At 41.5% G+C, this 57,671-nt stretch carries 58 protein-coding genes and 1 pseudogene (1 of these 59 running past the window's edge); 26 read left to right on the top strand and 33 right to left on the bottom strand.

The annotated features are described in order from the left end of the window. A protein-coding gene (locus V7L29_RS19325; RefSeq protein ID WP_334693087.1) for a sensor histidine kinase crosses the window boundary here: on the bottom strand, positions 1-422 show its start. Its footprint begins 844 nt before the window's first position; only the first 422 of its 1,266 coding nucleotides appear in the window; it begins with the start codon at positions 420-422; the stop codon falls past the left edge of the window. Between the two features lie 383 nt (positions 423-805). Here V7L29_RS19325 and V7L29_RS19320 point away from each other — a divergent pair, with 383 nt between their 5' ends. The 3 genes from V7L29_RS19320 (at position 806) to V7L29_RS19310 (ending at position 2,629) form a co-directional block, all read left to right on the top strand. After that, entirely contained in the window at positions 806-1,288 is a 483-nt protein-coding gene (locus V7L29_RS19320; RefSeq protein ID WP_334736518.1) for a Spy/CpxP family protein refolding chaperone, read from the top strand. 483 nt (positions 1,289-1,771) lie between these two features. Continuing rightward, on the top strand, positions 1,772-2,014 hold the full coding sequence (sipA, locus tag V7L29_RS19315) for a regulatory protein SipA (RefSeq protein WP_334693089.1): 243 nt from the start codon (positions 1,772-1,774) through the stop codon (positions 2,012-2,014). Between the two features lie 57 nt (positions 2,015-2,071). Beyond that, positions 2,072-2,629 (top strand): peroxiredoxin, encoded by a 558-nt coding sequence (locus tag V7L29_RS19310; protein WP_334736517.1) that lies wholly within the window; start codon positions 2,072-2,074, stop codon positions 2,627-2,629. A 240-nt stretch (positions 2,630-2,869) separates the two neighbouring features. Here V7L29_RS19310 and V7L29_RS19305 read toward each other — a convergent pair whose 3' ends face one another. Together V7L29_RS19305 and V7L29_RS19300 are read right to left on the bottom strand one after the other, a co-directional pair. Continuing rightward, positions 2,870-3,505, bottom strand: coding sequence for a nucleotidyltransferase family protein (locus tag V7L29_RS19305; RefSeq protein ID WP_334693091.1), 636 nt, complete (start codon positions 3,503-3,505; stop codon positions 2,870-2,872). Positions 3,506-3,517: 12 nt separating this feature from the next. After that, a complete protein-coding gene (locus V7L29_RS19300) occupies positions 3,518-4,675 on the bottom strand; it encodes an XdhC family protein (RefSeq protein ID WP_334736516.1) in 1,158 nt (385 codons plus the stop codon). Between the two features lie 601 nt (positions 4,676-5,276). Between V7L29_RS19300 and V7L29_RS19295 the strand changes: the two genes are divergently transcribed. The 4 genes from V7L29_RS19295 to V7L29_RS19280 all read left to right on the top strand — a co-directional run bounded on the left by V7L29_RS19295 (position 5,277) and on the right by V7L29_RS19280 (position 7,602). Then, positions 5,277-5,870 carry a flavin reductase family protein gene (locus V7L29_RS19295; RefSeq protein ID WP_334736515.1) on the top strand — a complete coding sequence of 198 codons (594 nt, stop codon included), beginning with the start codon at positions 5,277-5,279 and terminating at the stop codon, positions 5,868-5,870. 179 nt (positions 5,871-6,049) lie between these two features. Further along, a complete protein-coding gene (locus V7L29_RS19290) occupies positions 6,050-6,514 on the top strand; it encodes a YbhB/YbcL family Raf kinase inhibitor-like protein (protein WP_334692455.1) in 465 nt (154 codons plus the stop codon). A gap of 346 nt (positions 6,515-6,860) precedes the next feature. Further along, on the top strand, positions 6,861-7,127 hold the full coding sequence (locus tag V7L29_RS19285) for a Precorrin-3B methylase (RefSeq protein ID WP_334736514.1): 267 nt from the start codon (positions 6,861-6,863) through the stop codon (positions 7,125-7,127). A 109-nt stretch (positions 7,128-7,236) separates the two neighbouring features. Then, positions 7,237-7,602: a cupin domain-containing protein gene (locus tag V7L29_RS19280; RefSeq protein ID WP_334692458.1), complete on the top strand. Its 366-nt coding sequence runs from the start codon at positions 7,237-7,239 to the stop codon at positions 7,600-7,602. Positions 7,603-7,659: 57 nt separating this feature from the next. Here the strand turns inward: V7L29_RS19280 and V7L29_RS19275 are convergent. After that, a pseudogene (locus V7L29_RS19275) lies at positions 7,660-7,743 on the bottom strand (IS607 family transposase); the annotation flags it as partial. Next, a complete protein-coding gene (locus V7L29_RS19270) occupies positions 7,743-8,033 on the bottom strand; it encodes a YetF domain-containing protein (protein ID WP_334692459.1) in 291 nt (96 codons plus the stop codon). The gene V7L29_RS19270 and the pseudogene V7L29_RS19275, both read right to left, overlap by 1 nt. Positions 8,034-8,387: 354 nt before the next feature. On the opposite strand from V7L29_RS19270, the gene V7L29_RS35545 reads away from it, so the two are divergent. From V7L29_RS35545 to V7L29_RS19260, 3 genes are all read left to right on the top strand, one after another. Further along, positions 8,388-8,588 carry a glycosyl hydrolase family 65 protein gene (locus tag V7L29_RS35545; RefSeq protein ID WP_442944219.1) on the top strand — a complete coding sequence of 67 codons (201 nt, stop codon included), beginning with the start codon at positions 8,388-8,390 and terminating at the stop codon, positions 8,586-8,588. 186 nt (positions 8,589-8,774) lie between these two features. Next, on the top strand, positions 8,775-8,897 hold the full coding sequence (locus tag V7L29_RS19265) for a hypothetical protein (RefSeq protein WP_334736513.1): 123 nt from the start codon (positions 8,775-8,777) through the stop codon (positions 8,895-8,897). A gap of 117 nt (positions 8,898-9,014) precedes the next feature. Then, positions 9,015-9,692, top strand: coding sequence for a class I SAM-dependent methyltransferase (locus tag V7L29_RS19260; protein ID WP_334692460.1), 678 nt, complete (start codon positions 9,015-9,017; stop codon positions 9,690-9,692). A 14-nt stretch (positions 9,693-9,706) separates the two neighbouring features. On the opposite strand, the gene V7L29_RS19255 is transcribed toward V7L29_RS19260, so the two are convergent. The 6 genes from V7L29_RS19255 to V7L29_RS19230 form a co-directional block, all read right to left on the bottom strand. Next, positions 9,707-9,961 (bottom strand): MFS transporter, encoded by a 255-nt coding sequence (locus V7L29_RS19255; protein ID WP_334736512.1) that lies wholly within the window; start codon positions 9,959-9,961, stop codon positions 9,707-9,709. Between the two features lie 74 nt (positions 9,962-10,035). Next, positions 10,036-11,352: a Gfo/Idh/MocA family protein gene (locus V7L29_RS19250; protein ID WP_334736511.1), complete on the bottom strand. Its 1,317-nt coding sequence runs from the start codon at positions 11,350-11,352 to the stop codon at positions 10,036-10,038. Between the two features lie 350 nt (positions 11,353-11,702). Next, entirely contained in the window at positions 11,703-12,380 is a 678-nt protein-coding gene (locus tag V7L29_RS19245) for a DUF4142 domain-containing protein (RefSeq protein ID WP_334736510.1), read from the bottom strand. A 120-nt stretch (positions 12,381-12,500) separates the two neighbouring features. Continuing rightward, complete coding sequence (locus tag V7L29_RS19240; protein ID WP_334736509.1) at positions 12,501-13,061, bottom strand: type 1 glutamine amidotransferase domain-containing protein; 561 nt, start codon at positions 13,059-13,061, stop codon at positions 12,501-12,503. A 33-nt stretch (positions 13,062-13,094) separates the two neighbouring features. Continuing rightward, a complete protein-coding gene (locus V7L29_RS19235) occupies positions 13,095-13,982 on the bottom strand; it encodes an NAD(P)-dependent oxidoreductase (protein WP_334736508.1) in 888 nt (295 codons plus the stop codon). A 344-nt stretch (positions 13,983-14,326) separates the two neighbouring features. Then, positions 14,327-15,394, bottom strand: a complete 1,068-nt coding sequence (locus tag V7L29_RS19230) for an aldo/keto reductase (protein WP_334692466.1) — start codon at positions 15,392-15,394, stop codon at positions 14,327-14,329. A gap of 112 nt (positions 15,395-15,506) precedes the next feature. Here V7L29_RS19230 and V7L29_RS19225 point away from each other — a divergent pair, with 112 nt between their 5' ends. The 3 genes from V7L29_RS19225 to V7L29_RS19215 all read left to right on the top strand — a co-directional run bounded on the left by V7L29_RS19225 (position 15,507) and on the right by V7L29_RS19215 (position 17,287). After that, entirely contained in the window at positions 15,507-15,659 is a 153-nt protein-coding gene (locus V7L29_RS19225; RefSeq protein ID WP_334736507.1) for a hypothetical protein, read from the top strand. 321 nt (positions 15,660-15,980) lie between these two features. Further along, complete coding sequence (locus V7L29_RS19220; RefSeq protein ID WP_334736506.1) at positions 15,981-17,075, top strand: patatin-like phospholipase family protein; 1,095 nt, start codon at positions 15,981-15,983, stop codon at positions 17,073-17,075. Between the two features lie 20 nt (positions 17,076-17,095). Then, positions 17,096-17,287: a hypothetical protein gene (locus V7L29_RS19215; protein WP_334736561.1), complete on the top strand. Its 192-nt coding sequence runs from the start codon at positions 17,096-17,098 to the stop codon at positions 17,285-17,287. A 146-nt stretch (positions 17,288-17,433) separates the two neighbouring features. Here the strand turns inward: V7L29_RS19215 and V7L29_RS19210 are convergent, their stop codons facing one another. Next, complete coding sequence (locus tag V7L29_RS19210; RefSeq protein ID WP_334692468.1) at positions 17,434-17,811, bottom strand: DUF6632 domain-containing protein; 378 nt, start codon at positions 17,809-17,811, stop codon at positions 17,434-17,436. A 355-nt stretch (positions 17,812-18,166) separates the two neighbouring features. Here V7L29_RS19210 and V7L29_RS19205 point away from each other — a divergent pair, with 355 nt between their 5' ends. Beyond that, on the top strand, positions 18,167-18,538 hold the full coding sequence (locus V7L29_RS19205) for a hypothetical protein (protein ID WP_334692469.1): 372 nt from the start codon (positions 18,167-18,169) through the stop codon (positions 18,536-18,538). Positions 18,539-18,668: 130 nt separating this feature from the next. Continuing rightward, on the top strand, positions 18,669-18,812 hold the full coding sequence (locus V7L29_RS19200) for a hypothetical protein (RefSeq protein WP_334736505.1): 144 nt from the start codon (positions 18,669-18,671) through the stop codon (positions 18,810-18,812). A gap of 79 nt (positions 18,813-18,891) precedes the next feature. Here V7L29_RS19200 and V7L29_RS19195 read toward each other — a convergent pair whose 3' ends face one another. Beyond that, positions 18,892-19,458, bottom strand: a complete 567-nt coding sequence (locus tag V7L29_RS19195; protein WP_334692471.1) for a PEP-CTERM sorting domain-containing protein — start codon at positions 19,456-19,458, stop codon at positions 18,892-18,894. A gap of 815 nt (positions 19,459-20,273) precedes the next feature. Here V7L29_RS19195 and V7L29_RS19190 point away from each other — a divergent pair. Beyond that, positions 20,274-20,420: a hypothetical protein gene (locus V7L29_RS19190; protein ID WP_334692472.1), complete on the top strand. Its 147-nt coding sequence runs from the start codon at positions 20,274-20,276 to the stop codon at positions 20,418-20,420. 327 nt (positions 20,421-20,747) lie between these two features. Here the strand turns inward: V7L29_RS19190 and V7L29_RS19185 are convergent, their stop codons facing one another. Next, a complete protein-coding gene (locus tag V7L29_RS19185; RefSeq protein WP_334736504.1) occupies positions 20,748-21,677 on the bottom strand; it encodes a cation diffusion facilitator family transporter in 930 nt (309 codons plus the stop codon). Between the two features lie 182 nt (positions 21,678-21,859). On the opposite strand from V7L29_RS19185, the gene V7L29_RS19180 reads away from it, so the two are divergent. Next, a complete protein-coding gene (locus V7L29_RS19180; RefSeq protein ID WP_334736503.1) occupies positions 21,860-21,991 on the top strand; it encodes a hypothetical protein in 132 nt (43 codons plus the stop codon). On the opposite strand, the gene V7L29_RS19175 is transcribed toward V7L29_RS19180, so the two are convergent. From V7L29_RS19175 to modA, 7 genes are all read right to left on the bottom strand, one after another. Continuing rightward, entirely contained in the window at positions 21,974-24,187 is a 2,214-nt protein-coding gene (locus V7L29_RS19175) for a xanthine dehydrogenase family protein molybdopterin-binding subunit (RefSeq protein WP_334736502.1), read from the bottom strand. The two genes, V7L29_RS19180 and V7L29_RS19175, sit on opposite strands and share 18 nt — an antisense overlap. Continuing rightward, positions 24,184-25,167: an FAD binding domain-containing protein gene (locus V7L29_RS19170; RefSeq protein ID WP_334692476.1), complete on the bottom strand. Its 984-nt coding sequence runs from the start codon at positions 25,165-25,167 to the stop codon at positions 24,184-24,186. The genes V7L29_RS19175 and V7L29_RS19170 overlap by 4 nt, the downstream gene beginning before the upstream one ends. Then, on the bottom strand, positions 25,154-25,777 hold the full coding sequence (locus V7L29_RS19165; RefSeq protein ID WP_334692477.1) for a (2Fe-2S)-binding protein: 624 nt from the start codon (positions 25,775-25,777) through the stop codon (positions 25,154-25,156). The genes V7L29_RS19170 and V7L29_RS19165 overlap by 14 nt, the downstream gene beginning before the upstream one ends. Positions 25,778-26,740: 963 nt before the next feature. After that, positions 26,741-28,663, bottom strand: a complete 1,923-nt coding sequence (locus V7L29_RS19160; protein WP_334736501.1) for a tetratricopeptide repeat protein — start codon at positions 28,661-28,663, stop codon at positions 26,741-26,743. A 6-nt stretch (positions 28,664-28,669) separates the two neighbouring features. Further along, a complete protein-coding gene (locus V7L29_RS19155; RefSeq protein ID WP_334736500.1) occupies positions 28,670-29,923 on the bottom strand; it encodes a hypothetical protein in 1,254 nt (417 codons plus the stop codon). A gap of 705 nt (positions 29,924-30,628) precedes the next feature. After that, entirely contained in the window at positions 30,629-30,850 is a 222-nt protein-coding gene (locus V7L29_RS19150) for a hypothetical protein (protein ID WP_334692480.1), read from the bottom strand. 611 nt (positions 30,851-31,461) lie between these two features. Continuing rightward, complete coding sequence (gene modA, locus V7L29_RS19145; RefSeq protein WP_334692481.1) at positions 31,462-32,256, bottom strand: molybdate ABC transporter substrate-binding protein; 795 nt, start codon at positions 32,254-32,256, stop codon at positions 31,462-31,464. 93 nt (positions 32,257-32,349) lie between these two features. On the opposite strand from modA, the gene V7L29_RS19140 reads away from it, so the two are divergent. Together V7L29_RS19140 and V7L29_RS19135 are read left to right on the top strand one after the other, a co-directional pair. After that, entirely contained in the window at positions 32,350-32,793 is a 444-nt protein-coding gene (locus tag V7L29_RS19140; RefSeq protein WP_334692482.1) for a TOBE domain-containing protein, read from the top strand. A gap of 1,527 nt (positions 32,794-34,320) precedes the next feature. Next, positions 34,321-36,147: an iron uptake porin gene (locus tag V7L29_RS19135; RefSeq protein ID WP_442944218.1), complete on the top strand. Its 1,827-nt coding sequence runs from the start codon at positions 34,321-34,323 to the stop codon at positions 36,145-36,147. A 132-nt stretch (positions 36,148-36,279) separates the two neighbouring features. On the opposite strand, the gene V7L29_RS19130 is transcribed toward V7L29_RS19135, so the two are convergent. Beyond that, entirely contained in the window at positions 36,280-37,899 is a 1,620-nt protein-coding gene (locus V7L29_RS19130; protein WP_334736498.1) for a cyclic peptide export ABC transporter, read from the bottom strand. 201 nt (positions 37,900-38,100) lie between these two features. On the opposite strand from V7L29_RS19130, the gene V7L29_RS19125 reads away from it, so the two are divergent. Further along, positions 38,101-39,756, top strand: coding sequence for a B12-binding domain-containing radical SAM protein (locus tag V7L29_RS19125; RefSeq protein ID WP_334736497.1), 1,656 nt, complete (start codon positions 38,101-38,103; stop codon positions 39,754-39,756). 165 nt (positions 39,757-39,921) lie between these two features. Here V7L29_RS19125 and V7L29_RS19120 read toward each other — a convergent pair whose 3' ends face one another. The 3 genes from V7L29_RS19120 to V7L29_RS19110 all read right to left on the bottom strand — a co-directional run bounded on the left by V7L29_RS19120 (position 39,922) and on the right by V7L29_RS19110 (position 42,373). Then, complete coding sequence (locus V7L29_RS19120; protein WP_334692507.1) at positions 39,922-40,944, bottom strand: zinc-dependent alcohol dehydrogenase; 1,023 nt, start codon at positions 40,942-40,944, stop codon at positions 39,922-39,924. Positions 40,945-41,060: 116 nt separating this feature from the next. Then, positions 41,061-41,246: a hypothetical protein gene (locus V7L29_RS19115; protein ID WP_334692486.1), complete on the bottom strand. Its 186-nt coding sequence runs from the start codon at positions 41,244-41,246 to the stop codon at positions 41,061-41,063. Between the two features lie 56 nt (positions 41,247-41,302). Beyond that, the gene (locus V7L29_RS19110; protein WP_334692487.1) at positions 41,303-42,373 is read right to left on the bottom strand and encodes a glycosyltransferase family 4 protein; all 1,071 of its coding nucleotides are present in this window, start codon (positions 42,371-42,373) and stop codon (positions 41,303-41,305) included. A 458-nt stretch (positions 42,374-42,831) separates the two neighbouring features. Between V7L29_RS19110 and xth the strand changes: the two genes are divergently transcribed. Further along, positions 42,832-43,614, top strand: coding sequence for an exodeoxyribonuclease III (gene xth / locus V7L29_RS19105; protein ID WP_334736496.1), 783 nt, complete (start codon positions 42,832-42,834; stop codon positions 43,612-43,614). 137 nt (positions 43,615-43,751) lie between these two features. On the opposite strand, the gene V7L29_RS19100 is transcribed toward xth, so the two are convergent. The 7 genes from V7L29_RS19100 to V7L29_RS19070 form a co-directional block, all read right to left on the bottom strand. Beyond that, positions 43,752-44,081 carry a hypothetical protein gene (locus tag V7L29_RS19100; RefSeq protein WP_334692489.1) on the bottom strand — a complete coding sequence of 110 codons (330 nt, stop codon included), beginning with the start codon at positions 44,079-44,081 and terminating at the stop codon, positions 43,752-43,754. 564 nt (positions 44,082-44,645) lie between these two features. Continuing rightward, a complete protein-coding gene (locus V7L29_RS19095) occupies positions 44,646-45,287 on the bottom strand; it encodes a type I restriction endonuclease subunit R (RefSeq protein ID WP_334736495.1) in 642 nt (213 codons plus the stop codon). Between the two features lie 243 nt (positions 45,288-45,530). Next, positions 45,531-46,619, bottom strand: coding sequence for a T3SS effector HopA1 family protein (locus tag V7L29_RS19090; RefSeq protein WP_334692491.1), 1,089 nt, complete (start codon positions 46,617-46,619; stop codon positions 45,531-45,533). Positions 46,620-46,777: 158 nt separating this feature from the next. Continuing rightward, the gene (locus V7L29_RS19085; RefSeq protein WP_334736494.1) at positions 46,778-48,034 is read right to left on the bottom strand and encodes a phosphotransferase; all 1,257 of its coding nucleotides are present in this window, start codon (positions 48,032-48,034) and stop codon (positions 46,778-46,780) included. Positions 48,035-48,484: 450 nt separating this feature from the next. Continuing rightward, entirely contained in the window at positions 48,485-48,757 is a 273-nt protein-coding gene (locus V7L29_RS19080; RefSeq protein ID WP_334736493.1) for a hypothetical protein, read from the bottom strand. 99 nt (positions 48,758-48,856) lie between these two features. Beyond that, positions 48,857-49,075 (bottom strand): DUF4160 domain-containing protein, encoded by a 219-nt coding sequence (locus tag V7L29_RS19075; protein WP_334736492.1) that lies wholly within the window; start codon positions 49,073-49,075, stop codon positions 48,857-48,859. Further along, the gene (locus V7L29_RS19070) at positions 49,072-49,938 is read right to left on the bottom strand and encodes a WYL domain-containing protein (RefSeq protein WP_334736491.1); all 867 of its coding nucleotides are present in this window, start codon (positions 49,936-49,938) and stop codon (positions 49,072-49,074) included. The genes V7L29_RS19075 and V7L29_RS19070 overlap by 4 nt, the downstream gene beginning before the upstream one ends. Before the next feature lie 204 nt (positions 49,939-50,142). On the opposite strand from V7L29_RS19070, the gene V7L29_RS19065 reads away from it, so the two are divergent. From V7L29_RS19065 to cas5d, 5 genes are read left to right on the top strand one after another with little or no spacing between them, the layout of a single operon-like run. Further along, positions 50,143-50,376: a DUF433 domain-containing protein gene (locus V7L29_RS19065; protein WP_334736490.1), complete on the top strand. Its 234-nt coding sequence runs from the start codon at positions 50,143-50,145 to the stop codon at positions 50,374-50,376. Between the two features lie 58 nt (positions 50,377-50,434). Next, positions 50,435-52,435 carry a type I-D CRISPR-associated helicase Cas3' gene (cas3, locus tag V7L29_RS19060; protein WP_334736489.1) on the top strand — a complete coding sequence of 667 codons (2,001 nt, stop codon included), beginning with the start codon at positions 50,435-50,437 and terminating at the stop codon, positions 52,433-52,435. 3 nt (positions 52,436-52,438) lie between these two features. After that, positions 52,439-55,420: a type I-D CRISPR-associated protein Cas10d/Csc3 gene (gene cas10d / locus V7L29_RS19055; RefSeq protein WP_334736488.1), complete on the top strand. Its 2,982-nt coding sequence runs from the start codon at positions 52,439-52,441 to the stop codon at positions 55,418-55,420. Further along, positions 55,420-56,475 (top strand): type I-D CRISPR-associated protein Cas7/Csc2, encoded by a 1,056-nt coding sequence (cas7d, locus tag V7L29_RS19050; RefSeq protein ID WP_334736487.1) that lies wholly within the window; start codon positions 55,420-55,422, stop codon positions 56,473-56,475. Before cas10d ends, cas7d begins: the two co-directional genes overlap by 1 nt. 3 nt (positions 56,476-56,478) lie before the next feature. Further along, entirely contained in the window at positions 56,479-57,144 is a 666-nt protein-coding gene (gene cas5d / locus V7L29_RS19045; protein WP_334736486.1) for a type I-D CRISPR-associated protein Cas5/Csc1, read from the top strand. Here the strand turns inward: cas5d and V7L29_RS19040 are convergent, their stop codons facing one another. Continuing rightward, the gene (locus tag V7L29_RS19040; protein WP_334736485.1) at positions 57,145-57,555 is read right to left on the bottom strand and encodes a hypothetical protein; all 411 of its coding nucleotides are present in this window, start codon (positions 57,553-57,555) and stop codon (positions 57,145-57,147) included. It lies immediately after the preceding gene. Positions 57,556-57,671: the final 116 nt, after the last annotated feature.

Below are 57,671 nucleotides of genomic sequence, written 5' to 3'. Positions count from 1 at the left end.
GTAAATGATAAAGTTGTAACGAATAAACGCCCAGGTAATTTAAAAATTAGACAACTGCGAGTAACTAAAATTATGTAAAGAAAGGGAAAAAGGCGAGCAAATCTCTCACCAAAAAGTCCAGTTGTTAAGATAAATACAATTTCAATTATTGTGTATATTATTTTATTTATATGGTTTTTAGTAGGTAATCTTAAGCCCATTAATGCAAAAATAATCAGACTATAAATTGACAGTTCTGGCAATATGCTACAAACTGACAAGTCTGGAAATACAGCACAAATTGATAGTTCTGGAGGCTTAGAATGAGCCCGCCGTAATGGAGGTGGTATAACTGCCGTCAATGCAGTAATCGCTAGTAGTGTCCACTCAAGATAAAGTAGAGACGGAAAAGGATGTTTCTTAATTTGAATTGGACGACTCATCAGTCGCTTCGCTCCAGTTATAAGTTATGAGGTATGAGTTAAAAATTATGAGTTAGGATTACCGAAGATTTAAGCGGCTGATTCTGCCGCTCAAATTGAACGCTGAGTCAAGAAGTAAGAGGAAGTACAGAGTATAAAAACGTTAGGCAATAAGCTAAATAAAGATTTATAAATTAATCATAATCAAAATCTTCATTATTTATAACAGACGCGATTAATCGCATCTCTACTCCTAACTCCTAACTATTTATTGTCAGTCACATTTGTCAAAATTCCATCATGACTAAAGTCATGGGTAAAACCGTGACTTTCTCCTCATGTGACTACTAAAGATAAGTTCTTATGATAGTGACATCCAACCAGGAAAAACCACCAGACAAGTAATGAAACTCAAAGCATTATCGCTAGTTGCTGGAGCGATCGCCCTAACTTTAACTGCAACCTCCTTTGCTGTTCACGCCCAAACAGCCTCTCCTTCACCCGTGCTACTTGCACAAACTCCACACAGGGGCCATTGGAAAGACTTAGGTCTAACAGATGCCCAAAAAACTCAAATTCAGGCAATTAAGCGCGATAGCCGCACCAAAATTGAAGCAGTTTTTACCCCAGAACAAAAAGCAAAATTAGAGGCGGCGAAACAAGCACGTCGGGCTGAGTGGCAAGCGCGTAAGGCTCAGGGGCAAATAGGTCAACGGCAACCAGGTCAGCATCACGGTCGCAAAAAAGGTGATTTTGCTGACTTAAATCTGAGTGAAATACAGAGAACCGAAATCCGACAAATTCGGGAGTCAGAGAAACAACAGATTCAAGCAGTCTTCACCCCGGAACAGCGCCAAAAACTAGAGCAATTCCGTCAAAATCGTTAACAAAGCAATCCTGGATAATCTCCAATCTTTCAAAAAATACTTAATAAGTCTGGGGTGGGCAGTGCTGCCCATCTCATCCCAAGATAGATTATGATGCAACCGCTCACTGCTTATCCAAATCTTGCTCCTCGCCTGCAACAGGTTTTAGATTTACTCATCATATTGCTGAAGCACTGATGTCCAGGCATTGTTTTCCATAATCAAAAATTAATAGACTTCTTGCAGAAGATGCGGAAAGGGGAAAACTTTATCCCCTTTCCCTTTCCCTATTTATTCCCACCTTCTCTCAAAGGGAGAGGCTAGGGACTGTTTTCAAACCCCAAATTAGCGCCAAGGGAGAAGATTGGACTGCCGACGCTCCTACGGACGCTCGATTACTCGCTAACGCTAAAACCAACGTAGTGGCTCCCCAATGCCCCATTTAGTAGACTTTCAAGCTAGTTATGAGTTATGAGTTAATTCAAAACTCCTAGCTTGATTAAGATGTCCAAAGAATTCGCAATTGGTAGTAAAGTCCGTGTTGTGGCACTACCAGCCTACGTCAAAACTGCTGAACCTATGCCGATGCTGCGCCCACCCGATGTAATTCACATTGGTGAAGAAGGTATAGTCCTTGACCGCAGACCCGGTGGATATTGGGGTATTCGCTTTGCCAAGGGGGCCTTTCTCCTAGATAGTCAATACATTGAAAGCACAGATATTCCTCCCGAATCACATTTAAAGTGAGATTAATAGTAACCAAGAATTGTAAACTTGTGTAAAGTTGTGATTCTGGTTTGCACCATGATTTTCCGCCACACTTTTTTAAGCATATTATTTGCCAGCTGTATTTCTGTGATCAGCTGGCTGAATTTTACCCCTGCTGCTGATGCTCTTGGTGGTAAACTTCCTGCAATTAATCAACCCGCACCAGAGTTTACTTTGCCAACTAACACAGGTGATGGCAAAATTTCCCTCTTTGACTTGCGCGGTAAGTGGTTAGTTCTCTACTTTTATCCTAAAGACTTCACCTCTGGTTGTACTATAGAGGCTCATCGTTTTCAACAAGACTTACCCCAATACCTGGAAAAAAACGCTCAGATTATTGGCGTAAGTGCTGATGACATTGATTCTCACGCCAAATTTTGTGATTCAGAGGGACTAAAATTCCCGCTATTGGCTGACACTGATGGTTCAGTGAGTAAAGCTTACGGTTCGTGGCTCGGTTTCTTATCGATGCGCCACAGTTTTATCATCGATCCTCAGGGCGTCTTGCGCGAGACTTTTGTCAAAGTCAACCCAACCATTCATAGTTCAGAAGTGCTAGCACGACTAGAAAAATTACAGTCGGCAACTTCTTAGACGATTGGCCTAAGTTAGGGATTTGCCTCCTTGGCTGAGGCTAAAGCGTATAATTTGCTCTATTTAGCTATTAACGCCCAATAAACCCCCTGCCTGTCTAATCAGTATTTAGGAGTTTGATACTCAAGCACAGTACGAAGTTCCTGAGTAAGAAAGTGGCGGGTTTGAATCCCCCGCTTTCTTGTTCTGAATTCTTCTTCAACTAGCGGCAAGCCAGGGATATCATAGCAGTGCAATAAATTAGTTCCGCGTGCTAATTGATAGCAATTGTTCATAATCCTTTGGTGTATCAATATCGATATCCCCTAGTGGAAACGGAATGGAAAACACTTCATTGAGGTTATTATTAATAACTTTTTTTGCTCCTGAAGTTTCTTTCAAAGCAGCAAGTTCTGAAAAAAATCTTTGACTAAATAGAGCGGGAACACCTAATGTACCCGCATATTCACAAGCAATGATTGGTTTATTTGCCAAATAATATGCATCAACAAGTTGATTAATAATTTGGTGAGAAACAAATGGCTGGTCACAAAGTGTAATAACTACTGCTTCTATTTTTTGAGGAAGATTATTTAACAATTCAATACCGCTCTTGATTGAAGCACTCATTCCACAAGCCCAATCCGAGTTCTTAACTACTGTAACGGGAAGTTGCTTAATTTGAGGATGAATCTGTTCTGCATTTGCTCCAAGTACTACTACTACAGGTTGACAAACTGAAGCGATCGCCATTTCTGTAATGTATTGCAAAAAACTACGTCCTTGATAAAGCAATAGTTGTTTCGGTGTACCCATACGAGTAGATGCACCAGCAGCAAGAATCATAATAGCTATGGTTGATTTTTCATTGTCTATTTGCTCAGTGTTAAATACCATAACAGATAAAAACTATGTGGTAAGTAGCAAGTTTGAGTTGTTTTCATAGGATTGGTGAATTGGTTGATTGCGATTTCTTAAAAAATTACCACTGCGGTTTGTTAGCACTGCTTGAATTTCAGCAATAATGGCGATCGCTATTCCTTCAGGTGTATCTGCTCCGATGTCAATCCCAATAGGGCCATACAATCTTTTTAATTGTTCAGTAGTATAAACTATTCCTTGCGAACGTAAATCTTCAAGCAATCTTTCAGTCCGCGGCTTTGGGCCTAAAACCCCTATGTAGCGTGCAGAAGATGGCAGCAACATTTTCAAAATTTCCAGGTCGTCAAGGTAATTATGCGTCATCACGACAGTAACTGTGTAGGCATCTATAAATACCTGTTTATGTACAATTTCTCGCCGACTAAGAATGACATCACAAGGCATAGGAAATCGCGCTCTAGTTGCTTCATTAGCTCGACAATCTACTACAGTAACGTGCCAACCTAATGCTTGAGCAAACTGGGCTACGGGTACAGCGTCATAACCTGCACCAAATATTACTAAAGGCGTGGGTGGTTGGATGACTTCGATAAAAACTTCTACACTGCCTAAAGGTAACTGATAGTTGTTTACGCTTGACTTTTGATTAGCCAAGGCTGCTTGAGTATCTGTAATCAGAGATTGAATTAAATTTGGATCTTTGATGTCAGTGATAAATTTACCATTTGGATACAGCAGTAAGCGCGATCCTAGTTTGACCTTGACTGCGCCTTCAAAGGCAAAAACTGTGGCAATAATACCCAAATGTTTTTTATCAAAGCACTCTTGTATAAAAGCGATCGCATTCGGTGCACTTTCTCTCTCAAGACGTTCGATCAGAACTTGCACTATCCCATTGCACCCCAGACCAAAGCCCCAAAGAATATCTTCAGAGGCGGTGTTATCGTAAGTAACAACAATTGGTTTGCCGTCTGACATTCGTTGTTGAGTATGCTCAAATACGTCGTTCTCCAAGCAACCAGCGCTGATTGTGCCGATCATCCGACCTGTATTTGTGATCAACATTTTGGCACCTGATCGGCGATAGGTTGAACCTTGAGTTTTGACTACAGTGGCAAGGAAAGTGATTTCACCACTTTTTTGACTTGACTCAAAGCCTTCTAAAATTGCTTGTAATTCGTTCATTTGATTGCTTATTTTTCTGTTTCTAGCAGTTTGTTAGCTTGAATAGGCAGTCCCAAGGAAAACAATGTGATGACTGTGCCATTGTGCATCGCTGTTAGTGTCAGACACGAGTCGATTTGCTACCTGTTAACAATTACAGTATATATATTAGACTGACTGCTTTGTTTCCTGCCGCAGGCATCGCGGTGTTATTCTATCCAAAATAAGCGAAAATCCCGCTAAAATCATGCCCCGCAGGATAGTTGCCAACTTGAGTTATTTATCTATTATGAGAGTTAGCATAGAATACTGATCTTCGGTAACTTACAGTTTTGGCAGAGTACTTTAAACTTCTTGCAAAAGTCTTAATTTGAGACTCTTGATTTTCATAAGAGGTCTATTGCGTTCAGTTAAAAAATCTGTCTACAGGCTGAATTTGGCTTTCACACAAAGTCTAGGTTGTTATGACCAAAGAACTATACCAAAAATGGACAAAAAGTATTGAACTTAGGTAAGGAACTTTCCACTAAGCTCTTGAATAATTTATTTTTTGGTATTCACTAAATACTTTTAACCAACCGTAAGATTACAGAATTTTATGTTATCATTTGTGCCGCACGAAATGAAAGACCCTGCTCCTTACCAGCTTTTGACAAGCATCGTTGCTCCTCGCCCAATTGCATGGGTATCTACAATTAGTGCCTCTGGAATTCCCAATCTTGCCCCGTATTCGTTTTTCAATGCAGTAGCAGGTTTTCCACCAACCATAATGTTCTCAGTTGCATACCATAGACACGAACCAAAAGAAAAAGACACGTTACGCAATATTCATGAAGTTGATGAATTTGTATGTCATGTGGTGGATGAAACACTCTCTCATGCAATGGTTCAAACAGGAACGGAATTTCCTTATGGAGTTAACGAGTTTGAAAAAGCAAACTTAAAAGCTATTCCTGCTACAGATGTCCGACCATTACGGATTGAAAGCTCACCTGTGGCAATGGAGTGTAAAGTCACACAAATAGTTGCAGTAGAAGGAACCAATAATGTGATGGTATTGGGTCGAGTGTTACGATTTCATGTGCGTGAAGATTTATATCGCCAAGATTTGGGATTAGTTGATACTGTAGTGATGCAGCCGATTATGCGCTTAGGTGGGCCAGTTGAATATACAAAGATTGGGCAACTATTTGAGATGGTAACTCCAAAGGTATGATGGGATGTTAATTTACAAGCGTTGGGCGTAGGTTCCCTTGTGCCTTATGAAATTCATCCTTAACTTATATCCATTGGATGTTGTTTTGGACAACGAATGAAATCACCATCAATATGAACACTCAGACACTGCTGCTTGGGCAAGTTAACTCAGTTTGTGTATCGAAAGGATGATTGCCAATGGCTTTGAATATCAAAAATCTACGGATTGTCAGCCCTGCATTTAATACCCTCGAACAGATTCCCAAACGCTACACTAGTGAAGGCGAAAATATTTCACCCCCACTAGAGTGGAGCGGAGTGCCTGAGGGAACTCAACAACTGGTATTGATTTGCCATGACCCAGACGCGCCACTCGTTTGCGGGTTCACTCACTGGATAATCTACGGTATTGAACCAACCGTTAGTCAGCTTGCCCAAGCAGACGGCAGTAAATTGATTGAAGGTATAAACAGTAATAATGAGCCAGGATATACTGGCCCTGCTCCACCAGCAGGGCATGGGCCTCATCACTACTATTTCTGGCTGTACGCCTTAAACAAGAAACTCGACCTAAAACCAGGTTTGAACCGAGAGCAACTCCTTGATGCGATCGCCGAGCATGTCATTGAGCAAGCACGGCTGGTTGGAATTTATGAGAGATGAGATCAGTTAATCATACTCCGCAGTGAAAATCGACGTTTTTAATCACATTTTTCCCCAAGCTTACTTCGATAAAGTAATAGAAGTAGCTGGTGACGTAAAAGGACATAGGCAAGCGTATTCGACTATTTCAAGCAGTTTTATGCTGATACCGCCCTCTTCGGTGCGGATGCAGCCACAGTTTGTGGACTGGATTTCTTTAGTGAAGACAAAGTGCTTTTTGCCTTTGATGCGCCATTTGACCCAGAGGGATGTTATATGTACATCCGCTAGACAATTAAGGTGATTGACAGTCTCGACATCAGCCAAGAACAGCGAACAAAAATTTACAAACCTATAGCATTTAAGTATGGCAAAGCAGGACGCTCCACTTACGGGAGAAGCACTAATTAAGGAAGTTTGTCGGCGTATTCGAGTAGCTCGTAGCTATTGGGATGCTCACAACAACGCTGCCTGTCGAGGTGAGCGCAACCGAGCCTTAGCTCTTTACAATACTTTAAGTAAGGAACAAAAAGAGCAGATTCCGCAAGAGTTGCGGGTATGGCTACGCTATCGCAGTGAGAAATACTTTGGCGCACACCGAACAGCACCCAAGTCAGCACGAAAATCAAAATAGTCCAGTCTCTACAAGGTAACAGATGCAGATAGCTGGTATTCTTTTAAGAGCGATCGCATATCCCATCTTTAAATAAGTTGTGTTTATTGTTTTAAAGGCTTTTTAAACAGTGCTAGTACAAAAACTGAATGCGTGTACAGAATTCATTGCAGATGATGGCACTATTTTGCGAGAATTATTGCATCCTGATAAGCAACCTTTGAAATTGCGCTACAGTCTGGCTCATATAGTAGTGCCAATTGGGCAAACTTCTATACCTCACTCCTTAACAACTTCGGAAGTTTACTACATTCTCAGTGGTCAGGGAGAAATGCATATAGATGATGAACTACAGATAGTAGAACCAGGAGATGCTATCTACATTCCACCATTAGCCAGACAATTTATTCGCAATTCGGGAATTGAGCCACTGGTATTTATATGCATAGTTGATCCGGCATGGCGTCAACAAGACGAGACTGTATTTCAAAAGTAGAAACACTTACCATGAAAAACTTGCTCCCATAGCCTTGCCAGAATTGAAGAATAGAATTAAAGAAAAAATCAGTTCAGCCCCGAATCTAAGCAGACGGTCTTTATGGGTTAGTACGAGTCTTTGTACTTTGCTTTCAGTAATTAGCCCTTTTCTTGATTGGGAATAATCGAAATCCCGCCACTGCGCTCTAACACAGCATACTTGATCTGATCCATGCGTTCCAAGCCTTGCAATTGGCGGGCTGCGGTCAGAATATCGTCCTCATCCACCCGTGCCTTTGCCATGCGGTCTTTTAGGGGGCGACCTTCTTCCACAATCACCAACGGCACACCATCAAGGAACTTTTCGACTTGGGGCGATCGCTGCTTACAAAGAGTCCTGCTAAAGTGACCAGTGCGATAACCACCCAAGCGATACGTTGGATAACCCACGCTCGCTGCTGATAATCGAGATCCTGATTAATTTCCAAGTCTCCCACTCGCTTTAGGTTTGGCATCCTACTATAATTCCACTGTACTCGCTGGATTTCAAGTTCTTTGCTTATTATGAAATAGAGCCTTTTGTTTGCGATCGCATCGTTCTGATGGATTAACTTTCCACGATACTCAGTTATCAAGTAGAAAGAGCTTTTAATCACCAGTCGCTCTCCTGACTTGGCTTCATATGTGGGCGCACATTCTGATTGAGTTTAACTACTTGTTGTACCACCAAAGAAGACGCTTTGGGCAGAATGCCTAATTGCAACCGAACATTTCGCCACAGTATAGCAAGGGACTGGGGACTGGGTGAAAAGCCTTTTTGTATCTAACCTCAATTGGCTACGGGTTAACTTGAATCATCAAGGCAACGATCTGCAAATTGAGATTACCCAAAAGCATCTGGGTATTACATCCGCTCCTGAAAACAGTAAATCTGTAAAGATTATCTGCAAAGGACAAGTCGCAACTGTGCAACCTGGCACCTCGATCATCATTCATCTCCATTGAAAGTGTTAGCGACGGCAAAATAAAAAATTCCCTTAATATTTGTGCTAAAAAGCTTAAACTTATTGAGAACGGAAAATGAAAAATCAAGGTTTTCAAACACATTTTACGAAGAAAAGTAAGGATTTTTAGACAGTTTTATCTATTGTCAAAATTTTACGCTCACGCATAATAATTTTGCCATCACCGATGTCCGAAAAAGTCATCAGTAAAAGAGATTGGGGGGGATTGGGTAATCAGCAAAAAAATGATGTTCTGGGCTTTGAAGAAAAAACATCTGTATGGAATGTTTTCCGGCGTCCCAAGTATTGAGTACCCACAAGCATAGAGCAGCGTTCCAAAAGCCGCTAATATAAAGGTATAGCGGGGGCGAATACTCGCTACCCCAAGCGCTATGCCGCGACTAGTTAAAAGTATCAAGTTTGGAAAATGGATAAAAATTACCTAGCACAGCAGTACAATAGCAAGAAAACACTTTTTATTAAGGGCAGTCGAAAATACGATACTAAGAGCATAACTATATTTCATGAATACATCAATAAATTTGATATCCAAGGTAAAAAAGTTTTAGATATGGGGTGTGGTGATGGTTCAGACTTGCTAATTATCCAAAAACAAGGGGCAGATGTTTTTGGAATTGATTCATCAGCAGAAATGATACACGAAGCTCAAAAATTGTTTTCTACTGAGAAGTTTTCTACCTGCGATTTTACGCAAACACCTTTCCCCAATCACTATTTTGATATTGTTGTCAGCAAATGGGCATTTCAAACAGCAAGTGACATTCAGAGTATTTATAAAGAAGTTATCAGGATAACCAATGATAATGCTAGATTCATTTTTTTGGTAGCTCATCCAATTCGTCAGTTTATTGAAAAAACAGTTAGCCCTAAAGACTACTATCAACAAGAGATAGTAAAATCAGTTTTGTTTGATGGTACTTTAGTTGTAGAGGAACCATCACATACTTTTCAAGAATATTTTTCACCCATTTTTCTTAGTCGATTCCAAATTTTGGAATATGCAGAAATTAATGATACAGGAACAGAAAGAATAAATGGTGATATTTATCCTTCATTTTTCATTATTCACAGCGCCAAAAAATAGTTGATTATAGAAGTCTATACTAAGTCTGATATGGCTACTATCGTTTGGGTTCCAGAAGTAGAAGGAAGTTGGGCATCAATCAAAAAGACAACTCCCGCATTTGCCGCCACCAGTATAAAACCTGCGATCGCTGGCCCAACTGCTCGGGCAATGTTAAACTCAGCACTATTTAAAGCAATGGCAGCCATGAGTTGCGATCGCGGTAATAGTTCTGGTACAATTGCTTGCCAAGCTGCGCCATTTATTGCCGCTCCCAAATATTGAAGCAATCGGGCGATCGTCTAACAAAGATTTACGGAGCGGACTCCAAGCAGAGGTTATCATGACTGCGGTATGCAGGTATTTACTTCAGCATTCGAGGAGCGGGGCCACGAGTGGTATCCAATCCTGACACACGAGGTAGAGTGATCGTTTTGCCTGTTTGTGCCGCTTGGTAAATCAACGCTATCAGTTTTTGGTCTTGCAAACCTTCTTCACCAGGCGTATGCGGTTGCTTGTTCCCAATCACACAATCTGCCATGTGATCAATTTCTAAGGCGAACTGGTTCTTCTCGCCTATCCGCACTTCGCTGACATTTTCTGCCATGCTGTTTGTTGGTGATTTGCGTGAAATCATCATCCGCAAACCGTTGTAGGAGAACGCCGGATCGAGTTGTCCCCAAGCATCAGAACCGAAGACGCGAAACCGCCGCGCTTCGTGAAAGCCGTAGCTAGTGGAGCAAATCGCTACTATCCCACTGGGAAACCGCAATTGGAAAGTGACACTTTCTTCCACCTCTTTGAAGCGCGGATCGCCGGGAGTACTGAAGGTTTGGGCGCTAATTGCGATCGGTTCCTCTCCTGTCAAATAGCGAGTTGTATTCAAGCAATAAACTCCCACATCTGGTAAACAGCCACCTCCAGCTAAAGCGCGTTTTAACCGCCACTGGTTTAAGTCACCACCCTGGTTTTGTCCGTTATCTGCCTGAATCACCTTCACAGTTCCCAATTCTTTGCTGCGGATCATCTGAATCATCGCGCGATGGTGTGGCTCGTATTGGCAGCGATAAGCAATCATCAGCTTGCGATTTGCTTGTTTGCACGCATCGATCATCTGTTGAGCATCTTCGACTGTGGTTGCCATTGGCTTCTCACACAGAATGTGCTTCCCTGCTTTAGCACCACGTACCGTATATTCCCGGTGCATACTGTTGGGCAGTACAATATAAATCACATCAACGTCTGAATTGTTGCGGAGATTCTCGTAATTCTGATAGTTGTAAACGTTCTGCGATTTGATGCCATACTGCTGGGCAACTTGATTGGCTTTGGCAGCATCGCCACTAACTAATGCAGTTGGCTTTGCTAGTTTACATTCTGCAAACGCAGGCATGATTTCTTCCAATGCCAGTCTGCCCAGTCCAACGATCGCAAACCCCAAGCGTCGCTCTGGGGGTAATGCAGTTGGCGGCCCCCCTGTTTCAACTTCAGTTGATGCCGAGATGGGCGGAAACTGAATCTGAGGCGGCAAGGGGCCTCCGTGTGGGGTGGCTTGCTGAGTTGGCTGTTGGGCAGCAACTTCTTCGCCCATACTACCAATTGCGGCGGCTGAAATGGCTCCTAACCCAGCAGTAGTCATAATCTGACGACGAGAAAATTTTCCTTTGAACAATTCAGACATCGTGGTTCCTTAATAATAAAATTTTGGATTTAATACAGCATTTCATTAATTCGTAGCGAATGAAATTTGGCAATACCCTGCAATGCCAATGCGTCGGCTGACAATGCTAATGCGTCGGTTTACAATGTTAATGCGTCGGCTGACAATGCTAATACGCGGTTTATAATGCTAATGCGTCGGCTGACAATGCCAATGCGCCGACTTACAATGCCAATGCGTCGGCTAATAATAGACATCTCCAGAAATTAAATATGCGTTATCCAGAACCCTTGTAGAGACGTAGCACTGCTACGTCTCTACATTCATTTTCACTCTTATGTCTAAGAAATACTTAACTGAACTGTATTACCTTAAGGGGTACTAGTTGGAGTTGGGGTACTGGTTGGAGTTGGGGTGCTAGTTGAACTTCCAGGATTAACAATAGAACCAGCCTGTTGCAGGTGTGCTCGGAGGGTTGGTAGCTTTTGAGCCGCGAATGCTTTCACATCTGGATCTTGTCCCTGTTTAGCTTCAGTTTCAAATGCGGAGACATCATTTTGATGATCTTCAAGCATCTGATTCATATATTCGTGGTTAAAGGTATCACCAGTAAGTTTGGATAAGCGTTCTTTGACTTGCTGATTTGTGCTGTCGAGACTAGTTGGCGGCGTTACACCTTTTTTTTTCGCCAACTTTGCGAGTTGAGTGTTCACCGGGTTGTGATCTTTAATCATGCGCTGTGCAAACTGTTTTACCGCCTTGCTAGTTCCACGTTTTAATGCCAGTTGTGCTAGTTGGACTTCTGCTAAACCACCTTGAGCGGCTTCATTTATGAACTGTGTGTCTGAAGAACTGAGGGTATTTTGCCCTGGTGTAGTTGGTGAGGCAGTTGGTGATGCCGTTGGTGATGGACTCTCAGTCGTTTGCACAGACTGAGCAGGTGGAGCTTCAGATGTAGTCTGGTCATGCGGAGTAGTTGGTGTGCAACCACTTGCCAAAGATAAGGCGATCGCCACTATACCACTAGAGAATATTTTAAAGTGGGACATAATCAATGTTCTCCTTAAATAAAGCTATATCTTGCAACGTAGAATGAAAAACAAGCGCAATTGCCCAAAGGGTAGTAGCAAAGCCTATCGCACAGTTAAATACGATCACTAATGCTGAAATCACGAAGCAGATGCCGTCGGTGCAAATTGTGCAAATAGATTTAACATTTCCCGATTGAATGCAGGGATATCATCTGGTTGACGACTTGTCACCCAGTTTTTATCTACTACAACTTCTTTATCCACCCAGTTACCACCTGCGTTACGAATGTCATCTTGAATTGTGTAATAACTAGTTAAAGTGCGTCCTTGCACCAAGTTGGCAGATATTAATTCCCAAGGTGCATGGCAAATGACAGCGAATGGTTTTCCTGCTTGTTGCATTTGCTGTAAGAAGGATTGCACTTTTGGCCCCATTCTCAGCGTATCGGCATTAAGTGCGCCACCAGGCAACAACACTGCATCATATTCGCTTGCTTGTGCTTGATCAATAACTCCATCAGCACTTACAGTCGTGGCTTTATCATGATGCCGAAATGCTTGGATTTGCCCGTCTTTGGTTGAAAGAATTTTAACCCTTGCACCAGCTTCTTTGAGTGCTTTTACTGGTTCTGTGAGTTCAGCCTCTTCAAACCCATCAGTTGCCAAGACTGCAACTCGTAAATTTGTTAATTTAGTCACGATTATCTCCAGGTTTTATTTAATAATTTGCAGTTATGATTCAACACTCACTCCTGCTTCCAACTCCAAAGCTTTGATCAATGCCGATGCATTTTCTTCCCCCCATCCTTGATTAACCGCTGTTTTAATGGTTTCTCTGACAATTGCGGCAGCAGGCGTTGGAGAATTTAAATCTTGGGCAAATCGAGCGATCAAATTTGCATCTTTCAACATATGCTTTAATGCAAAACTTGGTGTAAAATCCCTATTCATCAGCATCTTGCCCATACCGTCAAAAATCGGAGAGCGAAAATCTACCACATGCAGCACATCCAGAACGTCTTGTGTCTTAAGTCCGGCTTTGGTTGCCAGAATCAGCGCTTCCCCTAACGCTTCGATTTGGGTTGCCACAATCGAGTTACCGATGAGTTTCATCGACGCACCCTTGCCAGTGTCGCCCAAATAATGGATCGTTTCGCTCAAAGGCTCTAAAACTGGTTTGACTTGCTCAAATACCTCCTGCTTACCACCAACGACAATCCACAATCCTCCGGCTGCGGATTCGTTTTTACTGCCGAAAACAGGCGCATCAAGAAACTCGACTTGCTTTTTGGCATAGGCTGCGGCTTCTTTACGGGAGGTGTCAGGATGAACTGTACTCATGTCGATCGCAATTTGTCCTGAGCGCACGTTCGATAAAATGCCATCCTGCCCAAAGACAACCTCTTCAACCGCATTGTCATTCGAGAGCGAGTACATAATCGCCTCGGCATTTTCCACGACCTGTGCTGGTGTTTGTGCTTGTGTTGCACCTTGTTCAACCAGAGGCTTACAGGACTCTGGGTTACGATTCCAAACGTTCAAATCGTAACCAGCTTTGAGCAAGTTGGTTGCCATACCACTGCCCATGATGCCGAGTCCTAAATACGCAATGCGTTTCATAATGATGTTCTAGATGATGTCTTACTTTAAGGAAATTGCGATACTTTCAGGGCACACGAAGTGTGTCGAAGTCAACTTGTTTCTACCCTCCCTTCACATCATGGAAGTTTTGAGGATAAATACATCTTCCAATCGATAGACTCAACAGTAATAAATACCGAGATAGCAGCGAATTTCCTAGCTTTTTGTAAAAATGCATCAATCTGAGTTACACAAAAATTGATTTTGAGAGGATGTGTGTAAAGCATCAACTTGACATAACTCACACCTGCGAAATTGCGTAGGCGTAGTTCCCCGTAGACATCGCTGTTTGCATAAAAAACAGTTGAACATAGTATTAAAATTTATCCCAACCAAGCTGGATTCATCGCTGTACTGTCATTTTGGGTTGTGGTCTTATATCGTTCATACTGCCCTTTAGCTGCTGCCTCACGGGTACGCGCTAATAGTGCTGTAACTCGTGCCTGATCCATTGGCTTAAACGTGCGGACTGCCTCAAACGCTTGGTCTAAAATTCCCATGCTATCAATGCCTGTAATTACAACTGACGTTGGCAAATTCATTGCGTAATGCAGGCAATCGATCGCACTGACTGTGTTGCTTCTAAGAATGTAAGACTCCCCGATTGTTTTCATTGCTAATACACCAATGTTGTTTTTCACTAACACAGGTAAAACCTGGCGTTCAAAACTTCTAAAATGGGCATCCATGACATTCAAGGGCATCTGCACAGTGTCGAAGCGGAAACCATTTTGTGTCGCAGTTTCTAGCATCTGAAGATGAATCTGGGGATTCTTGTGTCCTGTGAAGCCGATATAGCGAATTTTGCCCGCCTTTTGCGCCTCGACGACTGCCTCCATCGAGCCACCAGGAGCAAAGACGCGATCGGGGTCTTCAAAGCGGAGTATTTCATGATGCTGTATTAAATCAATATGATCAACTTGCAAATCTTTGAGCGATTCATCAATCTGCATCTTGGCAGCGCTTTTGGTGCGACCATCGATTTTCGTCATTAAGAAGACCTTTTGACGATAACCATCCTTAAGAGCATTTCCCATCCAACGGTGGCTACGTCCGTTGTGATAATCCCAAGAATTATCCATAAAGTTGATGCCGCGATCAATCGCACTGCGGATCAGCTTGATACTTTCTTGCTCCTCTTCAATTTTTCCAATGTGAAACCCACCCAAGCCAATCACAGATACTTGTTCTCCGGTACGTCCGAGATTGCGATACAACATTTCGCCGCGTCGAGTTGGAGTGGGTGTTTGGGCTAGCAGTTGAGTATTTTCATCAACGGGTTCTGTTTGGGCGAGGAGCGGCTGCAAAAATCCTTCCGAAACTGCAAGTCCTGCCGCTACTAATCCTGAAGCAGAAGCAGTTTTCAATAAGCTGCGTCTACTGATCTCCATAATTGTCTCCTACAAGTAACAACAGGAATGAGCCGTATCGTATCACGGCAATCTGGCACAGAAACTCTAACTTAGGTGTGTTTTGAAACATATTCCGCAAGATGCATTCACAATGCCAGCCAATGCATTCACAATGCAAGTCGATGCATTCACAATGCAAGTTGATGCATTCACAATGCAAGTCGATGTATTCACAATGCAAGTTGATGCATTCACAATGCTTACCCTTTGTTTAAGCTTGCCCGATTTAAAACTTTATCAATAAAGGTAGAAGTTAAAGGGTAGGAGGAAAACAGTCTCTAAGGGACTTCCAAGTAAAAAATAAGTAGATAGACAAAAATATTTACAGTTATTGCAAGCAAAGCATACTCCTACAAAGAAGCAAGCGGAGCGTCTCGTAAAGCCTGCGGCATAGCTACGCTGAGGGCGCAGCCCAAGGTAGAGAAGCAACGTCAGCCCTTGCGATCGCTGTTTCGGCTACTTCAGTCTTTTATCTATATAAATCTTTATACAATTGATGTAGGTTGATGAAATTTTTATATCCGAACGGGGAATACTTATGTAAGTCATTCAGGGTTATTTGCATATGCCATCCGATCATAAAGAAAAGAAAAAATTTAAAATTCTGGCTTTAGATGGTGGAGGAATTAGGGGACTTGTTACTGCCAACATACTTACAGAAGTAGAAACACAAATCCAAAAAACATTAGGTAGAAAAATACCTTTAAACCAATACTTTGATTTAATCGTCGGAACATCAACTGGATCAATCTTGGCTGCTAGTTTAGTTTTGGGTAAGAGTCCTGCTGAAGTATGTAAAATTTATGAGGAAAAAGGGAGGGATATATTCCAAGCTCCACCGTTACGGAAACTTTTCAGTTGGATTTCTGGTTCTAAGTATTCAAATAAAGGACTTATTGAAGTTTTAAGAAATGAGCTTGGTGAAATTAAATTTCGGGATTGTAGCAAAAACTCATCAGCAGAATTGTTAATCTTTGCCTACGATACTCTTTACCGGAATACAACATTTTTTATCAGTCCTTGTCCTGAAGAAAATCGTTGGTTTAATAACATGAAACTTTGGGAAATTTGCGTGAGTTCTTCATCAGCTCCCACTTTCTTCCCGCCCTATGAATTTAAATTTACAGATTCCCATGATCAAAAGACGAAAACATTTACTCATGTTGATGGCGGGGTAAGTGCTAACTGTCCTGCTTTAGCCGCACTTGCTCATGCGACAAAAATCAAAAAGAAAAATATTGAAGACATCGCTATTTTGTCAATTGGAACTGGCAGAACGACTCAACCTCTTGAATACGTAAACCTGAAAAATTGGGGTAAGTTATTATGGGCAAAGCATATTCCCGATGTATTTATGGGAGGTCAAATTCAGATTACAACTGATGCCTGTGACCAAATAATCAAATCAGTTAATCCTGACGGTTATTTACGGCTTCAATTTGAGCTAAACAAAAGATTTGGAAAAGATGGTAAACTACTTCCTCATAATGAACAAATAAACGAATATATTCATCAAAACATCAATGAAGAAATGGATAATACTAGCATAGACAACATTGCTAAATTAAAAAATGCAACCGAGCTGTTCATTGCCAACAAAAAGGACAAGATCGCAAACTTTATCAAAAATACAGAGTCGATAGAATTAGTTAGACATTGAGCTGAGATACAAGTAATTTTATGCAAGATGGTCTGAAAAGGCTTGCTGTCTTAACTATGAAAGAAGTCATGCGCGGACAATATGGCTCAGATAGCGATCAAGCTCAAGCAGTAGGATTAAAGAAAAAATCAGACCGCAGCGTCCTTCCCGTAAAAAAGCCAGCTGATGGCGTAACCGCCTGCTGGAAGCGATGGCGTACCCGCCCGCCGTAGGCGATCGCAAGTTAATCAACTTGATTGAATTTAAAAACGAGCGATCGCTAATCGTCTGATTGAGGGTTGATGTTTTGGCGATTGCATTTGTAGTATTCGGCGTTGCAGTTTATGAGAGATGCGATCACATCGCATCTCTTTACTAATCATATATTTGACACTACTTTGCGGGGCGCTAAAAAGCCAAGGACAATTGCTACCAAGAATAATGCTGGAACATCACCAAACAGGTGTCCATGTTCAGCAGGGTCAATTACTGCATGTACTGCCATGATTAGCCCGTGGACTACACTTGACCAGACGGTGAACCAGATTAAACTCAGGTAAGCTTCTGGTTGCCTTGAAGCCAACAACAAAAAGACACCAAGCGTCGCATAAACACCAATGATCATCTGTTCGTATTCGTGCTGACCTGGTTGCCATAACCAGCCTGATGCCCAGATTTGACTTAGCGGATAGATAAGTAGAAAAGCTATTCCAAAAAGAGCCAGAGCGATTCGTAAATACCGATCGCGCCTATCCATTGCTTTAACCTCCGCTATTTTCTAGTGCAGTCTCTACTAAAAAAACTGTATAATTTTGTGATTGTATTTCCATTAGTGACACTTCAGCTTTGGAGTGTTAGAAATTTTAATGCTCCTGGTGGTTTAAAACTGATTCAACTGTGAGTGCAAGCCGATGCATTCACAATGCAAGTCAATGCATTCACAATGCAAGTCAATGCATTCACAATGTAAGCCGATGCATTCACAATGCAAGTCGATACATTCACAATGCTTACCCTTTGTTTAAGCTTGCGCGATTTAAAACTTTATCTTACTGTTAGATTTTTAGTCTCAATGGGTACATTAAATGTATCCTAGAGTAGTAAATACATCTATGACTATCCAAGATACAACACGCCGTTTGCGTCCTCAAACCATTAGTCAAGATATTAGCTCATTGCAAGGTTTGCAAACCGTCAGCACCTACAACACGACTCGTGCTGATGCCTCAGCTACAAAGTTACAAGAAGTTTATCAGGCAATGTTGATTTCTCAACAAACTGAAATTGAGAAATTAGCTTTACACCGTGCTGCTGCTGATGCTGCTCGATTAGCAGAGTGGGAATTTCATAATGCTGTATTAGCGATGAAAGAAGTCGTGCGTGGCCAATATGGCTCAGATAGCGATCAAGCTCAAGCGGTGGGACTGAAGAAAAAATCAGACCGCAAGCGTCCTTCCCGCAAAAAGTCAGTTGCGATGGCGTAACCGCCTGCTGGAAGCGATGGCGTACCCGCCCGCCGTAGGCGATGGCGTACCCGCCCGCTGGAAGCGATGGCGTACCCGCCCGCCGTAGGCGATCGCAAGTTATACCTAATTGTTTTCAAACATATTAATTTTGGCAGGCAGGGAAGCAGAGGAGCTTTCTAGCAAGGGGAAAGATACCACAGATGATTGCAACTTGGTATTAATCAACTTAATTGAAGGTAAGTTCGACCAACACAACGGTAGTACGATTGCGATCGTCTGTAGCTGCCATTAACCAGATATCCGACTGCTTGATGTGGATCGTCCCTAGAATTGGGGTTGCAACTCAGAAGTCAGATATCTCGTTTCACTGTTTACTTTGCGGCTTGCTGTTTGCGCCGACGGATGCAGGCACAAGCGACACCTGCAAGCGCTAGACCTGCAATTGTGGTCGGTTCAGGAACAGTAGCCGTGTTCGTTTTATTTGCGGTAGATAATTTCAAGGTAAAATCGACAGGCAATCCATCGCTGACCGTGCGCTGAATGCGGAACACTTCACCAGGGTTGACGCGCGCCCCTGTGAATGTTGCAACGGAGTTGTTTTCAGATAGCGTCACCTTGTAAAGGTTTGAAGTAACAGTGCCAAACTGAGCATCAGGGCTTAACAGACGATACACAATATCACCGACAGAGACATCCAAGTTATTCACGTTATTGTTAATGCTAAGTGCAGATCCCGATCCTGTCATGAGAATAGGACTAACATATGGCAAGGACGTAGCTCCTAGCTGGGTGAAACTGAAGACTGGTTCACTCAAGGGAGGCGCTGGGAGAACATCTAAGGCTTGATTGACGAGCGAGACTGCTTGTGCAGTCGTTGCAGTGCTAGCTAAGGCAGCTAATGCTACAATAGTCGAGAGTGCGAACTTTTCGGTTTTCACGGTTTTGAATAGACTCCTAATTAGAACTACAATCATCAAAGCTAGCCAATTGAACTTGAAGATGCACAGGATGGAAAACAGGGATTTAATTGGCGGTCATCAGCACAAAATTTCCAACTCAAGGCAGCTGGAAAACTGAGCGATCATTTAAGAAAACCAGATTGATTTTGTAGAGATAACTAAATATCTATGGTTTTCCTACTAAATATTACTTTCATCACAGCATCCTTAAAAATCACTAGTATCATAATAGATTGACTGAGCTTTTTGTTATCTTCTTTACTGGCTTTACAAAAACTTTAAAGTAGTTAATCGCCCTTTTAAGTCACCTTCAGTAGACCGAAAAATGAGTGCGATCGCCCTTCGTATTTCTCTACCAAGTTGTCTTACAGCAATAATTAGAGCGAATCGATGCCGCTTCATACTTGCGCTTCAGCAACACTGTAACTGTTATTAGATTGATCGGGTAATTGTCATTCGTAAGAGGTTAAGGTCATATACCATTTGTCAATAAGCAATCGTACTTATAATATTACCAAAATTGGGGTCGAAAACAGAATTGTTAGGCAGGCAATCGCATAATCTTGATCCGTATCATTCATTGTCACGCTTCAAATTAAATACAAGAGTTCCTTAATACTTCCGTTTTTTCCAAATTTTCAGCATAATTTCTAATTGACAAAAGTAAGATTATCTTAACCTCTTACCGATGGGGAATTGCTTATCTTTTTAATTGCGGGAGATGTACAGACATTCCATACCCGTTCATGTACTACTTGACACCACTTTGCGCGGCGCTAAAAAGCTAAAAACAATTGCCACGAAGAACAATGCAAGCCGATACATTCACAGGGCAAGTCAATGCATTCGCAATGCAAGCCGATACATTCACAGTGCAAGTCAATGCATTCACAATGCAAGCCGATACATTAACAATTCTTACTTTAGTGATCGCAAGTTAATCAACTTAATTGAGTTTGCGAATTAGCGATCGCTAATCGGAGATTGAGCTTTTATCGTTTCGGCGTTGCAGTTGATTCAGAGATGCGAACTGCCGAAGGCGGCAGCGCTTCCGCAGAGCGGACGCTTACGCGAACGCTATCGCGCGATTCTTTAAAGCTCAATACGCTTGGGTTAAGAATTTCTTCCTTCTCTTTGCGTCCTACCCTGCGGGAAGCCACTTCGTGTCTATGCGTCCTTGGCGGTTCGTTAAAAAATTGACTTGAAGAAAGAGTTTTAGCCTTAACCCAAGCGTATTGCTTTAAAGCTCAACGGCAGCAATTAATCTCTTATCTGATATCTTGCATTTGCTGATTGCTCGGACGCTCCAACTCCAAATCTTCCCAAGAAACTGGATCTTCTACAGGTTCCAGGTGAGTTGTAACGTGGGTTGAAGGCAGCACCCGAAGAATAGCCAGCTCAATTGCCTCGCACAAATCATGCCCTTGTTGCACTGTCCAAGATCCAGGCACAAGAACATGAAAGGAAACAAAGCGGCGGGTTCCAGCAGTGCGGGTTCGCAAGGCATGAAACTGGATGTCCTGATGTTTGTACTCGTTAAGGATGCTCTTGATTGCATCAATTTCTTTTTTAGGCAAAGCTGCATCCAGTAAAGCGCTACCGGTTTCTTGCAGCAACCGAAATCCTGTCCAAGTAATATTTGCTGCTACTATCAGTGCGACAATTGGATCAAGCACGAAAGCGCCTGTTACTTTGACCAGGAAGATTCCAACTACCACACCACCCGAAGTCACCACATCGGTAAATAGGTGGTGAGCATCAGCCCTGAGTGTAATGGAACGCAACCGTCGCCCTGCGCGTAGCAAGATAAAGGCAACAACGCCGTTAATTACAGTTGCAAATAGGGAGAGTGCCAACCCCAATCCAAGTTGTGTTAACGGTTCTGGATGCAACAAGCGTCCCCAAGCTTCAACAGCAATGCTGATGGCTGCCACTACAATCAACGCACCTTCTGCACCACTGGAGAAGTATTCGGCTTTAGAATGCCCAAAGGCGTGTTCGGCATCGGCTGGTTTATCAGCATAGGTCAATGCCCACAGAGCTACCAATGCTGCCACGAGATTTACAATTGACTCAATAGCATCTGAAAGCAAACCTACTGACCCGGTTAGCAGGTAAGCGCCAAACTTTAGAGCAATAGTGACGATTGCCGCTGCAATCGACAAGAAAGCGTAGGAGCGGGCTGATCGACTACTCATCTCAGTCACGGAGGTAACTACAGTGATTCCGAGCTAACAGTACCAAATTTGACTTTAATCGTCATCAGCCCTGAGACTTCTACTGATTGGTAAAAGAAACGACAGGATCAATATGCTCAAGACGCGATAAATCGCGTCTCTACATCAGGATTTTGGGCTTATCTGAATATTTACTACAGGATATGATTGCCGCGGATGAACTTCTTGCTCATACTGGTTATGTAGCGATCGCCAATCGGATGATTGAGCTTTCATCGTTTCGGCAATGCCTACGGCTGGCTACGCCTACGCAATATCTACAGCAGCTTGTCTAGTGTAATTGGCAAATCGCGGATGCGTTTACCTGTGGCATGATAGACAGCGTTGGCGATCGCCGCTGCCGTGCCGGTAATCCCAATTTCACCAATTCCTTTGACACCAAGCGGGTTGATATGTGGATCGTGTTCATCAACAAACAACACCTGAATATCAGGAATGTCTGCATTCACTGGCACGTGATACTCAGCTAAATCATGGTTGACAACACGTCCGAGATTGGGGTCTGTTACTGTCTGTTCCATCAGTGCCATACCAATACCATAGATAATTCCACCGATCAGCTGACTGTTGGCTGTTTTAGCGTTGAGTATGCGTCCCACGCCAAAAGTTCCCACCCAGCGCGTTACTCGCACTTCGCCCAAGTCAGGCTCAACCCGCACTTCTGCAAACTGCGCTCCAAATGCGTGCATTGAGAACTTCTTTTGTTCTTCTCCCAACTTGGCATCGGCACGCGCTTCGATCATTTTCATTCCATGCCGTGCCAAGATTGCCTGATATGTTTCGGTTGCAGACGATTTATTTTTTAAGAAAAAGCTGCCATTTTCAGCAATCACATCCTCAGCGTTTGAACTATAAAGCGGCGATTTTTGATCGGCAAGTGCTAGTTCCAAAAGCTGACTACGAGCTTGATTTCCCGCTAAATGCACGGATGAGCTGACACTGGCGGCAGTTTGCGAACCACCAGAAACGGGGGTTTCTGGCATTTTAGTATCGCCTAGTTCAAAGCGGACTTTCTCAACTGGTAGACCGAGTGCCTCAGCTGCAACTTGAGTCATCACAGTATAAGTCCCCGTGCCAATATCTTGCGAACCACTCTGGACAACGGCTGTACCGTCTGCCATAATTCGAGCGATCGCCGATGCCGGAGAACGATTGGTCGGATAAGTCGCTGTTGCCATACCCCAACCAATCAAATAATTGCCGTCTCGCATCGAACGTGGTTTAGGATTGCGCTTTTGCCAGCCAAACTTTTGTGCTCCTAATCTGTAGCACTGGATGAGTGACTTGCTCGACCAAGGCAGTCCTTTACTAGGATCGACATCAGCATGGTTACGCAGACGCAGCTCCACCGGATCGATATTCAGCGCATAAGCCAGTTCGTCCATTGCCGATTCTAGGGCAAACGATCCAGAAGATTCTCCTGGCGCCCGCATGAAGGTTGGTGTACCCTCATCGAGTTGCACTAGACGGTGGCTGGTTTCGATATTCGGGCAAGCATAAATCATCCGGGCGCTTTTACCAACTGGTTCGATAAATTCATCGAAAGTTGAAGTCTGGGAAATGCCAGCGTGTCGCAGAGCGGTCAATTTGCCCTCGCGGGTTGCACCTAGAGAAACCTGTTGAATTGTCTCTGGTCGAAAGCCGACAGGCCCATACATTTGTATCCGTCCCAGAACTAATTTCACTGGACGCTTAACCTGCCGTGCTGCCATCGCCGCTAGAGGCACATGCGACCAAGACGACCCTTTGCAACCGAAGCCACCACCAACAAAGTAAGACATAACGCGGACTTTCTCTGGCTCAATTCCTAATACCCCCGCAACTTTTTTTTGAGCCTCAAAGATTCCCTGAGTGGCATCATACAGCAGCAGTTGATCGCCTTGCCAAACTGCTGTTGTGGCATGAGGCTCCATTGGATTGTGATTTTCGATTGGTGTAGTATAGGTTTGCTCGACGCGGACAGCCGCAGCCCTTAGTCCCTGGTTGACGTTGCCATGCGCTGAATCAGGCGGTTCTTCTCTGGGGATTTTACCTTTAGGCAAGTATGCTTTAGCGAGATTGTCTCGCATATTGATTGTCGGTTTCTCTTCGTTATAACGAACTTGCACCAACGAGGCAGCGTGCATAGCTCGTTCAAAAGTATCGGCAACAACGATACCGATGTGCTGACCGCTATAAAGCACAATATTATCTTGCAGCACTTGCAGCTTGCGACCGCCGCCCTTTTCTCCAAAAGCTTTGGGCGCGTTCAGGTGGGTAATTACTGCTAATACACCCGGTACTTGTTCCGCCGCCTTGGTATCGATTTGGGCAATCTTGCCTTTGGCGATCGTGCTTTGAATCGTCACACCATAAGTCATTTTTGCTACCGGAAACTCTGCCGCATAGCGCGCGCCACCAGTTACCTTCAAATGTCCATCTACTCGGTTAAGCGGTTTGCCGACAACTGTATTTGTATCCCCTGTATTCATGCCATTCCTCCCACCGTTGTCAACGCCTTAACAATTGTGCGTTTAGCAAGTTCGACCTTAAACCCGTTATATTTTTGAGGTTTAGCTCCAGCGATCGCTGCTGTGGCTGCTGCTTGAAATGTTGCCTGGTTTGCGGGCTTATTCAACAGAGCTTTTTCAGCTTCATAGGCACGCCAGGGCTTTGTTCCTACTCCACCGAGGGCAATACGTGCCGAGCGAATAATCCCATTTTCAATATCTAATGCAGCCGCAACCGATGCCATCGCAAAGGCATAGGAGGCGCGATCGCGGACTTTTAAATAGTGCGATCGCCTCGCAAAGTTTGAAGCAGGCAAATCAACGGCAACGATTAACTCTCCGTGTTGTAGAACTGTCTCTGTTTCTGGTGTATTACCCGGTACAAGATGAAAATCGACCAGCGGAATACTGCGCTCTCCGTTCGGCCCGCGTGTTTGCACCACTGCATCGAGTGCCACCATTGCCACAGCCATGTCGGAAGGATGAGTGGCAATACAGCGATCGCTACCGCCGAGAATTGCATGAATCCGGTTGTAACCCTCAAGCGCCGCACAACCTGAACCTGGAACGCGCTTGTTACAGGGCATCGAAGTGTCGCGGAAGTAGTAACAGCGTGTACGTTGCAGCAAATTCCCGCCTACACTTGCCATATTTCGCAGTTGCGGCGATGCCCCAGACAGCAACGCCTCTGACAACACAGGGTAACGCTCCTGAATCATCGCATTATAAGCAACGTCACTATTGCGTGCCATTGCGCCAATTCGCACGCCGTTGCCCTGCATTTCTATCTTGGTTAGCGGTAATGGGTTAATGTCAACCAACTCTTTTGGTGTCTGGACATTCAGCTTCATCAAATCGATTAAGCTAGTACCACCAGCGAGGTATGAAGCTTGAGCATTTAGAGTTACCAACCCCACAGCATTTTCCGCTTGTCCTACTTTTTTATAGTTAAACGGCTGCATCTTTTTTTCCCCCTAAGACATCGTGGACAGCAGCCACGATATTTGGATAAGCGCCACAACGGCAGATATTGCCGCTCATCAATTCACGAATGTCGGCATCTGACTTAGCGTGTCTTTCGTTAACTAAACCTACTGCCGAACAAATTTGTCCCGGTGTGCAGTAGCCGCACTGAAATGCATCGTGGGCAACAAATGCAGCTTGCATTGGGTGCAAATTGCCTCCTTGCGCTAAACCTTCAATAGTTGTAATAGCAGCATCGGTGTGCATGATGGCAAAAGTCAGGCATGAGTTAACACGCCGCCCATCAATCAACACTGTACAAGCACCGCACTGACCATGATCGCAGCCTTTTTTAGAACCAATTAGCCCTATGTATTCCCGAAGTGCATCAAGTAAGGTAACACGTGGTTCAATCTGCAAGTTATGTGCTGTTCCGTTTACTTGCAGTGTCACCTTCATAGTCTCAGGTGTCGGAGTTGCAAGTTTTGGCGTAGTTTTTCTGACTTGAGTTTGTGCTATACCTTTCTCTACAAAATTATTAATTGTAGCCGCTACTGTGCTGAGGATCATCAATTGACCCAACCTGCGGCGTCTTAGGACAAACCTCATCTGTTTACTCCATTCTGTTTTTGTTGGTAATAATATTGAGTAATTCTCTTGACTTGAATTTTTTTATAGAAAACCACTCTTTATTACAAGCATTTTCCTAAAAATGACATTGTTAATAGAATACAATTTCATTTTATTATCGTCTCTCTATCAGAAGATTTATGCCAGAAGTATCATCTATATCTATCATTATGTTTTATAACAAAAGTGGTTTATATTCAATATAAAAGTTAAAATAGATAGTAATTATTAAATTGATCATCTCTACTAATTATTAAAAATTACTGTTAGAATAATCCAGGGCGATCGCATCTAAATTACTTTTGCTCACAATCAAAGTAAAAAAGCAACAAAAAAATCAGCATTTCTCTTTTGAGTTATTTTTCTCCACTCAAAGCGATGTCGAGAACGAGCTACGCCTACGTTTAAATCTTTGTCAATAAACAAGTTAATAAAATTATTTATCGACTAGATTGAGAATATGCTCTTCTTATTGACATGATGCGCTCGCCTGATCTAGACTTTATCCAAAATTAAGAACTCGGTTTTCTTTATCCGGTAAAAACCATAGCTTTTTAGCAAATACTTTTGGTTGTTCAGTACCTGTTATGCCAAATTATTATTTAAAAATCAAAACTTGGCTTAAAAATAAAGGTCAAAAGCCCAAATCATTGCCAAAACCCTAAAATGTTAGTAAAAAGGCTTTATTTTTATTGAATAGCAAAGGTTATAAGGTTTTCTCAAGCCAAATTAGCATAATATGTAATGAAGAGCCATACTTTTTCCATATCAGAGATTATCGATGAAGTTCAAAAAGTAAAACTATTCTCCCACAGAGGTTTCAGTGATAGCGTAGACGCTTTTTAAGGTCTTGCCATAAACATGGCGTTGCGAAAAAAATGGATCAAGTCAAACTGAGAGGATGTTTGAAAAGTATTAAAGGAATCAATTAAGCATCTCGACTCATTGCCCAAAAGAGTTTAGTTGCAAATAAGTCTTCAAATCTTGTGCTGCCTCTTCTTCTCGCTCTAAAGCGGTAAAGGCGACTGCCCGGTTTTGGTACAAATCGGCGGTTTCAGGTGCCCATGCGATCGCTTGATTCAAATCATTCAAAGCTTCTTGATAGCGTCCAGCTTCATAATGCAGAATGGCACGGTTGGCTAATACTAGAGGTTGGTTAGCATCTAGAGCTAGCGCTGCATTATAGTCCGCCAACGCTGCCTGCGATTGCTCTAACATATCAAATACTTGGGCACGAGCCACTAGCACTGAAAACTGATTTGGTTGTAGATCGAGGGCGGTGGAATAGGCATGTACTGCTTGTGGCATTTTATCCAAGCGTCGATAGCACTGTCCGACATTTGCCCAAACTTCTGGATAAGGTGCACTTAACTCAATCGCCTTTAAATAGTCCTCAAGGGCATCGTTTAACCAACCTATCTTAAAATACAAGTTACCGCGCGAGTTGTAGTACTCGGAGTAATTGGGGTCAATAGCCATCGCTGCTGTAAAGTAATGGATAGCTTCCTCGTGATTGCCGATGAAATCATAAACCTGAGCAATGTTAAAAAGTAAGACTGAGCGATAAAGAAGATGTTGTTCCGGGTTTAAGAGGGCATTGACTTGCTCGTAGCACCATTGGCAAAGTTCCACAGCTTCTTGGTGTCTACCTTGGCGGTAGCGAATTAGTGCCATGCCGTTACGGTTAAAGGTTTTTTGGAACAGTTTTACGTCTTCTGGTATATTGCTACGAGCCAGTTCTGCTAAACCTCGTTCCAGGTACGCTTCCGCCTTTACGATGTCCCGTTCTTGCAACTCGCGGATGTACAACATCGCCATCATAAAGCAACCTTGAAACAGGTTATCGGGATTGTTTGTTCCCTGCATGGCTCGTTCCATGATTTCAAAGGCTTCTAGAGGTTTATCCAAAGCTACGTAACTGGTATATAACATGGAATGGATAAGCCAGCGTTTTTGCATGTCCTGCGGACAGTAGCGCTCTAGCTGTAGCAAGGCAGCCTGAGCAAACGCTAGAGCATCTTCGTAAAAACCTTTTCTGTTATAGATTGCAGCAGCCTTGATTTGATATTTCAATGCCAACTTTGGTTGGTTGCTTAGTAGCAAATACCGGATAAGTCGTGGTAGGTGAATCTCTTGTTCAATTAAGTCATTTTCCAGTTGCTGTTCTAGTTTCCCAGCTAATCTAGCCATCTCTTGCAGGGAAATATTAGTTGTCGGACTGGGAAGTAAGTTGAGGCGGATGTGCTCTAAATACTGGTTGCTAAACTTACCAGTGACATCTTTGTGATTTGCTTCGGGTGCGATTGCCACCAGCAAAGTTAAATTCAACTGCTGACTGCGACGGCGCATCAATTCTGCAAAAAATATCCGTACCAAACCGCCAGAAAAATCATAGCGATCGCAAGCAATCACCCACCGAGAATTTTGAGAACGTTCAAACCAAGCAGTGAGAAGATCAATAATTCCGTGGATAATCCGAAATGCTCGGTCTGCTGGGTAGTTGCGGATTTGCTCTTTTTGAATAGCTATGTCTGTTAAGCTGGGATATCGCACAGATATAGTTCGCCGCAAGGCTGGTAAAACTCTGGTTAACTCATAATTGTGTTTGATAATCAAATCCGCTGCTTGCGCCTGAACTTGGGGAAGTATATCGGTTAATAAATCCTTCAACCCAGCCCAAGGACCATCTTGATTATGGTCGCAATTGAGCAACCAAGTAGTCGCCCCCCGATCTTCAGCTTGATTGAGCCATTGTTGCAAACAGTTACGACGCGATTCCCCAGATTCTGCTTCTAATACAATTACCTTATTAATTTCTTGAAGAGGACTTGTTGGTATACTGCTTAAATCCAAAGTTAAATTCATAAAATTTCACCTTTGTTTTGTATAAAAACTGCGAATCCAAAGCCCAAAGCCGAGGGTATAGGGAATGCAGACAAGTAATATCAATAACATTGCATCAATAAAAGCGTAAGGGTTAGCTTGAAACCCAGTACTCAAAACCGCGACAAGTTTTATACAGTAGTGCCACATTAAAGGCAAGTTAATTAAAATTAAGGAACCGAGTGCAGCCGTGCGACCCACAAGCCATAAAATTGCATACAAGCGAATGATCTGCCGTTCACGTGCTGGGATATAGGATTGTTCTACCTTGCGTACCCGATGAATCACCCGCGCTAACTGGTTGCGGACAAATACTTCGGTATCTTTCATCAGGCTTTTACACCTAAAGAAATTGGCAATAACGTAGTAGTAATCAGTCCGCATGAAAAAATAGCACTGCCACAGCAAACCTAGCAAATAGTTCAGCAATAAAGCGCGACCCAGTTGGAAAACAACTGGAGGCATAACAATCCACCCATGCTTTTGAGCCAAAAATACCAGGGTGAGGATAGCACCAGATACCGTGTCTAGGAACGATCCTGCTAAGAATGGCAGATAGCGTTGGTTGCGAGGGACACCCCAAATACCAGTCATATTTGTTTCTGCCACCAACATCCACATCCGATTGCTGATAGCCATGCGACAGGAAACACCAAGGGCGCGAGCCGCTACTAAGTGAGCCATTTCATGTAAAAAAAGTATTACGCAATCGAGGACAGCCAGTACCAAAATCATCAACGTGGTATTTTCTGGGAAAAAGTAAGCTTCCCAACTAGGAACAAGTGCAGGGTCGAAAGCGATCGCCAAGAGTGCTAAACTAACTAAAACGGCACAGCCAATCAAAACAGGGCGGCTAAATATTTTTTGGGCAAGCGATTGCGGGAAGTTTGCGAAGTGATACCGTACCTTTGCAGCTTTGATAGTCGGGGGTGCAAAGGTAACCTTAATAACAGCATGGGAGCATTTTCCTTCATCTTGGAGCAGAGGTTTAACAAACCCCTTACCCTCAAGAATGTCGAGCAAATCCTCAATATCAGGAAGTTCACCATACTTTTCCTGATAGATTAACTGAGTCTCGCCTACCGTCTTTCCTACCGCTAGGTAATCTAATATTTCTACAGCATCAGATGGCAACACTAAAAATAAATCAGTTTCAGGGTGTCCGATGACAACTTCCTCATCCTCTGGTTGCCTAGTAAACGGGTAAACTGCAACAAGAGTATCGCTTGTATATTGCCTCATTGATATTTTTCCAAAGATAGTCGAAGCCGCTACTTGAAAGTAGCGGTTCCGACAAAACACAGATAACAAAGTTTCCAAATAATAATCAATTCCTGCAACAGGAGATTTTCTTCAAGAAACCTAATTTGTAAATCCTATGATTAATAGAGTTTACAAAAGGGTAATGATAAATATGTAGTGAAACCAGCGCCTAAAAGTCTCACTCAGCAAAGGCTGAAAATCAGAAAATCACTACTTCTATACCATTACAAACAAGAGCAAGCACCGTAGTAACACGGTCGTGTAGTTTTGAGAGTTTCAGCTTCGCGGATGACGAACTTTTTCATCGGCTTCAGTTCTTGCTTATTCATAGTTGTCATAGATTTAATCTCCTATTTAGATTCTTTGGGTTGAATGTAGTTTGATGTAATTGAGAAGAGGTTGTTGTTACCTCTTCATCAACTCCTTACGACTGCTTTGATTTTTTATGCACTCTAGTGCAAGATCGCTGAACATAAGTTTCTTCAGCGCTGAAGGGCTTGAATCTTCACATATTTGGGTGTTTTTTACCCATCAACTTACTCCATTAATTCCTTAGGTGGCAATCCGCCCCAGTGAGCCACAGCTTGCGGAGTATCCTTCCATACTTTCGGTCTTTGAGGAAAATCTTCGTGCTAGTGCCGTGGTTCAAAATATCCTAAGTCTTCGTTGAGCATGATGTCTATTTCAATAAATACTTCGACTATGTTTTATGTCGGGGTCTTTATGACACGTAGCGATGTTATGTTTTATCCCGTGGCGTACTGGCGTAAGCGATCGCTCCATCAAGGAGATAACGAGAAAAGTCAGTTCTTCAACACCTTGCACACGATCAAACAGCCAATCGGCGACAGACAAATAGGCTTCTAGACTGAATGGCACTAAGAAAAGCCCAAAGTCTTGTGTCACCTTGTTCCCAGCCTCTAGACTGGGAATGTATTCTGAGAGGCTCTGCCTCTGGTCAACAAAGAGGAGGCAGAGCCGAATGGCACCAAGTTAAAACCAAAGTCCTATAGAGACTAGTTCCCAGGCTGCACCTGGGAATAGGCTGTTGAAGGCAAAGTCTCCAAGAATTGCATTACAAGTCAAAGCCTTGTAACGAGAGCTAAAAAACGGGATTCTATAGGCTTTCTGGCTTAACTTAGTGCCAAGAGCTAAAAAACGGGATTCTATAGGTTTTCTGGCTTAACTTAGTGCCATTCGAGGCAGAGCCTCCCACGATGGGTTCCAGCCCAGAGGCTCTTAACCAGTTAAGGCAAGGGCTATGTCTTAACTTAGTGCCATTCGGTTAAGAAGGGTAACAGTCATAGTTGCGTCCTTTTTTTGAAGTTTGCATCCGTACTAAAATCAAGGCTTTCAAGCAGCTTTGTGCCTGTGCAAACGGGGGAAACTCCAGACGCTCTCTACCATACGCTTTAAATCCCGACTGTAGCAAGATCCCGCAGAGTAACTTAACGGAGTCGGAGCCTAACTAATTGTTCAGGATGAGCTATGTGTTGAGGTTACGGGTCTTAAACCCTTTAATTTACGAGAAACCCATATTTTCTGAGTACAGTCTTGGCTTGACTGCCAGATAAAAACTGGACAAATTCCTTGGCAGCAGAAGTATTTTTACTACTCTTGAGCACAGCCATTGGATAGACAATCGGTGAATGATACTTATCGTCAGCAGCGACTACGACTTTTACCTTCTTGGAGATTTTGGCATCAGTGGCATAAACTAAACCCGCTTCGGCATTACCACTTTCTACTGCTGCCAAAACTTGACGCACATTGTTAGCAAAGACCAATTTTGACTTGACTTGATCATAAAGTTTTAATTTCTTTAAGACTTCCTCCCCATATTGCCCTGCGGGTACACTTCTGGATTCACCGATCGCAATTTTTTTAATCTTACTATCTGTTAAATTGTAGAAGCTACTGATGCCAACAACATCCTGAGCCACAATCAAGACTAGACGGTTATTTGCTAAGTTAGTACGGCTACCTGGTAGCAACAGTCCTTTTTGTTCCAAGGCATCCACTTGCTTTTTGCCAGCAGAAATAAAGATATCTGCTGGCGCACCTTGCTCAATCTGTTGCTGCAAGGCACCAGAAGCCCCAAAGTTATAACTAATATTGATATTTGATTTATTTTGTTGGTACAAAGGCTTAATTTCTTCGAGCGCATCTTTTAAGCTGGCGGCTGCGGACACGAGTATGTTGGTGTTTGACTGTGCTATTACAGGAGAAGGAGTAACCAATGGTAAACCAATCGCTAGCAGCAAACCAGCAAGTGCTATACCTAGAAAGCCAAAAATTTGTCTTCTTTTCATAGAAAAGGTGCTTGAGAGGTTTTTTACTAAAATTGATGCTAGGTAGAATCGTAACAATAATACCAAGATTTTCTCAACTATATCGGTAAAATTATGCCTAGAAAAGAACAAGGATGGGTCACATTCCAAACCTCAGAAGAGGAGCGAAAGATTTTGGAAGAGTTTTGTGGCCAGTCTCAGCGAACTAAGACTGAGATTCTGCGGGAACTGGTACGTGGTCTTAATCAACACTCTTCACCATCAAACTTGCTACCAACCAGAAACACAGAAGAGGAAGATATCTACACTCAACAGCCTGAGATAGAAATTAGTATTCAAAAGAAACCACTCAAAGTTAGCTCCCGCAATATTCTCAAGGGTGTTGTTAAACGAGTTGTCACTGGAGCCGTTAATAGTGAGGTGACGCTAGAGATTGTTCACAAAGTTGAGTTAACTTCGATTATCACCAAAGTATCGGTAGAAGAGTTGGATTTATCTGAGGGGAAAGAGGCTTATGCCGTTATTAAGTCCAACGATATAGTTATTGCCAGGGAATAGGCTGTGGTAATCTCTGTGAACAATTATTTTAGCGATCGCTTTGCTATTCACTCAAGAAAAACGATCAAAATTTTCTCATGAATAATTCCAGATAGCTGTATAAACTTCTTAATCGATGACTGTTGAGATGTTGACTTTTTGCTATAGGACTCCGATTTGATTTTTGAAAACATACTGAGACTGAAAACCCCTTTTTCTCAGTGTTTCATTGAAATATTGTTCAGGAATCAGACAGGAGTCCTATATGGACGCTTGTAATGGTGTTGATCGACTCAAGGTAAGCGTATATAAATTACTCTTGACAAAAACCCCAGTTCATGAATTAAATAATACACTTTGTCTTGGCACTATGATGAGCTAATGTCAAAACTGTGAAAAGATTACTTGATTGTACCCAAAGTATTTATGAAAAAAGACAGGGGTTACCTGCCTTATATAATTAATTGATATTGTGTTCAGTATGTATAACACATGATTTTGACAAACCTATTACACAATTGTGTCAAAAATGTGAATACGCTTGCTAGTAAAGACGATTGTCCTGATGGGAGGGACAAGCAGGGCGATCGCATCTAAATTAGTTTTGACCAAAACTAAGGTTAAGAACCAACCAAAAAATCAGCATTTCTCGTTTGATTTATTTTCCAAGCCTCAAAGTGATTACCTGATTTTCTGTAATCAGCGAAGTGGAATAACTCTGTTCTGCTGGCCTTTAAAGTTGAGTTAATTTTTTAATTTTTGGCGACTAGCGAGGCAGAAGATATGACTTGATAAAAGCTTGACAATTTTTTGCTGTTACAGATAATTATTTTATACAGAGAATTATATTGAGATAATATTGATACAAAAATGATATAGAGATTATGTACGTAGTTCACTTTTAAACAGCAATTGACATTATAAACATCACTGTTAACAATATCTGTGTTGTTGAGGAAAGCAATTATTTTGCGGGTTACAGCTAGTAGTACAATACGGCGGAAATAAACATACCATTTCAAATGGCGCAAAAGCCCGAAATACAATTATGCGTGACTTTTGACTTTTGAATGAGTGACTTCCGCCTTGCAGTACTAGTGTTATTTACCTTTCAAGACGCAAAGTAACCACCTTAGTCTTGTTCGCTGCCAGAATGATCGCAAAATAGTGCTGTGTAAATCAGGCAACGCACCTTTTTACCAGTACGATGCTGGCAATTTGGGCATGGCAAATCTTGAATTAAAATTTACTGTCCTAAAGTAACGATACTTGCATTTTACAAGTCTCTATGCAAAAATAGGTTGCCAAAGTACTGTAAACCTATCGGGTTACAGTATTTAAATAAAAAATAATCAAATGCGATTTTCTTTCCTTTCATATTCAATCACTGGATTGCTGGTTTGAGACTCTGAGATTTCAGATATATAGCCAGCTAGATATTTGCTAGTAAATAATCTGGCATTTAAGTAGAAGTATTGTGATAAATATTTCTGCGGTTTTTGCTGTTCAATTTTTAGTCAGTTTTTTCACTTTTAAGGTTGAGGAGTCATGTCGATTGTTCACTGGAATTATAGGTTTAGATTGTGCTTACTTTTTTTGGTAAATATTTCAATTATTTCAGTTATTAATCCTGCAAAAAGTCAGGCTAATATACCTGAATCTGTTGCATCTACTGTGAGTGATACCACCCTTGTTCCTGCTTCTGGGCAGTTGCCTGTATTTTTTCGTGATCGCAACAATTTTGTGGCTGAGAAAGTTACACCTGTTTCACAATTACTCTCACCTATACCTAAACGATTACCTACTTTTAAGACTACCGATCCCACAATGAGCAGGCATCAAGTGCGATCGCCAGATGACAATACAGCAATGGAACAGGTAACTTCTGTTTCGCAGTTATCAGATGTCAAACCTACTGATTGGGCGTTTCAAGCCTTGCAATCTTTAGTGGAACGGTATGGGGTGATTGCAGGCTATCCCAATCAAACCTTTCAAGGTGATCGGGCAATGACTCGTTACGAGTTTGCGGCGGGACTAAATGCAGCGCTGGCTCGAATCAATGAGTTAGTAAGTGCAGGAACCAGCGATCTGCTGAGAAAAGAAGATTTAGAAACATTGCAAAAACTCCAAAATCAATTTGCGCCAGAACTAGCCGAACTGCGAGGGAGAGTAGATTCGTTGGAAGCACGAACAGCAACTCTTCAAGCACAGCAGTTTTCCACCACAACTAAACTCATTGGTGAAGTCGAGACTGTGATTGGAGGAGTTGTGGCAGGCAATAATGTCGTCACCAAGCAACCTGCACCCCACAACTTCACATTTCAAGACCGGGTTACTTTGCGCTTAAACACCAGTTTCACCGGTACAGATCAACTGCGGATAGCACTCACAGGAGGAAATATTGCCTCTATAGGAGGAACAAGAAGTGGAATACTTGGAACCAATGATGGCAGAACTTCTGATAACGCCAGTCCACTTTTCCCCAACAATCAATTTTACCTCTCTGGCCTCCGCTATCGTTTTTTAGCTGGTAGTAATACTGCAATTAATGTTTTTGCTCAGTCTGATGGAGTCTTTGAACTAGGTTTGAGTGGAACCATCAACCCGTATTTTGAAGGGTCAGCAGCTAATGGGATCTCACGATATTCGCGGCGAAATATGGTCTATGACTACGGAGATACCGGAGCCGGAATCGCCATTCTCCATGACTTTAGTAAACAATTTCAATTAGGGTTGGAGTACACCTCGATTAACGGTAACAATCCTACAGACAATAATGGCTTATTTGCAGGCAGGTATGTAGCTCTAGGACAATTACTATACAATAGCCCCAAGAGTAATTTCCGGCTGGCTTTGACTTACGCCAATACTTATAGTCCACCAAACACTACAGGTCTAACTGGCACAAACTTCGGTCCAGTTATCGGCAGTAACTTAGCAAACAGCACCGTGGCTGGAACAGGAACTTTAGCGAATACTTATGGTGTAGAAGCGTTTTATCGGATTAATCCATCTGTGGCATTAAATGGATGGGTAGGTTATTCCGCGCACCGTTACTTAGGGCGTGGTGATGCAGAAGTCTGGGACTGGGGTGCCGGACTATCATTTTCCGATTTATTCCACAAAGGTAGTTTGGGAGGTATTTTTGTGGGCATGGAGCCAAAGTTGACTAGTCTGAGTAAGAACGTAAATTTAGGAGCGGGCGCTGGTCAAGTAGACAAAGATACCTCCTTACATATTGAGGGCTTTTACCAATATCAACTTAATGACAATATTGCGATCACACCCGGTGTAATATGGATTACTGCACCTGACTTTGATGCTGACAATCCTGATAGTGTAGTTGCTTGGCTCCGCACTACCTTCAGATTTTAACTTGAAAAAACTACAGCAATCTTGAATCATTTGTGAGAAAGAAGCTCTCCGACTTCTTAAAAAAGTCGGAAAGCTGGAGGTTGCAATTCTCATAAATCAAATAAGTAAGTCGTTTATCCCAATCCGCTTGGGTTAAGTTTTGTCGTACTCTATTTGTCCATAGTCAAGTTTGATAATTCGGTTTGCTAAATGAAAATAACGATCATCGTGGCTAATCACCAGCACTGTTTTACCCCGCGATCGCAGTTCTGGCAGTAGTTGAGTGTAGAATATTCCTTTGAATACTGGATCTTGATCAGCTGCCCACTCATCAAATAGATAAATTGGTCGATCTTCCAAGTAGGCTGTGAGTAAAGCTAGTCGTTTCCGTTGTCCTTGAGAAAGAGCAGTAGTAGAAAGTTGTGCATTTTCAACTTTCACCTTATGCTCTAGTTGCAGTTGTTTTAAATATTTTGTGGCTTGAGTATCCAAGTGAGAATTTTTTAATCCTAAAAGTTCTTCAAATAAATAAAAATCGGAAAATACCACGGAAAAATGCTGGCGATACCATTCTCGGTTCTGTTCGCTAATTAACTCGTTATCAAACCAAATTTCGCCATTTTCAGGGATGTATAGTCCAGTAATTAGTTTCGCTAATGTAGATTTACCACTACCATTACCGCCGACAATGAAGACTAATTCTTGAGGATACAGTGTTAAGTCGATGGGGCCAAAGATAAAACTATTGTCTTCTTGATCTGTGTAGTAAGTGTGGGTAACACTTTTAAATTTTAAGCTGTGCCAGTCAGATTTAAGGGCAGGTGGAACAGTCGATATTTCAGTTCGACTAGCTAGAGATAAACCCAGTGACTCAATTTTTTGCAAAGCAATGCTGGCTTTGCTTAATAGGGGAAGTTTGCTGATGATGTTATCCATTGGTAACACCAAGTAAGTCAAGGTCAAAATGTAGCCAGAGAGAGTTTGAGGATTAATGGTAAGCAGATTAGGCAGCGCGAACAGTACAAAACCGAGGGCAAAAAAGAATACGAGTTGACCCCAGCTTGAAGTTGTGGCAAAAAGGGTTAGACCGTTAACGTTGTGATCACGAAATTCGTTAGCAGTTGATTGCAGTTTTTCTTCTAAAAAGTCTTGACGCCGCCTATAATTTAGCTTGAGTTCCTTGACTCCTTCGGTAATGGTGCGAAAATGTTTAAACAGATGATCTTCATCTTCACGAGCTAGGGCTAGCAATTTCCCGCCTCTGTTGAGTAGCCACTGACAACTAGCGATCGCTACTACTGTAACACCACAAACCATCAGCAGTACTAACCAAGAGAGCCAGGTTATATATGCTATACCACCCAGGACGATCGCTAAATTAATAAAGATGAAAGGCAGCTGATAAACAGCATTGGCAACCGCCTGAATATCTTCTGTTAAAGTTGCCAATAATCGAGAATTCCCTAAGCGTTCCAGATGACTCAACTCGGAAGCGAGAATTTGACGACTCAAACGCATCCGTAATTGCAAAACTGCATTCTGAGAAAGGCGAATCAGCATCACTTGGGAAATGATACTGGTAATCAAAGCAACCATTGCCAGCCCCGCAAAACCCCAAATTATGGATGTGAGGCGGGAAGTGGAGCTGCTACTTGCAGCACGGCTAATTAGGGCAATCAAGCCAGCACTACTACCACCACTCAGGAATCCGGTAGCGATCGCGATCGCTACCATCCCCCACGAAGAACGTAAAAGAAAATAAATCAAATTCATGATAGACGCCTATGCCCCATGCCCCATGCCCTATTTTCAAGATAGTTGTTTGCAGACCAATTTAGGCTGCGCTTCTAGGGTAAGTTTTCTATCTTACAGTTAAAAACTTCTGAAATATCACGGTAAGCTAGTTGGAATTACATTTGATTCTGCCAGTAGATTGTTAAATTAGCTGCTTAGTTTTCCGGGGTGAAATTTGCGATGACTGTGAATATAAAGTCTTTGGATAAACAAATTCATGTAGCGACCGATTCTAAAACCGCTCCTGTCACTCAAGGAACCCGCTACGTTCCTTCGCACCATCGACGCATTCTGTGTATCTTTCCTAAATACAGCCGCTCTTTTGGTACTTTTCATCACGCATATCCACTTATGGGTAATGTCCGGGCTTTTATGCCACCCCAAGGTATTTTAATTGTGGCTGCCTACTTACCTAAAGAATGGGAAGTGCGGTTTATTGATGAGAATGTCAAATCAGCAACTAGGGCTGATTACCAATGGGCTGATGTGGTGATTGTCAGTGGAATGCATATTCAAAAACCACAAATTAATCAAATTAATGAACTTGCCCATCGAGCCGGCAAAATCACAGTTGTGGGTGGCCCCTCCGTATCTGGGTGTCCAGAATATTATCCTGAGTTTGATATTTTAAGTTTGGGTGAATTGGGAGATGCAAATGATCACCTGATCGAATATCTCGACCAAAATCTGGAACGTCCCCAAGCGCAAATTCGCTTTGAAACTAAGGAACGTTTGCCCCTAACAGAGTTTCCCACTCCAGCTTATCATTTGCTGAATATCAATGATTATTTCCTGGCAAATGTCCAGTTTTCCAGTGGTTGCCCTTATCGCTGCGAGTTTTGTGATATTCCAGAACTCTACGGCAACAATCCCCGGATGAAAACACCAGAGCAAGTAGTTGCGGAGCTAGATGCAATGCGACAATCTGGGAATTTGGGGGCAGTCTATTTTGTCGATGATAACTTTGTTGGCGATCGCCGCGCCGCTATGAAGTTGCTTCCTCACCTGATTGACTGGCAAAAGCGCAATGGTTATCCTATCCAGTTTGCCTGTGAAGCAACGCTCAACCTAGCTCAAAGTCCAAAATTGCTAGAGATGATGCGCGAAGCTTATTTCTGCACAGTCTTTTGCGGCATTGAAACACCTGAACCAAATGCTCTCCATGCTATTTCCAAAGACCAAAATCTAAGTCTACCGATTTTAAAAGCGATTCAGATTTTAAATAGCTATGGCATGGAAGTAGTATCAGGAATCATCATTGGGTTAGATACAGATACACCAGAAACAGCAGACCGAATTATCGAATTTATGCGGGCATCCCAAATTCCCATGTTGACAATTAACCTCCTTCATGCATTACCTAGAACTCCTTTATGGCGGAGGTTAGAAGCAGAAGGACGAATTGTCTTTGATGAAAGCCGCGAATCAAATGTTGAATTTTTGATGCCCTACGAGCAAGTTATTGAGATGTGGCGGCGCTGCATTACAACAGCTTATGAGCCAGAATTTTTATATCAGCGGTTCGCCTACAATATGGAACACACCTACCCAAACCGCATCAAAGTACCAAACAGCCCAGCTCGCACTTCTAGGGCTAATATTCGCAAAGGTTTAACTTATTTAGGGAATATTTTGCTGCGGATAGGCATATTTAGTAACTATCGTCAGACTTTCTGGAAAATGGCCAAGCCAGCCCTGAAAGCGGGTGATATTGAAAACTTGATTCACGTTGGACTTGTCGGACACCATTTGATTAAGTTTGCCCAAGATTGTGCCAAAAACGAAGAATCGGCTTCGTTTTATTCTCAAAAAATCCTTACCAAAGTTCGTAGTTAACTGTTGCTTTATTGCAATTTTTATAGGGTGGGCACTTAGAAGAAGATTGAGTGGCGATCGCACTTGCTAATTCTTCCTCACTCAGCAAAATTATAGATCCTCTGGTGTCCAGATTTCCTACATTGTTTGGCTAGACCCAGAGCATCTGCTGTACCCTGCAAAAAGCTAAGGAATCATCGCTACCTTAATAACCTGACGCGCCTTCATCTCACAAAACACCTGTTCTAAATCTTTTAATGGCCGCTGTTCACTAATAAGTAACTCAAAGGGAATTTTGCGACTAGCGATCAGTGCCAGCGCCTCCCGCACATATTCTGGTGTATTATGAAACACACCTTTAATAGTAAGTTCGCTGTAGTGCAGCTGTTCTGTATTCACGGTAATGCTGGTATCTCGTGGACATCCACCGAATAAGTTGACTGTTGCACCAGGACGGGCGCAGGCGATCGCAGTTTCCCAAACACTTGGTACACCAGTTGCTTCAATCACTACATCTGCGCCCCATCCTTGGGTAAGTTCTTTCACCACACTGGGAATATCCGGGATTTGATGATAATTAAAGGTCTGGACTGCACCCAATTTCTGACCAATTTCTAGCCTGTGGTTATTACCTCCCCACAGCAACACCTCAGCTTGACCACTCAATGCCGCCACAAACATCAGCCCAATCGCCCCATCTCCTAAGACGACTATTTGATCTTTGGCTTTGACGTTAGAACGGGCTACACCATGCAACACACAAGCTAGAGGTTCCGTCATCGCTGCCAATTCCCACGGCAACTCATCGGGAATTTGTAACAAATTATGCTGTACTATAGCTGCGGGAATCTTCAGGTATTCGGCAAAAGTTCCATTATTCCAGGTCAGATTCGGACATAATGAATACTCTTGACGTTGACAAAAAAAGCAACGGCAGCATGGGGCGGAATTATTAGCGACGATGCGATCGCCCACTTGCCAACCAGTCACACCTGCACCCAAGGCAACAATTCGCCCAGCACCTTCGTGACCAAATAGCGTCGGCGGTATCAACATCTTGGCATGACCACCACGCCGCCAGACTTTCAAATCTGTACCACAAGTTGTTGCTACCCCCACTTGGATCACAACTTCGCCAGCCGCCGGAGTGGGGTCAGCAACTTTCTCTAAGCGTAAATCTTTTTGACCATAAAGTAATGCTGCTAACAAAGCTTTAAACCTATCAATTGGCTCCATCCGATTTTATCAGTTGAAGATAGTTGATAGGTTTAAATAAATTAGTCTTGATTTCTAGTAGGCTTTTATTAATCTCAAATGCCGTAAAACTAGGAATTCACCACTGGCTGAGGAATCACTCCGGTGTTCCGAGTTTCCACATTAGGCAAGCGAGTAACAGTTAATAGCGGTACTTCTTGTCGGCACGACAGGCAAAACCAATATAGTTCACCATGACGGGCATGACGCAACAGGGAACCACCGCAGCATGGACAGGTGTTGGCTCTCGTACTCATAACCAATGTTCTCCTTAAAAAAAGTTATTGTTTAAGCTGGATAAAAAAGCAGTTGATTAAAACTCGATGTTAGCTGCATGAATGCGGCCATTTGATTCTATGCGGTCTTTAATAATTTGTCTGTAAACAGCTTCATATCCGTTAACCATTTGGCTAACGCTAAAGTTGTTTTCCACATATTTTCGACAGTTTTGACGATTGAGTTCCAAAGCTAGGGGAATCATTGCCGCCATTTCTGCATAGCTTTTGCAGATAAAACCTGTTTTACCGTGGGCAATCACCTCAGGTACGGAGCCTAAATTCATGGCTATCACTGGTGTACCAGTTGCCATTGATTCAATCATTACTAAGCCAAAAGGTTCTTGCCAGTTAATGGGGAAAAGAGTTATGGCAGCATTGCCCAGAAGTTCAGCCTTTTCGGCGTGGTTAATTTCGCCTAGATATTCAATTTGCTGACCATCTATATAGGGGACAATCTCTTGTTCAAAAAACTTAGAGTCTACTAAATCAACCTTTCCTGCCATCTTCAAGCGCCAACCACTCTGTTTAGCAATAGCGATCGCATGTTGTGGCCCTTTCTCTGGCGAAAAACGACCTAAAAAAGCTAAATATGGGGGTTCTGACGGTTGGGCTACGAATGGGTAATCTGCTAGCTCAATTCCGTTATAAACCGTGCCAATATAATTAAGATCGATTTGACGCTGCGAGTTACTAATGCTGACGTATGGTTGCTTTTGGTGGTAGCTAAATGCGTGACGGTTGTCTTTTGTAAAATTACCGTGCAGGGTGTGCACTGTAGAAGTTGCTGTTATCAAACTCGCTAAAGGTAATGCCGAAATCCCTAAATGAGAATGGATAATATCGAATTGGGCAGCACCTTGGTAAACTTCGCTCAGTTCCAGCATTTCGTACACTACATACTCTTTGACATTTGGGTCTAAGCGCAATGCACATGGATAAACTGCTTTTAAATGAGCCAAAGTTTGAGAATCGCCAGAGGCAAACAAAGTTACCTGATGACCGCGACGAACAAGTTCATCAGTCAAGCGACTCACTACCAGTTCTATTCCTCCATAATTAGGAGGTGGAACCCTTTCCCATAAGGGGGCGACTTGAGCGATTTTCATAAGTTTTTTCGGTTCAGTCTATGAAATTGTTCTCAATATAATGAGTTGCATCATTATTGTATGAGAACAGAGCATTTGTACTTACTCTTTTGACATTTAAATTAACCTAACAGGCTACCAAAAGCGCAATAACGGTTAACCGTAGCGCAAATTTGCTACCGACAAATCTAACGGACTATCGGCAAAAGTTAACACTGAGCTATGCTTCTAACCTATAACCAATCAATTACTTGTTGCATCTGTCTTCGGGATCATAATGAAGTAGAATATTTTGTAGTATAACTTACAAAATTGAATATTTAGTAGCTGAAAACACTAAAATATGGAATGGGATCAAGTCATTAAAGCTTCGTTTAAACGTAATTGGGAAATGGAATAGAAATTATAAATGTTAAATGATTGTACAACAATTACATAATTAGTAATTAGTAATTTGTAATAACTCTGATAACTAACTAATGAAAATCGCTACTTGGAACGTCAACTCAATTCGCACTCGCCTCGAACAGGTTAACGATTGGTTAACCCTAAATCCCGTTGATCTTCTCTGCTTGCAAGAAACCAAAGTTGTGGATGCCGAGTTTCCGCGATCGCCTTTTGAGCAGCTGGGCTATAACCTTTATATATCAGGACAAAAATCTTATAACGGCGTAGCCCTGATTAGCCGCCAGCCACTCCTAAACGTAAGTAGCGGGTTTAGGGCGATTTTGCCAGATTTACATCCCGAATGGGATGAGCAAAAGCGGGTGATTACAGGTGTAATTGATGGTGTTCGGATTGTGAATTTATATGTTCCCAATGGCGCAGCAGTAGGAACTGAAAAATATGAATACAAACTGCGCTGGTTGACAGCACTAGGCGAGTATTTGCGATTGCTCGTGCTGTCACAACCTGCAATTTGTGTGTGCGGAGACTTCAACATCGCACTGGAAGACAAGGATATTCACGAACAAGTGAGTACAGAAAATCACATTATGGCAACAGATACAGAACGCCAAGCCTTACGGGATATTCTGACACTGGGATTTGCCGATGCTTTTCGCAAATTCACCACAGAAGGCGGAAATTATAGCTGGTGGGATTATCGTGCCGCCGCCTTCCGTCGCAACTTAGGTTGGCGGATTGACCATCACTATCTCACACCCGTGCTATATGAGCGTGCTAAAAGTTGCATCATTGATGTGGCACCTAGGAAATTAACCCAACCTAGCGATCATGTGCCAGTAATTGTGGAATTTTAAATGGAGCTGCGAGGTTTTTGACAAAACCTAACCAAGAAAAACTTTATAAGCTACGAAAAATCAAGCCTTTTCAATCCCTATTTCTGTTTTCGTCCACATCTGGGCTGAATGCCATAAACAGCTTGCTCCTTTACTCATCAAATAAAAGCATTCCCTAACTCAGTGCCAAGTGTAGCCAGAACAACATCTTTAGCGTGTTCGGCAGCACTACGAGCACTCTCAGCCAAGATTGTATCTGTGTTAGGCGTTAGTTTGGGGGCTGATACTAGATAGCCTAAACACTTTAGATAGTTATCTGTAAGGTTTAACAGTGAGAGACGTTTGATTGTAGCACTATCACCACTGTGGAAGGCTTCTATAGCTTGTTTTTGTTGCTCTGTAGCTGGTTCACCCAATACATTCAGAATGGCTTCTACAGCTGCTTGAACACGCTCAACAGTTATATCTGTGTTGACGGTTGTAACCATTGCTTCAACTCCTAATGATATAATCGGTTTGTTTATTTCGGTCGAACTGCGGCAAATAGATAGTCGTAAAAACCAGCGGGAAGTTGTAGGAGCAGGCAATACAGCCTTTTTTCTCCAGGCTATAAGTCTATTTACAAACGGTCGCACTATTTTTTTATATAAGTGCGGTTAAAATTTGCTATGCGATTACCTACTTTCCCCTAGAACTGAGGTGAAGAAAGCGATCGCCCTCATCCACGTTGACTAATACCATTAAATGTTGCCACAGCGATAGTCAGTAGACCGAAAACTTTTGCGTTAGCGTACCCCTACTAGACAAGCAAGCTACGCAAAGCGTTCCGTAGGAAAGCTCACTGTATTCCTACGTCCAAGCAAGCTACGCGTAGCGTCTGTCTGCGACACGCTGCGCGAACGTAGAGAAGGTATCGTTCTGAGGAACAAACTAAAAATCAGATTGGCGATCACAACTATTAACTCCCAGTTCGCCTATTTTTTCTGGAGTTAGAATAAAGGCTACTCAGGGGTGAAAGATTGACCACCTGGACGGGACTCTCCTAAGTGAGCTTATGACGCAGCAGAGATTACCTGACCGATACGCTTGAGAATTTGCAAAACACTGTACAGTTCTCTGGCAGATGCAAACGGTGCGAAGACCCTTGACAGGTCGTACTGTGGCGTATTTGTTTGCGTCACTTTCACTAATATTATATCGTCGCCATTCGTCACCATACCGAACACAGGTTTATTGGGGTTGGGGTTAGCCATCAGGTAAGCTAGGGCTTGCGGTACAGCTGACCAAACCGAAAGCGTGGTTTTTTTTGACTCTAACACCATGACCCAGAACTGATCTTGCAGCACTAAAACATCAATCCGTCCGCGCAGTATCTCCTCGCCATCATTCAGCACCAGTTCCACGGATGATTCAGCCTTAATCCGAAAAGGAGGATCGTAAAACCCGGAGAATGCAAGAATTGGTGACACCAGTAACAAAATTACTGTCCCTTCTAGTAAATCACTTCCGGCACGGTGATAGATATATCTACGCCGCAGGACATCCACAGAAGCTTTTTCCGCTTCTGTAATTTCAGGTAATCCTTCATACCACTCCGGGAAAAACTGCTCATTTTCAACGCGGACGAAACCGAATCGATTTTCTGCATCCAATAGAGTGGTAATCGCTTCTGTAATCGCTGCGGTCTGTGTCATTAGTTCTAGGTAACAGTACAGTTGCGAGGCTATATGAGAGCATAAGCCCATCTTTATTATCGTCAATTGGCGCGATCGCTTAGAAACTAGTAGATACTGATGTAGATATATATAAAGTAAGAATGAATGTTGTTGCACTATGTCGCAGATAGTGCAAGGGTAGGGTTTGGGAAGTTATTGTAAGTTTATTGACAGTTATTGAGTAAGATTACCGATAATTTAAAATTATTCAATCCCCGTCAATCAATTTAGGGGGTAATATATATCCTTAGAATTAGGATTAAGATAAGGACGCTGCAAATCTATTAAGTGTCGCGTAAAGTGTTGGTCAATAACCCTTATCCGTTCCTCCATCGCATTCTTACCTTTTTGCCAAGCTTCTAATAAAGCATTAGCGACGATTTGGCAACGGTTCATCCCAAAACTTTCTTGTGCCGCAAATTTTTGGGTTGGTTCTTCGGCTAAACCTAATCCTGGTGCTAAAAATTTTGTAAACAAGGGGATTTCGGGCTGGAAATGAAATTGATTTTCTAGATAAATAGCCTGAAGGATTGTGCGGATTGCTGGATAGTCGTGGAGTTCAAAGTAGAGTAGCCCCGAATCATAGCGTCCGTATGCACAGGGATTGTGAAGAACCTGAAAGCTAAAGGGAATCGAGGCTGCATTCAATTGCAGTGTCAGGTTTTCCATGAGAGCGATCGCACCAGATGCCGTAAAGTTAAAGTAAATTCGCCCTGCTCCCAAATCAGCATCAGGGTTGCTTTGGCGTTCCTGTCCAACATTACTAACTGCCAAGTAACAGCCATTTTGCAGCCGATTTTTGGGCATCCAGATTGCTACCATATCACCCACTTTGGTAGATTTCTTACTGGATTCTAAATGGCAGTCTGGCTCAACATAAAGTGTTAAACCGCCTTTAGTCACCGCCATAGTACCATCAGGTTCTTTCCGCAACACCTGCCATTGAGGGTCAAAGTAACCTATGCCGTGATTACACTCGTGCAATTGCTCGTAAAAGTTCCAATCAATCTCTAAAATGGAATTATCTGCTAAATTATCCTTTGGCGGGCGATTAGTACTATCACTATTGACTGCCAAAGTACTTTGCAGGGAGCCATTGTAATAGATCCCATAGAGAAAGTTTCGCAGCAATAGAGTGAGATACTTTTGTTGTAAATCTACAGAATTGTGCTGAAATCTGTCGGCTATTTTAGTCGGCAGAGCAAAGGGTTGATAATTGGGATGGTAAATACAAAAATTTGACTCAATCTGGATATTTTTAGCAATGTCGAATAGAGAATTTAGCGATTGATTGATAGAGTAATTTAGCATTAATCCATTTACAACTCAAACTTTAAAATTACAAATTATGAAACCACTATGGGGCAGAAATCTTCTGAGATTTCTCATAGGATAAAGAACATACAGAACAATTCAAAATGTCTAATTGAATTTAAAAGTCAGCTTTTAAATTGTTCTGTTACCTGCCATTAACAACCGCGAAGCCGAGTTTTTTCGTAATAAATGCGAAGTAACTGCTGCTCTTTTACAGGTTGAGAAAGTTTATGGATTTTTGCTACAGGATTCAGGATTTCTGACTGCGATATCCCGAAAATAGTCAGTACAGCTTGCTCCGGCATAATCAGTAAACTTTTAGCTACTTGGAGCATACAGATGTTAACATTATTAAATGATTTATGGTTCGTAATTATATCCTGAATTTGATGAATCAGTGCCAGCCCCGCAAATTGGATAACGCGCAAAATAAAGTCAGTGCGGTATTCCAAAATCATGGGAAAGGCATTTATATAAGCCCTAATTAGGGCAATAATTGAAGGTTGTAAAATCTCTAAAGGTGTTAACGCCAGATGTAGAGATTCTTCTAACTCAATGGTGGGGTCCACTACGAGACTCTTAAGCCAAATTCCTAAATAGCTTGCCAGCAAAGTTCCTAAATCAAAGGCTGGATCTCCCCAAGAACAAGCTTCCCAATCAATTAGTTGTACTAGGCAATTGTCTAATTTCTCCCACCTTGAATGAACTAAAATGTTGTTCAATTTTAGGTCGTTGTGAGTCAAGCAGCAAGGATTCCAGTCATATGCCAAATCTGCGATCGCTGATTCCAAACTCTCGTACTGTTGGTAGAGAACATAGAATTTCAGCGCATCTGTGGGAACAGTTCCAAAAATCTCTGGCCCAATTGACCCTACCCCTTGCGCCGGATTGTAAAAGCCATAGCGAAACTCTCCTTGGGGAGCAGTTGCCATAAAATCCTTATATTCTCGGCGGTTGAAGGTTGCACGATGCAGTCCCGCCAAAGTAGTGCCGATCGCAAAAGCAATTTGTTGTGGAAAAATCTCATTGTTGTGGTAGAATATCGCAAGCTCCAGATATTCACTCAGGTAATTGCGAACGAGGATAGAATTTTCTTCGTCAAAATGCACTACTAATGGTGCGTAGTTTACAGCCGTAGGCATCGCTGAAATATTGCTGAGAACTGGAAACTGCTGGAGCAATTGGTGAAACAGCCATTCCTTAAACAACTCATGGGGCGGCGCATCATTGTTGATGTTACGTTTTTGTTTAAGGAGCAATTTCTGATTATCTGCTAAAGTCACTAGTAAATCGAAATTGTTATTGCTACTTCCTGGCAACTCAGATATGTCTGATGCGCCATCTTCTAAGCTACACAGACCTGCGTCTTGTAGATACTGGATAACGTTATGAGAAGACAGTGATAATACCATGTATTATTTCCTACTTCAAAAATTACTTAAATTTATCTGTGTCAAATTTGCTTGGTCTTAGCAGCTTTCGTAGATAGTGTGTGAATAACAATAGAGATTTGTACAATCTACTAATATCCCATATTTGAGATAAAAACCTGCCAAAATGGCACCAAGTGCTTTACAATTGCTTTAAAATTTACTCCCAGATACCGTGACATCTTTACACTTTATCAGCATAGTTACTTAGATACATCTAGAGCAAGTTTTGTGGTTGAGCCTTCTAATTAATTAGTCATTAGTCACTTGTACTGAGCGACTTGTGCCGAGCAAAGCCGAGGTAAGCCGTAAAGCCTGCGACATAGCTACGCTTAGGGCGCAGCCTAAGAAGAGAAGTATTAGTCATTGGTCATTGTTTTTTGGTGCATACTCCGCCATTTATTGGCGGAAAAACTAATGATTAGGACTAATTCAAACCACGTTAAAGAGTGAGCGTGGTATTTCTCTTGGATTAATGACTAATGACTCTCGCGTTGCGGTTTTATCTAGCTCCATCTCCTTTTTTTGTGGCAAAGAAGCATCCCCAGCAAAAAACTGATTGGCGGCAGATGTTGTTTGATGTTCAGTAGTCATCCTGAAAGCAGCGAAGAATTTCAGTAATCCTTCGCGGTAGGAAGCATGACGTTCAAGGCTATTATTTTTATTTATCATCACATAGCCAAAAAAACCGGACTTTTTAGGCAATTAGTAATTATTTTTTTCTTTAATTTTCAGAATTTATGTCTGGAAACCTTGTTATCAGGTCATTTGTGTCACCTACAAAGTGTAGATGACTATAGGCAATCAAAGATAACGGCTACATGAGTGCATCTTATGGAACTGCACTTTTGTTAAGTGCGTTTGTCTGGGAGTCAGTTCTCCTTCTAAAATTTCCAGGGTTTGGATGCTGACTATGGCTTTCTGGTTATTGTAGCGAACGTGAAAGTGTGGCGGTGGATGGTCGATTATAGTACATTGTGATGATAATTCCGAAAAAACGGCTAATTTCTGGCATTCTTTCATCCCCTGGTTTCGATATCGTATAAGTGGCATAAGGTGAGGAGTTTTTGCTTGAGGCGATCGCGCACATTCTCCGGCGATATCACCACACAATCTGGCGCATACTGCATGACTTCGCGGCTAAACCAAAAGGTACTAGATACTCGCCTGATGACTCGCCGGACTCGCGCTTTATCTGGTAGCCACTCATTAGTATTGTCTTCTGGTTTAGCTTGATAGGCAAAAGCCAAACCAGCAAATAGATGCATTTCCACTTCTATCTCAGCTAAATTAGCTCGCCACTCACCAGAAATTGGCATGACAGCAGCTTCTGTAATCCTGTCTAATCGTAAACTCCAGTTGTGAAGTAGTTCTGGTAGATCAAAGTTTCCTTCTGTCTCTTCGCACCAGCAATCAAGATATAGCCGCTTTTCGTGAGGTGTAATTTTGGCATGGCGAACAGTAAAATTAAACACACGCTCTGCTGCATCCTGATAGGAAAGCTGAAACGGCTGTTCGCGCAATATATAGCGGTCTATCTCTAAGCGCCAAGATGGGGGCAAATTCTCTAAGAAACGTTCGATTTCGCCTCGCAGCGGTAATGATAGTTCGCTGCGTTCCAGAAGTAAGTTCGCAATGATTTGGGCTTGTTCAATTTGCCCGATGTCTGTCAAAGCATTGATACATCTATGTAATGCCCTAATGCGTGGTTCTTTCCAATCGTTATTGTTACCGATGAGTAACTTACGTTGAGCGATCGCTTTAATTAACTTAGAGATGTTAGGCTCCTCTCCCCACATCATACCGAATTCACGAGCGATCGCTTCTAGCTCGGCTTTATCACGTTCTGATATCGACAGTGTAATAGATTGACCTTTTCGATTCATTAAAAATGTCCGTATACTTTGTACATATTTTCTCTTGTCAACTTCTATTTTGCGTGTCAATATAGTTTTTAACAACCAGTTACGGACACTATTTAAGTAAAGCAAACAACTCGCACCAATGGTGCGAGAAATTAGCTAGAGAGATTTTTTACTCATCCATCAAACTGCAACCATTGGTTGCAGCAAATACTTGAACTTAAAATTATGGTTCAAAATAACCTATTTTCCCGAATTTCTATAGACCCAAATATTTGTTTTGGTAAACCTTGCATTCGTGGACATCGGATTTGGGTTTCTTTAATTCTTGACCTTTTATCCGCAGGAGAAACAATTGATACCATTCTTGAAGCTTATCCAGGCATCGAAAAAGAAGACATACTAGCTTGTATTGCCTATAGTGCGGAGATGATAAGGAATGTTTTTGCAGATTCTTACTAATTTAGTGTATGTGTAACCATGCCAGATTCTCTCCGATTTTCAGAATTGAGAGTAATTTATGAAAATAAAACTCTTTTCCACATGGTCAAAATATTCCCAAACTTCAGTTTCTCATATTAAACTTGTTACCCATCAACAAGAAGTTTGGGATGCTATAAAAACTTATCAAGTTGTCTTTGATACTGCTCTAACTGGTGACGGTAAAACTTTAGCTGCTCTTCTTCCAGCATTTTATGAACGTGAATTAGGACTAGGACAAGGTTTATTTAACTATCCTACAAATGAACTTATTCGCGATCAAGCCAAACAAATAGGAAAATGGAAAAATGAATTTAATATTGATTTACAAATAGGAGAACTCACAGGAGCTAAATTAGCTTCATATATAAGCGCAGAAGGCTTTAATAAGCTGGAAACATTAAGAAATTTTGCTAATGATAATAAGATAGTCGCAACCAACCCTGACATTTTTACTTTAATTCATCGTTTATACTATGATCGCAGAGGAGGTAACAAAGCTCGTTTAGCTGAAAGTTGGTTTAATAAATACCGCTATATAGTATTTGATGAATTCCATATTTTTAATGCACCACAGATTGCTAATGTTCTAGATGGTATCGCATTTAACAGAGCAAGTTTAGGAGATCGTTTTGCAGGAAAATTTCTTTTTCTTTCTGCTACCCCAGATAATGTTTTATTGAGAGTGCTTGATAAAGCAGGAATTACTCCAAAAATTATTAAGGGTGAGTATGAGCATGATTTAAAAAGAAGTGATACTAATCGGAGAATTTTACATGAAGTTGATTTAGATTTAGTTACTTCTGAGCAAAACAATGGGGGAATTGAAAATTGGGTTTTTGAAAAGTTAGAATACATCAAGCAATTCTTTTCTCAATATCCTAAATCTAAAGGGCTTATCATTGCTAACAGTGTATTTGCTGCCAAGCGAATAGTCAGAACTTTAGAGAATGCTAATTTGGGCTTAAGCATAGGAGAAAATACAGGTCTCACTGGTGCAAAAATTAGAGAAGATGCAATGAATCAACAATTGATTATTGCAACTTCCACAGTTGATGTAGGTGTAGACTTTGCTATAAATTTTTTAATTTATGAATCTTTAGATGCTGGTACATTTATTCAGCGTTTAGGCCGACTAGGAAGACATGATGGATTTACTACTTACCAAGCAATAGCTTTAGTTTCAGATTGGGTAAAAGATAAGTTTTGTGAGTTCTATAGCAATAAAACTGAAGTAGACAGAGAAAGTTTTTTTCAAACTGTTAGGGAGAAAGTATATCAAAAGCCCCAAGAATTTCAGCGATATTTAAGCCGTTGGGGTTGTGTTCTCTCAACAATTAGATATTGCTTTCTTAGCCAACAAAAGGATCAATATCAAACTCTGATTGAGCGTTATTCTCAGGAAGCTACGCGGCTTGTTGGTGCAACTCCCAAATGGTGTAGGCTGAATGAACTCAAAGAGCACAAAATTATTATTAAGGATTTGGAGACTTTTCGAGGTGCAGGACAGTTAGATATATGGATTAATGATCCAAATACAAATGCTGTCAGGAGTATTAGTTTATTACGTTTACTTGCAGGAACAGATTTTGAACTTATTTCAGAAGATGAAGCTCAAGAAATTAGCCGAAATTTAAATGAACCTTTTTATAAAAATAATTTAGGATTCTATGCACGAATTACACAATACTTAAGTACCTATAAACTTATAGAAGTAAATTTTATAGATTATTTAGATAGGTTAAATCTCAATATAGCACAAGAGAGAAAGGGATTTTTCATACAGAGTCGGCATAGAGAAATTAAAAAAATAAATGAACAACTTAAATGTTTACCTCTTACAACTTGCGTTGCAGACCCTAGCAAATACGATATTAAAGCATTGCGTCGTATTTATAGATTACCTGCCTTATTTGAATTACACAAAGTAATAGACTTCAGTCGAAAACAATATTCTGTGGCTTTTGGATTAGATGCACTACTTTTAGACAGTCTTCTTTATTGGCAAAAAACAAATGAAATATTTATAGCAGGAGAGTAAAAGATGACAGATGATTTTGATTGGTTACTACCTGATAGTTATAGAAAACCAGTTATACCTGAAAAAGAACCTCCTTTAGTAGTTTTAGCATTGGATACTTTGAATAATGCTGAAGATAAAGTTTTGCGAGATTGGATAGAAAAGGTATTTCCTAATATTCTTGATTACTTTAGCCTCAAACCAGCAAAAGGAATGAGTTTAGAAGCAGCTGAAAAACTAGCTGTTAATGTCAAAACAGAGAAAAAAGACAAGATTCTTACTAAATTAGTTGAACATAAAGACCAAAGTTTAGCTATACACCTTTTAAATGCAGCTGTTGGTGGTTGGACTCTAGTTAAATTAGCAAATTTAGATGAGCTTGAACAACGCCTGTATTTAGCAGCAGTTACTCTACACGACCTCAATAAAATTGTACTCACGCAATTAGGTAACGTGCGGATGGATGGTAAGGAATGGGATAAATACCATCATTATTTTAATGTTTGGGCTGAAACTTTAGGACTATGGAAATTTATTAGCGGTGAGTATTGGCAAGATATAGCTTTTCTTGCTCAAAATGCTGAAGATGCAAGAGGAGCAAATTTGACTCTTGCTAACTTCCAAGAAATACAATTAGCCCCAGAACATTTGATGGATTTAGCTGAATTTGTTCGCTTTGCTGATTTATTAGCTTCTATGGCTCATCGTCCAGATAGTTTATATCAAGAAAATATTCAGGCAATTGTACGACGCAGGTTAAAGGATAAATATGTTATTCGCCATCATCGTACTATAGAAAACCGAGGACTATTAACTCAAACAATCCACAATGCAGTATTAGAGAAAGCAAGGGAAGTTGGATGGAAAGCTTTTTTATTCTTCCCTGATGGCATTACATATTTTGCACCAAAGGATAGTGAGAAACCAGATTTATCAAACCTTGCTGAAATAGTGCGATCGCACATCTTAAAAACTGCTGCTAAGGGTTTGGGTAGTTTAATTTCTCGTCAACCCAAAGGTATTATCAGTTGCAAACCAGATATGAAAGAAGTGGCTGATGTTGAACTTGCAGCAGAAACTCTTATTCGTCAGGTTTTTAATATACTTGGTGAAAAGCGAACTCCTGTAACTGGTGAGAGAAGAGAAAAAATCAAGTTACTTCCTGAATTAGTAAATTTAGATTGGAATTATCCCGCTAATTTACAGGTAGATAGGTTAGCAGAAGGAGCCAGAGGATTAGTAGACATTCTCAAAGAATACTACGGAGTAAGTGAAGAGAAGGCTATCCAAGCTTTACTTAATGCTTTAGATATGAACGAATATGTAGAAGCTTTACAGCGTATACCTGCTCTTGGCGGTGTACCTCATGGTTGGTATTTTTTAGCTGGTCATTATCTCGGTAAAAATGGCAGCTTAAATGATGCTGAACTTGAAAATGTAATGATAAAAGTTATCCGCCAAGTTATCACAGAATGGGGTAAACCAGTACAATTAAGAGCGTTTGCTTTTCTTGATGCTTATATTGCTCAAGTATTAGATATCAGCAATAGTGATAAACAACATGATTTTGAAAAAGAGTTAAATCGCTACCATCGTAATAAAGCCAATCGCAAACGTGAACCAATATGTGCTGTTTGTAATAGTGCCTTTGATGTACGAGAGGAATTTTCTAGTTATACCAACAAGCGAGTGACTAGCCTTTCTAAAGAGTCTTTACGTGGCATTTGTACAGTTTGTCAAGTAGAAAAACTACTTCGCAGTTATTCTTTACGCCGAAGTTTAGAAGCAGAGGATGATGTTGTTTATCTGCACCTTTACCCAGATTATTACTTCACACCAGAAACGGCTCTCATAATGAATCGAGCCTATAAAAGCTTTGCTCAAAATGTATTTTCTGATTTAGATAAAGAATTAGCTAAACATAGTTATAACCCTAAATATATCCCTCGTGCAGATGTTTTTAGGGTAGGTACTGATTCTAAAGAAAATGAGAAGCGGCGACTTGAAAAAGTGGAATATTTAGAAGGACAAATGCACGGCTATTATCTTTTGGGGATTCCAGCGTTATTTAAGAAACCAACTGATACAGAAGTATGGCATATACCAGCACTACTAACGCTAATTGCACCTTTAACCTTTGGGGTTAAAGTAGTTGCTAGTCGTTCAACTCTTCCACCATACGATTCAGGAACAGATTTTAAAGAAACTGCGGTTTTGGATGGTGTACATACCTATTGGCAACACAGCATCAGAAAATCTAGTTTCCGTCTTGATGAGTTAACAAATGTTATTCCTGCTGCATTCTCTGTGTATGCTCTGACATCTCAAGCATACCGTGATAGTAGAAATTTTCCTGTATGGAATGCTTTAAATAATGTTTCTCAATCTTTGGATACTAGTCTTTTGTATGTGTTCTATTATGCAGAACGCATACTCGAAAATATTAAAAAGGAGGAGCGCAAAAAAACAACTCAACTTAATGATCCATCAATTATTGTTTCTGCAAAATTGTTGAACTACTACCAACTTTTGATTAATTATTACCAATGTAATAACCCTATGCAAATGATTGAAGCATTAGTGAATAAATATGCTCGTTTTTATCGAGCTTCAGGTAAACATTCCTCAGCTTATACAAGACTTCGACCTTTAAATATAGCCGCAAAAGTTATCTTAGAAAGTCAGCCTAATACTGCTGAAGGTGACCTGCAATTAATGATAGAGGGTTACTTGTTTTCTCTAGTAGATGGTGTACTAAATAACAATAACGAAGGTTATATCCCATCGGAAGCAGTGAAGGATAAAAGCCAGCGTCAAGCTCTGATTGAAGACTTTGCTCAATACTTTGTCAAAGAAGTATTTAAGAACTATTGCAGGGCTGAAAGATCACTTCTAAGACAAAATATCAATCTTATTCGTCATGCGGCAGAAGCTTGGTATATCAAACAGTACATCAAAAAACCTGAAGAAAAAGCACAAAATTTAGAAAATAAGGAGTCAAATTAATGTTTGAACAGTACAAAAAACATTTTCAAGAATTTATTCCTCGCATTCCTGGAGCCAAATATGCTCACTTTTTAATTCTGCGAGAAACTGACTCTTATGCAGTATTTAAAACTGATGGAGAATTAAATGTAGCTAGAGTTAGAGCAGGAATTAATAATTCACAACTAATTAGTCGTTTAGTACTTTTTAAACGTAAACAAACTACTCCTGAACGCTTAACAGGGCGTGAACTATTGCGGCGTTATGAAGTTTACAACTACATAAAAACCCAACATAAAAAAGACTGCGCTTACAATGAAAATCCTTGTGGAGTTTGTCCTGACTGTGTTGTTTACGGTTATGCTGTGGGTAAAGGTGGTGCAGATAATTCTGGTTCAGAGAAATCCAAAGTTTTTATAGATTCAGCTTACGCTGTTCCCAAATATGAAGAGTCCCACGGAACTTTTACGCTGAATGCACCCTATGAAGATGGAACTATGACGCAAGGAACGGACACTACTAACCGTTTCAGTGAACAAGACCATGTTTTACCAGAAGTTCCTTTTCCCAGCGTAGTTACATTACGCGACCCAACACCAAATACTTTTTTATATCTGTTAAATAATTTGTACCGTACTAAACGTTACGGTGCTCAAACTACACGCACTGGACAGATGCGAAATAAGGTTGTAGCAATAATATTTGCTGATGGCGAAATTTTCAGCAACTTGCGCTTAACTCAAAAAATTTACGACATTATCGGAGATGTCTTACCTCCTTATAGGCTTGATTTTATCAAAGAAGCTACCGAACAAGCTGTGAATGAATTAATTCAAGAAGACGGAGTTTTTTATGAATTAATTGCAAAAGAAGCACTTGTATCTCTTCAAAATGAAGCTCAATCTATTCTTGCAGATGAGGCTAGTTTCCAACAATGGATGAATTCATTGACAGAAGAGACTTTAAATTATGCAAAAGCATCGGGTGTTCTTAAAGAAGAAAATCCAGAAAATAGCAACACTAGCAGCAGAAGTAGAAGGAATAAAAATAAGACGGCTGAAGATGAGGAAGCATAATGTATGCACATTTACCGTCTTCTCATTACTTTACAAGACCCATTATATTTTGCTACTCGTGAATTAGGTAGACTTTATGTAACAGAGCAATATTTACATAATTATGCTCTGACTTACGCTCTTGGTTTAGCAAAAAGCAGCTATTACGATGCAGAACATATACCGCATTACGAAAGAGAGTTAGAACCTCTCAATCAGCAAGGTATTTATATTACACCTGCACGTCCTTTAAATTCTGCTTATGTGACGCACACTTATAAATTTGCTAACCTCTCTTACCATGTCAAAATGGATAAAATCAGCAAAAATATCCCAACATTTGGACGTATCCGTGAATTAGCGCCTGAAAGTCGATTTGAGTTTTTTGTCATTTCCCAAAAAGAACTCAAATTACCAAAGTGGATTCGCTTGGGTAAATGGATGAGCAAGGCTGAAGTGACGGTTGAACAATTACAGAAACCTAAAATTGCTGAAGGTATATTCACTTGTACCCATCCATTAAATCCTTTAGATATCATGTTCACTAATCAAGTAATTAGCTATGATCTTGTGAATATGCCTCCAGTTAGCTTAATTCAGAATGTCCAAATGCGAGGTCAATACTATCATTTTGATGGTATTCAAAGCTTAAAAATTCCAGCGCGGATGGAATATCGTTTTCGGAGTTAATTACTTCCCAAAACCTTTGCCACGGGTTTTATTTTTTGTCGGTTTTATCGTCATTAACTCTGCTTTAAAACCTCTGGAATCTTGCAACATTAACTTACGAATTCGCTGGCGTTGGTAAGTCTGCACCTCAGCAGCTAAGGGATGAGTAGGGTCAATTTTTAAGTGAGTGATAGAAGAAACATATTTTTCTTTACTTTCAGGATTATTTGGCTCTTTTAATCCGCACATGATCCCACCTTCATCTCCTGAATAGCCAACGAAATCAATTTCAAATTCTTTGTCTGGATCAGCGTTTTCTCCTTTTTGCTTTAATGTCTTCAAAAACTCCTTTCCAGCCCGTGCTTTAATTGGTAAGCTCTCTTTTAATTTTTCAGTAAGTGCCTTTGCTGCATTGTAATCATCAATTCTCATCGCTCTAGCTCTTTATTTCAGTTTAAACCTCATCCATCTTGAAAACTGGAGTTTTTCTAGAAAACATATTACTGTGAATAAGTGGGTGTAGAGAATGAAACAGGAATGCTCAAAGT

Origin of the sequence: Nostoc sp. (genome assembly GCF_036916575.1) — a bacterium.
In the GTDB taxonomy this organism is placed as follows: Bacteria; Cyanobacteriota; Cyanobacteriia; order Cyanobacteriales; family Nostocaceae; genus Nostoc.
The sequence above is the reverse complement of the archived record's forward strand: the minus strand, read 5'-3'. Positions and strand labels throughout refer to the sequence as shown.

Excerpts from the sequence above, each read along its gene's own strand:
- V7L29_RS19180 (WP_334736503.1), top strand. The coding sequence starts at position 21,860 with ATGATTGCCGCGGATGAACTTCTTGCTCATACTGGTTATGTAGCGATC.
- cas7d (WP_334736487.1), top strand. The coding sequence starts at position 55,420 with ATGTTTGAACAGTACAAAAAACATTTTCAAGAATTTATTCCTCGCATT.
- V7L29_RS19170 (WP_334692476.1), bottom strand. The coding sequence starts at position 25,167 with ATGCAGCCGTTTAACTATAAAAAAGTAGGACAAGCGGAAAATGCTGTG.
- xth (WP_334736496.1), top strand. The coding sequence starts at position 42,832 with ATGAAAATCGCTACTTGGAACGTCAACTCAATTCGCACTCGCCTCGAA.
- V7L29_RS19095 (WP_334736495.1), bottom strand. The coding sequence starts at position 45,287 with ATGACACAGACCGCAGCGATTACAGAAGCGATTACCACTCTATTGGAT.
- V7L29_RS19160 (WP_334736501.1), bottom strand. The coding sequence starts at position 28,663 with ATGAATTTAACTTTGGATTTAAGCAGTATACCAACAAGTCCTCTTCAA.
- V7L29_RS19230 (WP_334692466.1), bottom strand. The coding sequence starts at position 15,394 with ATGGAGATCAGTAGACGCAGCTTATTGAAAACTGCTTCTGCTTCAGGA.
- cas10d (WP_334736488.1), top strand. The coding sequence starts at position 52,439 with ATGACAGATGATTTTGATTGGTTACTACCTGATAGTTATAGAAAACCA.
- V7L29_RS19250 (WP_334736511.1), bottom strand. The coding sequence starts at position 11,352 with ATGTCTGAATTGTTCAAAGGAAAATTTTCTCGTCGTCAGATTATGACT.
- V7L29_RS19135 (WP_442944218.1), top strand. The coding sequence starts at position 34,321 with ATGTCGATTGTTCACTGGAATTATAGGTTTAGATTGTGCTTACTTTTT.
- V7L29_RS19165 (WP_334692477.1), bottom strand. The coding sequence starts at position 25,777 with ATGAGGTTTGTCCTAAGACGCCGCAGGTTGGGTCAATTGATGATCCTC.
- V7L29_RS19320 (WP_334736518.1), top strand. The coding sequence starts at position 806 with ATGAAACTCAAAGCATTATCGCTAGTTGCTGGAGCGATCGCCCTAACT.
- cas5d (WP_334736486.1), top strand. The coding sequence starts at position 56,479 with ATGCACATTTACCGTCTTCTCATTACTTTACAAGACCCATTATATTTT.
- V7L29_RS19110 (WP_334692487.1), bottom strand. The coding sequence starts at position 42,373 with ATGAAAATCGCTCAAGTCGCCCCCTTATGGGAAAGGGTTCCACCTCCT.
- V7L29_RS19065 (WP_334736490.1), top strand. The coding sequence starts at position 50,143 with ATGGTTCAAAATAACCTATTTTCCCGAATTTCTATAGACCCAAATATT.
- V7L29_RS19225 (WP_334736507.1), top strand. The coding sequence starts at position 15,507 with ATGCCAGCCAATGCATTCACAATGCAAGTCGATGCATTCACAATGCAA.
- V7L29_RS19155 (WP_334736500.1), bottom strand. The coding sequence starts at position 29,923 with ATGAGGCAATATACAAGCGATACTCTTGTTGCAGTTTACCCGTTTACT.
- V7L29_RS19245 (WP_334736510.1), bottom strand. The coding sequence starts at position 12,380 with ATGTCCCACTTTAAAATATTCTCTAGTGGTATAGTGGCGATCGCCTTA.
- V7L29_RS19210 (WP_334692468.1), bottom strand. The coding sequence starts at position 17,811 with ATGGATAGGCGCGATCGGTATTTACGAATCGCTCTGGCTCTTTTTGGA.
- V7L29_RS19130 (WP_334736498.1), bottom strand. The coding sequence starts at position 37,899 with ATGAATTTGATTTATTTTCTTTTACGTTCTTCGTGGGGGATGGTAGCG.
- V7L29_RS19090 (WP_334692491.1), bottom strand. The coding sequence starts at position 46,619 with ATGCTAAATTACTCTATCAATCAATCGCTAAATTCTCTATTCGACATT.
- V7L29_RS19070 (WP_334736491.1), bottom strand. The coding sequence starts at position 49,938 with ATGAATCGAAAAGGTCAATCTATTACACTGTCGATATCAGAACGTGAT.
- V7L29_RS19235 (WP_334736508.1), bottom strand. The coding sequence starts at position 13,982 with ATGAAACGCATTGCGTATTTAGGACTCGGCATCATGGGCAGTGGTATG.
- V7L29_RS19290 (WP_334692455.1), top strand. The coding sequence starts at position 6,050 with ATGGCTTTGAATATCAAAAATCTACGGATTGTCAGCCCTGCATTTAAT.
- V7L29_RS19285 (WP_334736514.1), top strand. The coding sequence starts at position 6,861 with ATGGCAAAGCAGGACGCTCCACTTACGGGAGAAGCACTAATTAAGGAA.
- modA (WP_334692481.1), bottom strand. The coding sequence starts at position 32,256 with ATGAAAAGAAGACAAATTTTTGGCTTTCTAGGTATAGCACTTGCTGGT.
- sipA (WP_334693089.1), top strand. The coding sequence starts at position 1,772 with ATGTCCAAAGAATTCGCAATTGGTAGTAAAGTCCGTGTTGTGGCACTA.
- V7L29_RS19205 (WP_334692469.1), top strand. The coding sequence starts at position 18,167 with ATGACTATCCAAGATACAACACGCCGTTTGCGTCCTCAAACCATTAGT.
- V7L29_RS19115 (WP_334692486.1), bottom strand. The coding sequence starts at position 41,246 with ATGAGTACGAGAGCCAACACCTGTCCATGCTGCGGTGGTTCCCTGTTG.
- V7L29_RS19265 (WP_334736513.1), top strand. The coding sequence starts at position 8,775 with ATGTCCGAAAAAGTCATCAGTAAAAGAGATTGGGGGGGATTGGGTAAT.
- V7L29_RS19075 (WP_334736492.1), bottom strand. The coding sequence starts at position 49,075 with ATGAAAGAATGCCAGAAATTAGCCGTTTTTTCGGAATTATCATCACAA.
- V7L29_RS19140 (WP_334692482.1), top strand. The coding sequence starts at position 32,350 with ATGCCTAGAAAAGAACAAGGATGGGTCACATTCCAAACCTCAGAAGAG.
- V7L29_RS19300 (WP_334736516.1), bottom strand. The coding sequence starts at position 4,675 with ATGAACGAATTACAAGCAATTTTAGAAGGCTTTGAGTCAAGTCAAAAA.
- V7L29_RS19185 (WP_334736504.1), bottom strand. The coding sequence starts at position 21,677 with ATGAGTAGTCGATCAGCCCGCTCCTACGCTTTCTTGTCGATTGCAGCG.
- V7L29_RS19295 (WP_334736515.1), top strand. The coding sequence starts at position 5,277 with ATGAAAGACCCTGCTCCTTACCAGCTTTTGACAAGCATCGTTGCTCCT.
- V7L29_RS19100 (WP_334692489.1), bottom strand. The coding sequence starts at position 44,081 with ATGGTTACAACCGTCAACACAGATATAACTGTTGAGCGTGTTCAAGCA.
- V7L29_RS19085 (WP_334736494.1), bottom strand. The coding sequence starts at position 48,034 with ATGGTATTATCACTGTCTTCTCATAACGTTATCCAGTATCTACAAGAC.
- V7L29_RS19215 (WP_334736561.1), top strand. The coding sequence starts at position 17,096 with ATGCAAGATGGTCTGAAAAGGCTTGCTGTCTTAACTATGAAAGAAGTC.
- V7L29_RS19305 (WP_334693091.1), bottom strand. The coding sequence starts at position 3,505 with ATGGTATTTAACACTGAGCAAATAGACAATGAAAAATCAACCATAGCT.
- V7L29_RS19310 (WP_334736517.1), top strand. The coding sequence starts at position 2,072 with ATGATTTTCCGCCACACTTTTTTAAGCATATTATTTGCCAGCTGTATT.
- V7L29_RS19125 (WP_334736497.1), top strand. The coding sequence starts at position 38,101 with ATGACTGTGAATATAAAGTCTTTGGATAAACAAATTCATGTAGCGACC.
- V7L29_RS19260 (WP_334692460.1), top strand. The coding sequence starts at position 9,015 with ATGGATAAAAATTACCTAGCACAGCAGTACAATAGCAAGAAAACACTT.
- V7L29_RS19175 (WP_334736502.1), bottom strand. The coding sequence starts at position 24,187 with ATGAATACAGGGGATACAAATACAGTTGTCGGCAAACCGCTTAACCGA.
- V7L29_RS19040 (WP_334736485.1), bottom strand. The coding sequence starts at position 57,555 with ATGAGAATTGATGATTACAATGCAGCAAAGGCACTTACTGAAAAATTA.
- V7L29_RS19220 (WP_334736506.1), top strand. The coding sequence starts at position 15,981 with ATGCCATCCGATCATAAAGAAAAGAAAAAATTTAAAATTCTGGCTTTA.
- cas3 (WP_334736489.1), top strand. The coding sequence starts at position 50,435 with ATGAAAATAAAACTCTTTTCCACATGGTCAAAATATTCCCAAACTTCA.